This is a genomic window from Streptosporangium sp. NPDC050284 (assembly GCF_044459525.1).
In the GTDB taxonomy this organism is placed as follows: domain Bacteria; phylum Actinomycetota; class Actinomycetes; order Streptosporangiales; family Streptosporangiaceae; genus Streptosporangium.
The window spans coordinates 172,044-229,009 of sequence record NZ_JBITIZ010000007.1; the positions used below are offsets into that span (position 1 = coordinate 172,044).

Annotated in this window: 51 protein-coding genes and 1 tRNA gene (2 of these 52 cut by a window edge); 16 read left to right on the plus strand and 36 right to left on the minus strand. The window is 68.4% G+C overall.

Annotated elements, in window-relative coordinates; genetic code table 11:
• A protein-coding gene (locus ACIBH4_RS18290; RefSeq protein ID WP_362504371.1) for a LysE family translocator crosses the window boundary here: on the minus strand, positions 1-476 show its 5' portion. 145 nt of this gene lie to the left of the window's left edge; only the first 476 of its 621 coding nucleotides appear in the window; the start codon lies at positions 474-476; its stop codon lies beyond the left edge, outside the window.
• A 168-nt stretch (positions 477-644) separates the two neighbouring features.
• On the opposite strand from ACIBH4_RS18290, the gene ACIBH4_RS18295 reads away from it, so the two are divergent.
• Positions 645-3,419 (plus strand): AAA family ATPase, encoded by a 2,775-nt coding sequence (locus tag ACIBH4_RS18295; RefSeq protein ID WP_362765897.1) that lies wholly within the window; start codon positions 645-647, stop codon positions 3,417-3,419.
• 120 nt (positions 3,420-3,539) lie between these two features.
• Here ACIBH4_RS18295 and ACIBH4_RS18300 read toward each other — a convergent pair whose 3' ends face one another.
• The 4 genes from ACIBH4_RS18300 to ACIBH4_RS18315 form a co-directional block, all read right to left on the minus strand.
• Entirely contained in the window at positions 3,540-3,941 is a 402-nt protein-coding gene (locus ACIBH4_RS18300; protein WP_362504377.1) for a response regulator, read from the minus strand.
• 231 nt (positions 3,942-4,172) lie between these two features.
• Entirely contained in the window at positions 4,173-5,174 is a 1,002-nt protein-coding gene (locus tag ACIBH4_RS18305) for a serine hydrolase domain-containing protein (protein ID WP_362504380.1), read from the minus strand.
• A gap of 235 nt (positions 5,175-5,409) precedes the next feature.
• A complete protein-coding gene (locus ACIBH4_RS18310) occupies positions 5,410-5,610 on the minus strand; it encodes a DUF397 domain-containing protein (protein ID WP_362504383.1) in 201 nt (66 codons plus the stop codon).
• 92 nt (positions 5,611-5,702) lie between these two features.
• Positions 5,703-6,494, minus strand: a complete 792-nt coding sequence (locus ACIBH4_RS18315) for a GntR family transcriptional regulator (protein ID WP_399172436.1) — start codon at positions 6,492-6,494, stop codon at positions 5,703-5,705.
• Between the two features lie 740 nt (positions 6,495-7,234).
• Between ACIBH4_RS18315 and ACIBH4_RS18320 the strand changes: the two genes are divergently transcribed.
• From ACIBH4_RS18320 to ACIBH4_RS18330, 3 genes are all read left to right on the plus strand, one after another.
• Entirely contained in the window at positions 7,235-7,663 is a 429-nt protein-coding gene (locus tag ACIBH4_RS18320) for a hypothetical protein (RefSeq protein ID WP_362769058.1), read from the plus strand.
• Complete coding sequence (locus ACIBH4_RS18325) at positions 7,660-7,977, plus strand: hypothetical protein (protein WP_362769061.1); 318 nt, start codon at positions 7,660-7,662, stop codon at positions 7,975-7,977. Before ACIBH4_RS18320 ends, ACIBH4_RS18325 begins: the two co-directional genes overlap by 4 nt.
• Before the next feature lie 354 nt (positions 7,978-8,331).
• Positions 8,332-8,817, plus strand: coding sequence for a DUF5946 family protein (locus ACIBH4_RS18330; protein ID WP_362504395.1), 486 nt, complete (start codon positions 8,332-8,334; stop codon positions 8,815-8,817).
• 298 nt (positions 8,818-9,115) lie between these two features.
• Here the strand turns inward: ACIBH4_RS18330 and ACIBH4_RS18335 are convergent, their stop codons facing one another.
• Complete coding sequence (locus ACIBH4_RS18335) at positions 9,116-9,694, minus strand: TetR/AcrR family transcriptional regulator (protein WP_362504398.1); 579 nt, start codon at positions 9,692-9,694, stop codon at positions 9,116-9,118.
• A gap of 85 nt (positions 9,695-9,779) precedes the next feature.
• On the opposite strand from ACIBH4_RS18335, the gene ACIBH4_RS18340 reads away from it, so the two are divergent.
• Positions 9,780-10,466, plus strand: a complete 687-nt coding sequence (locus tag ACIBH4_RS18340) for an SDR family oxidoreductase (protein WP_362504402.1) — start codon at positions 9,780-9,782, stop codon at positions 10,464-10,466.
• A gap of 166 nt (positions 10,467-10,632) precedes the next feature.
• Here the strand turns inward: ACIBH4_RS18340 and ACIBH4_RS18345 are convergent, their stop codons facing one another.
• The 3 genes from ACIBH4_RS18345 to ACIBH4_RS18355 all read right to left on the minus strand — a co-directional run bounded on the left by ACIBH4_RS18345 (position 10,633) and on the right by ACIBH4_RS18355 (position 13,488).
• Positions 10,633-10,935, minus strand: coding sequence for a hypothetical protein (locus tag ACIBH4_RS18345; protein WP_350948481.1), 303 nt, complete (start codon positions 10,933-10,935; stop codon positions 10,633-10,635).
• A 4-nt stretch (positions 10,936-10,939) separates the two neighbouring features.
• Positions 10,940-11,260, minus strand: a complete 321-nt coding sequence (locus tag ACIBH4_RS18350; RefSeq protein ID WP_362769064.1) for a hypothetical protein — start codon at positions 11,258-11,260, stop codon at positions 10,940-10,942.
• A gap of 269 nt (positions 11,261-11,529) precedes the next feature.
• A complete protein-coding gene (locus ACIBH4_RS18355; protein ID WP_362769067.1) occupies positions 11,530-13,488 on the minus strand; it encodes a hypothetical protein in 1,959 nt (652 codons plus the stop codon).
• A 1,206-nt stretch (positions 13,489-14,694) separates the two neighbouring features.
• Here ACIBH4_RS18355 and ACIBH4_RS18360 point away from each other — a divergent pair.
• The 3 genes from ACIBH4_RS18360 to ACIBH4_RS18370 all read left to right on the plus strand — a co-directional run bounded on the left by ACIBH4_RS18360 (position 14,695) and on the right by ACIBH4_RS18370 (position 16,315).
• Positions 14,695-15,114, plus strand: a complete 420-nt coding sequence (locus tag ACIBH4_RS18360; protein WP_362504411.1) for a C40 family peptidase — start codon at positions 14,695-14,697, stop codon at positions 15,112-15,114.
• A gap of 241 nt (positions 15,115-15,355) precedes the next feature.
• Positions 15,356-15,430, plus strand: a tRNA-Arg gene (locus tag ACIBH4_RS18365).
• Positions 15,431-15,658: 228 nt separating this feature from the next.
• The gene (locus ACIBH4_RS18370) at positions 15,659-16,315 is read left to right on the plus strand and encodes an NAD(P)H-dependent oxidoreductase (protein WP_362504414.1); all 657 of its coding nucleotides are present in this window, start codon (positions 15,659-15,661) and stop codon (positions 16,313-16,315) included.
• On the opposite strand, the gene ACIBH4_RS18375 is transcribed toward ACIBH4_RS18370, so the two are convergent.
• From ACIBH4_RS18375 to ACIBH4_RS18400, 6 genes are read right to left on the minus strand one after another with little or no spacing between them, the layout of a single operon-like run.
• Entirely contained in the window at positions 16,258-16,818 is a 561-nt protein-coding gene (locus tag ACIBH4_RS18375; RefSeq protein ID WP_362769070.1) for a hypothetical protein, read from the minus strand. The genes ACIBH4_RS18370 and ACIBH4_RS18375 overlap by 58 nt on opposite strands.
• The gene (locus tag ACIBH4_RS18380; RefSeq protein WP_362504420.1) at positions 16,808-17,212 is read right to left on the minus strand and encodes a carboxymuconolactone decarboxylase family protein; all 405 of its coding nucleotides are present in this window, start codon (positions 17,210-17,212) and stop codon (positions 16,808-16,810) included. The genes ACIBH4_RS18375 and ACIBH4_RS18380 overlap by 11 nt, the downstream gene beginning before the upstream one ends.
• Positions 17,209-18,435 carry an MFS transporter gene (locus ACIBH4_RS18385; protein ID WP_362504423.1) on the minus strand — a complete coding sequence of 409 codons (1,227 nt, stop codon included), beginning with the start codon at positions 18,433-18,435 and terminating at the stop codon, positions 17,209-17,211. Before ACIBH4_RS18385 ends, ACIBH4_RS18380 begins: the two co-directional genes overlap by 4 nt.
• A 7-nt stretch (positions 18,436-18,442) precedes the next feature.
• Positions 18,443-18,955, minus strand: a complete 513-nt coding sequence (locus ACIBH4_RS18390; protein WP_362504426.1) for an aromatic-ring-hydroxylating dioxygenase subunit beta — start codon at positions 18,953-18,955, stop codon at positions 18,443-18,445.
• Entirely contained in the window at positions 18,952-20,271 is a 1,320-nt protein-coding gene (locus ACIBH4_RS18395; RefSeq protein ID WP_362504429.1) for an aromatic ring-hydroxylating dioxygenase subunit alpha, read from the minus strand. Before ACIBH4_RS18395 ends, ACIBH4_RS18390 begins: the two co-directional genes overlap by 4 nt.
• Positions 20,268-21,434 (minus strand): glycosyltransferase, encoded by a 1,167-nt coding sequence (locus ACIBH4_RS18400; RefSeq protein ID WP_362769072.1) that lies wholly within the window; start codon positions 21,432-21,434, stop codon positions 20,268-20,270. The genes ACIBH4_RS18395 and ACIBH4_RS18400 overlap by 4 nt, the downstream gene beginning before the upstream one ends.
• Before the next feature lie 653 nt (positions 21,435-22,087).
• Between ACIBH4_RS18400 and ACIBH4_RS18405 the strand changes: the two genes are divergently transcribed.
• The 3 genes from ACIBH4_RS18405 to ACIBH4_RS18415 all read left to right on the plus strand — a co-directional run bounded on the left by ACIBH4_RS18405 (position 22,088) and on the right by ACIBH4_RS18415 (position 24,499).
• Positions 22,088-22,663, plus strand: a complete 576-nt coding sequence (locus tag ACIBH4_RS18405; RefSeq protein ID WP_362504435.1) for a hypothetical protein — start codon at positions 22,088-22,090, stop codon at positions 22,661-22,663.
• A 239-nt stretch (positions 22,664-22,902) separates the two neighbouring features.
• Positions 22,903-23,532, plus strand: a complete 630-nt coding sequence (locus tag ACIBH4_RS18410; RefSeq protein WP_362504438.1) for a methyltransferase domain-containing protein — start codon at positions 22,903-22,905, stop codon at positions 23,530-23,532.
• 97 nt (positions 23,533-23,629) lie between these two features.
• On the plus strand, positions 23,630-24,499 hold the full coding sequence (locus ACIBH4_RS18415; RefSeq protein ID WP_362504441.1) for a sugar isomerase: 870 nt from the start codon (positions 23,630-23,632) through the stop codon (positions 24,497-24,499).
• 6 nt (positions 24,500-24,505) lie between these two features.
• Here ACIBH4_RS18415 and ACIBH4_RS18420 read toward each other — a convergent pair whose 3' ends face one another.
• From ACIBH4_RS18420 to ACIBH4_RS18445, 6 genes are all read right to left on the minus strand, one after another.
• Entirely contained in the window at positions 24,506-25,654 is a 1,149-nt protein-coding gene (locus tag ACIBH4_RS18420; protein ID WP_362504444.1) for an NAD(P)/FAD-dependent oxidoreductase, read from the minus strand.
• 81 nt (positions 25,655-25,735) lie between these two features.
• Positions 25,736-26,566 carry a PRC-barrel domain-containing protein gene (locus ACIBH4_RS18425; RefSeq protein ID WP_362504447.1) on the minus strand — a complete coding sequence of 277 codons (831 nt, stop codon included), beginning with the start codon at positions 26,564-26,566 and terminating at the stop codon, positions 25,736-25,738.
• A 31-nt stretch (positions 26,567-26,597) separates the two neighbouring features.
• Positions 26,598-27,821, minus strand: a complete 1,224-nt coding sequence (locus ACIBH4_RS18430; RefSeq protein ID WP_362769075.1) for a divalent metal cation transporter — start codon at positions 27,819-27,821, stop codon at positions 26,598-26,600.
• Positions 27,818-28,258 (minus strand): hypothetical protein, encoded by a 441-nt coding sequence (locus ACIBH4_RS18435; RefSeq protein WP_362504453.1) that lies wholly within the window; start codon positions 28,256-28,258, stop codon positions 27,818-27,820. The genes ACIBH4_RS18430 and ACIBH4_RS18435 overlap by 4 nt, the downstream gene beginning before the upstream one ends.
• A 249-nt stretch (positions 28,259-28,507) precedes the next feature.
• Positions 28,508-29,473 (minus strand): LLM class F420-dependent oxidoreductase, encoded by a 966-nt coding sequence (locus tag ACIBH4_RS18440; protein ID WP_362504456.1) that lies wholly within the window; start codon positions 29,471-29,473, stop codon positions 28,508-28,510.
• A gap of 91 nt (positions 29,474-29,564) precedes the next feature.
• Positions 29,565-30,935: an NAD(P)/FAD-dependent oxidoreductase gene (locus ACIBH4_RS18445; RefSeq protein ID WP_362504459.1), complete on the minus strand. Its 1,371-nt coding sequence runs from the start codon at positions 30,933-30,935 to the stop codon at positions 29,565-29,567.
• Positions 30,936-31,380: 445 nt separating this feature from the next.
• Here ACIBH4_RS18445 and ctaD point away from each other — a divergent pair, with 445 nt between their 5' ends.
• Positions 31,381-33,048 (plus strand): cytochrome c oxidase subunit I, encoded by a 1,668-nt coding sequence (gene ctaD, locus ACIBH4_RS18450; protein ID WP_362505105.1) that lies wholly within the window; start codon positions 31,381-31,383, stop codon positions 33,046-33,048.
• Positions 33,049-33,093: 45 nt separating this feature from the next.
• Here the strand turns inward: ctaD and ACIBH4_RS18455 are convergent, their stop codons facing one another.
• Genes ACIBH4_RS18455 through ACIBH4_RS18465 form a run of 3 tightly spaced genes read right to left on the minus strand, consistent with a single transcriptional unit; the run spans position 33,094 to position 36,989 of the window.
• Positions 33,094-34,056, minus strand: coding sequence for an MBL fold metallo-hydrolase (locus ACIBH4_RS18455; RefSeq protein ID WP_362769077.1), 963 nt, complete (start codon positions 34,054-34,056; stop codon positions 33,094-33,096).
• Positions 34,057-34,102: 46 nt separating this feature from the next.
• On the minus strand, positions 34,103-34,996 hold the full coding sequence (locus tag ACIBH4_RS18460) for a serine/threonine-protein kinase (protein ID WP_362504464.1): 894 nt from the start codon (positions 34,994-34,996) through the stop codon (positions 34,103-34,105).
• A gap of 25 nt (positions 34,997-35,021) precedes the next feature.
• On the minus strand, positions 35,022-36,989 hold the full coding sequence (locus ACIBH4_RS18465) for an N-6 DNA methylase (RefSeq protein ID WP_362504466.1): 1,968 nt from the start codon (positions 36,987-36,989) through the stop codon (positions 35,022-35,024).
• A gap of 84 nt (positions 36,990-37,073) precedes the next feature.
• Here ACIBH4_RS18465 and ACIBH4_RS18470 point away from each other — a divergent pair, with 84 nt between their 5' ends.
• A complete protein-coding gene (locus tag ACIBH4_RS18470) occupies positions 37,074-37,877 on the plus strand; it encodes a PP2C family serine/threonine-protein phosphatase (protein WP_362504469.1) in 804 nt (267 codons plus the stop codon).
• Positions 37,878-38,018: 141 nt separating this feature from the next.
• Here ACIBH4_RS18470 and ACIBH4_RS18475 read toward each other — a convergent pair whose 3' ends face one another.
• The 6 genes from ACIBH4_RS18475 to ACIBH4_RS18500 form a co-directional block, all read right to left on the minus strand.
• Positions 38,019-38,849, minus strand: coding sequence for a phosphoribosylaminoimidazolesuccinocarboxamide synthase (locus tag ACIBH4_RS18475; protein WP_362504472.1), 831 nt, complete (start codon positions 38,847-38,849; stop codon positions 38,019-38,021).
• A 199-nt stretch (positions 38,850-39,048) separates the two neighbouring features.
• A complete protein-coding gene (locus ACIBH4_RS18480) occupies positions 39,049-39,429 on the minus strand; it encodes a DUF488 family protein (RefSeq protein ID WP_362769080.1) in 381 nt (126 codons plus the stop codon).
• 50 nt (positions 39,430-39,479) lie between these two features.
• Positions 39,480-44,531: a DNA repair ATPase gene (locus tag ACIBH4_RS18485; RefSeq protein WP_362769083.1), complete on the minus strand. Its 5,052-nt coding sequence runs from the start codon at positions 44,529-44,531 to the stop codon at positions 39,480-39,482.
• Positions 44,528-46,666 carry an SPFH domain-containing protein gene (locus ACIBH4_RS18490; protein ID WP_362504481.1) on the minus strand — a complete coding sequence of 713 codons (2,139 nt, stop codon included), beginning with the start codon at positions 46,664-46,666 and terminating at the stop codon, positions 44,528-44,530. Before ACIBH4_RS18490 ends, ACIBH4_RS18485 begins: the two co-directional genes overlap by 4 nt.
• Positions 46,667-46,679: 13 nt before the next feature.
• On the minus strand, positions 46,680-47,300 hold the full coding sequence (locus ACIBH4_RS18495) for a hypothetical protein (protein ID WP_362504484.1): 621 nt from the start codon (positions 47,298-47,300) through the stop codon (positions 46,680-46,682).
• Between the two features lie 578 nt (positions 47,301-47,878).
• Complete coding sequence (locus ACIBH4_RS18500) at positions 47,879-48,640, minus strand: protein phosphatase 2C domain-containing protein (protein ID WP_362505108.1); 762 nt, start codon at positions 48,638-48,640, stop codon at positions 47,879-47,881.
• 251 nt (positions 48,641-48,891) lie between these two features.
• Between ACIBH4_RS18500 and ACIBH4_RS18505 the strand changes: the two genes are divergently transcribed.
• Positions 48,892-50,475, plus strand: coding sequence for a peptide chain release factor 3 (locus ACIBH4_RS18505; RefSeq protein WP_362504487.1), 1,584 nt, complete (start codon positions 48,892-48,894; stop codon positions 50,473-50,475).
• 102 nt (positions 50,476-50,577) lie between these two features.
• Complete coding sequence (locus ACIBH4_RS18510; protein WP_362504490.1) at positions 50,578-51,558, plus strand: Gfo/Idh/MocA family oxidoreductase; 981 nt, start codon at positions 50,578-50,580, stop codon at positions 51,556-51,558.
• A gap of 665 nt (positions 51,559-52,223) precedes the next feature.
• Here ACIBH4_RS18510 and ACIBH4_RS18515 read toward each other — a convergent pair.
• The 5 genes from ACIBH4_RS18515 to ACIBH4_RS18535 all read right to left on the minus strand — a co-directional run bounded on the left by ACIBH4_RS18515 (position 52,224) and on the right by ACIBH4_RS18535 (position 55,466).
• Positions 52,224-52,961, minus strand: a complete 738-nt coding sequence (locus ACIBH4_RS18515; protein ID WP_362769086.1) for a GntR family transcriptional regulator — start codon at positions 52,959-52,961, stop codon at positions 52,224-52,226.
• Between the two features lie 267 nt (positions 52,962-53,228).
• Positions 53,229-53,357: a hypothetical protein gene (locus ACIBH4_RS18520; RefSeq protein WP_362504496.1), complete on the minus strand. Its 129-nt coding sequence runs from the start codon at positions 53,355-53,357 to the stop codon at positions 53,229-53,231.
• A gap of 14 nt (positions 53,358-53,371) precedes the next feature.
• Positions 53,372-53,833, minus strand: a complete 462-nt coding sequence (locus tag ACIBH4_RS18525) for a hypothetical protein (protein ID WP_362504499.1) — start codon at positions 53,831-53,833, stop codon at positions 53,372-53,374.
• Between the two features lie 84 nt (positions 53,834-53,917).
• Complete coding sequence (locus tag ACIBH4_RS18530; RefSeq protein ID WP_362769089.1) at positions 53,918-54,724, minus strand: hypothetical protein; 807 nt, start codon at positions 54,722-54,724, stop codon at positions 53,918-53,920.
• Positions 54,725-54,962: 238 nt separating this feature from the next.
• Positions 54,963-55,466 carry an Imm26 family immunity protein gene (locus tag ACIBH4_RS18535; RefSeq protein ID WP_362769092.1) on the minus strand — a complete coding sequence of 168 codons (504 nt, stop codon included), beginning with the start codon at positions 55,464-55,466 and terminating at the stop codon, positions 54,963-54,965.
• Positions 55,467-56,401: 935 nt separating this feature from the next.
• Between ACIBH4_RS18535 and ACIBH4_RS18540 the strand changes: the two genes are divergently transcribed.
• Positions 56,402-56,827: a cellulose binding domain-containing protein gene (locus ACIBH4_RS18540; RefSeq protein WP_362504507.1), complete on the plus strand. Its 426-nt coding sequence runs from the start codon at positions 56,402-56,404 to the stop codon at positions 56,825-56,827.
• Positions 56,828-56,868: 41 nt separating this feature from the next.
• On the opposite strand, the gene ACIBH4_RS18545 is transcribed toward ACIBH4_RS18540, so the two are convergent.
• Positions 56,869-56,966, minus strand: the end of a protein-coding gene (locus ACIBH4_RS18545) for a hypothetical protein (RefSeq protein WP_362504510.1). 106 nt of this gene lie beyond the right edge of the window; 98 of the gene's 204 nt are visible here — the last part of the coding sequence; its start codon lies beyond the right edge, outside the window; the stop codon is at positions 56,869-56,871.

The window sequence follows — 56,966 nt, forward strand, 5'->3', positions numbered from 1 at the left end:
CCCAGGAAGAGCAGGGTTCCACCCAGGACGGCGATCTGCAGCGGCACCGCACCCGCCTCCGGCTCCACGAACTGGGGCAGGAACGCGAGAAAGAAAAGGATCACCTTGGGATTGAGCACGTTGACGACCACGCCCTCCAGGAAGATCGCCCGAAGCGGCTGCGGCGGGGTCTCCCGGCTCGCGAACTCCTGCCTGCTCGTCAACGCCCGGATGCCCAGGTAGACCAGGTAGGCCACCCCGGCCCACTTGATCACGTTGAACAGGGTCGCCGACCGTGCGATCACGTACGAGAGACCGGCCGCCGCGGCGGCGATGTGCACCAGCGTGCCCACCTCGACACCGAGCGCGCTCGCCACCCCGGCGGCGCGGCCCTGGGAGACGGCGCGGGCGATGATGTAGATGTGGTTCGGGCCGGGCACCAGGACCAGTGCCAGCGACGCGACCGAGAAGATCAGCAATGTGGACGGGGAGACCATGCCCCGACGATAGGGGTGTCCCGGCCCTCGCCGTCAGGGCCAATGCGCGGAGCCTTTGGTGTACCAATCGGTCCAGGTTCGCCCTCGGTTGATGTACCAATCGTTCCTTGTTCGTCCCCTTCGGGTGGAATGTCGATTCGGTCGGTACCCCGTGCGATACTCGCCGACGTGGGGTGGAACAGCACGCGGAGTGTTCTGATCGGGCGATCGGCGGAGCTCGATCGCCTGACCGCGGTGCTCGACACCGCGGCCGCGGGGCAGGCCGGGGTCGCCCTCGTGGGAGGCGACGCGGGCATCGGCAAGACCCGCCTGATCACCGAGCTGGCCGGGCGGGCCGAGGCGGCGGGGTTCGCCGTGCTCGTCGGCCAGTGCGCCGAACTCGGCGACGCCCTGCCCTACCTTCCGCTCGCCGACGCCCTGCGTTCGGCACGAGGTGAGCTGCGCGCGGCGCTCGACGAGCGACCCGTACTCGGCAGGCTGCTGCCCGGCGGCACCGACCAGGGCAGGGAGAGCACGTCGGGCCTGACGCAGCAGCAGCTCTTCGGTTCGATGCTCGGCTTCCTGTCCACGCGGCCCGTGCTGCTCGTCCTGGAGGACCTGCACTGGGCCGACCAGTCCACCCGCGACCTGCTGGTCTTCCTCAGCCGGATGCTGCAGACCGAGCGCGTCTGCCTCGTCGGCACCTACCGCACCGACGACCTCCACCGCCGCCACCCGCTGCGCCGGGTCCTCGCGGAGCTCAAGCGCCTCCCCTCGGTGACGCCGGTGGAGCTGGAGCCTCTCGACCGCCACGAGATGACCGACTACCTCGCCGCGCTCGGCGGCACCGACGCCGGCGTGATGAGGAAGGTCGTCGACCGGGCCGAGGGCAACCCGTTCTACGCCCAGGAACTGCTGGACGCCGCCTCCGAGGGCTCCTCGATCCCCGACGGCCTGGCCGGCCTGCTGCTCTCCCGCACGGAGCTGCTCTCCGACCCCGCGCAGCGGGTGCTCGGCGGCGCGGCCGTCGCGGGCCGCCGGGCCGACCACGACCTGCTCCAGCAGGCCTCGGGCCTCGCCGACCTCGCCTTCGAGGAGAGCATGCGGGAGATCGTCTCGCGCGGCCTGCTCCGCCCCGACGGGGAGTACGGCTACGCCTTCCGGCACGCGCTTCTCCAGGAGGTCGTCTACAACGACCTGCTGCCCGGCGAACGGACCAGGATGCACGCCGAGTTCGCCCGCCTGCTGACCGGCCGAGGAGGTTCGGCGGCCGAACTCGCCCACCACTACCTGGCGGGCCACGACCTGCCGGGCGCGCTCGCCGCGTCCGTGGAGGCGGGGCGCAGGGCCGAGCGGCTGGGGGCACCCGCCGAGGCACACCGCCACTTCGGCCAGGCACTTGGGCTCTGGGACCGCGTTCCCGACGCCGAGCGGCTGGCCGGGATCGACCACATCGCCCTCGCGGCGCGCAGCGCCGCCGCGGCGGCCGACAGCGGCGACAACCACCGGGCGATCTCCCAGCTCCGGAGTCTCCCGCCCTCCGCCGAGATCAACGAGCGGCTCTCGTACTACCTCATCGACGCCGAGGACGTCGAGGGTTCGATCGCCGCCGCGTACGCGGCCGTCGAGGCGGCGCCGGAGGGCCCGGTGCTCGCCCGCGCCCTCGCCACCTACGCCCGCTCGCTCTACTGGACCGAACGGCACGGCGAGGTCGAGGCCCTGGCCAGGCGCGCCCTGGAGACGGCCCGCGCGAGCGGCGCCGCCGACGCCGAGACCAGCGCGCTGATCACCCTCGCCGCCCTCGCCGCGCTCGCCGACGACATCTCCCACGCCAAGGACCTGCTCGCCTGCGCGACCGCGGAGAGCTCGGGCAACCTCGCCATCGACCTGCGGGCCATGTTCACCTACGCCCGGGTCCAGTACGAGAACGGTGACCTCGCCGAGGCGGCGACCACCACCGACCGGGGGCTGCGGCTGGCACGTGAGAGCGGCCTCAACTGGAGCACCTACGGCACCGACCTGCGCTTCCTGCGCCTCCTCATCCACTACGTCGCGGGGGAGTGGGACCTGGCGGAGAAGGTCGCCTCCGGGTTCGCCGTCCGCGTCGGCACCCCCTCGGAGGCACTCCTGTCGTCCTTCGCGCTCTTCGTCGAGGTGGCCAGGGGCCTGCCCGTCGTCGAGGACCGCCTGTCGTGGCTGGAGCCCTTCTGGCCGGACGACGTGACGATCGCCGCCATGAGCCGCGGCCTGGCCGCCGAGCACGCCCTGTGGCGCGGAGACCCGGAGTCGGCGCTCGAACACGCCCGTGTGGGACTCGACGTCATCCTCCCCAACGACCCCGCCGTGATCCGGCTCAGCGGCACCGCCCTGTGGGCGCTGACGGAGCTGGGACGCGCGGAGGAGGCCGACGACTTCCTGGAGCGGGCCAGGGTGCCCGCCGCCGTCGGCCCCGGCTCCGTCCGGCGGGGCCCGCTCGGTCCGGAGGGGCTGGCCTGGCTCGCCAAAGCCGAGGCCGAGTGGCACCGCGCGCACGGCCGCTTCGACGTCGCGGCGTGGCGAGCGGTGGTCGAGGCCTTCGACTTCGGATTCGTCTACGAGGTCGCGCGCTCGCGGTGGCGGCTGGCCGAGGCGCTGCTCGTCGAGGGCGACCGCGCCGCCGCGTTGAAAGAATGGAAGCTCGCCGTCGAGGCCGCCGAGTCACTGGGCGCCCGGCCGCTCGGCGCGGCCCTGGCGGAGCTGGGACGCAGGGCGCGCTTCACCTCCACGCCGTCGACCCTGCTCACCGCCCGCGAGCAGGAGGTGCTCGCCCTGGTGGCCGAGGGCCTGCCCAACCGTGAGATCGGCGAGAGACTGTTCATCGCGCAGAAGACGGTGAGCGTGCACGTCTCCAACATCCTGGGCAAGCTGGGCGTCTCCTCCCGCACCCAGGCCGCCGCCGTGGCCCACCGGGACGGTCTCGTCTGACCCGGGTGGATCCGCGTGGGCCGCATGGCTCAGGTGGCCTCGGCAGGGCCGGCCGATGTCGTGACTCGCGCTGCTGTGACCTACGGCCGGCGTGGTCCGCGACGTCGCCGTCCCGTGAGGTCAGGTTCTGCCTTGGCCGCTGCGCGCGGTCAGGGCGAGGTCCCGTACGACCTGGATCAGCTCGGCCGGGTCGAAGGGTTTCGTGAGGTAGGCGTCGACCCCGATTCCGAGGCCCCGCCGCTTGTCGTCCTCCTGTGCCCGCGCGGTGATCAGGACCACCTTGATATGGCTGGTCCCCTCGTCGCCCCGCAGCCTGGTGGCCGTCATCCAGCCGTCCAGCCTGGGCATCATGACGTCCAGAGTGATGACGTCGGGCATCACGTCCAGCACCCGATCCAGGCAGTCCTGCCCGTCGGAGGCCGTATCCACCTGGAACCCCTCCAGGGTCAGGTTGACCGCGATGAGCTGCCGGATGACGTCGTCATCGTCCACTACCAAGACCTTGCCCAGAACCTCTCCCACGGCGTGAGGCTAACTCCTCTCTCCCGTCCACGCGCGGCTTTCCGAAGATGTGTGCGCGTAGCTGTCGCCGTGTGACGGGTTTTCCTCTCCTGCGCGAGGAACGACGGTCTGCTCTCTGTGGACACATCGCGGAGACCGGGAGAGCGGGGCGAAGCCTCGGGTATCGGCTGCGAGAGCCGGGGTGCGGCGCTTACCGGCCTTCTTCTCCGGTGAGCCAGGGTGCTGCGGCGCCTACCGGCCTTCTTCTCCGGTGAGCCATGCCAGCAGGGCGAACCCGTGCCGGTCCACCGAGACCGAGGTCGCGGACATGACGACCACGCCGGTCCCCGCCGCACGGTCGACTCCGGTCCACGTACGGAACCCGCCGGTGCCGCCGTTGTGCCAGGTGACATGGCGTTTGTCCACTTCGAGAGTGATCCACGCGGCGCCGATGCGTACCGCCGAGCCGGAGAAATCCGCCACGGGGTCGAGGGCCGCGATGCCGGGGGCCGTGCCGTCGAGCAGCGCGGACGTCAGCCGCGCCATGTCCTCGATCGACGCCCGGATGCCACCGGCCGGTCCGATCGCCTCGCCCGTCCACGGCTGCTGCGTCCGTCCCGACCTGTTCCTGCCGATGACTGCGCCGGGAAGCAGTTCGTCCGGGGTCGCGGGGACGTAGAACACGTTGAGCCCCAAGGGCTCGGCGACCCGCTTGTGAACGAGATCGCGGTAACTCGTCCCGGCCGCGCGTGCGATCGCGTGGCCGAGTAGCTCGTAGCCGAAGTTGGAGTATCGGGGCCTCGGTTTGCCGACTCTCACCCCCTGAGCCTGGGTGAGGAGCTGCTCAAGGTTCTCACCGTAGGGATTCGTCCCGTACCGCCACAGCGCGAAGGTTCGCCGCCACGGCGCCGCCGTCCTGGGCAGCCTCGGCAGGCCGGAACGGTGCGTGCTGACCGATGCCAGCGTCACCCCCGCCACCTGCGTCCCGTCGAGCGGCAGGAACTCGCCGAGGGTCGACGCCGGGCCGATCTCTCCGCGCGCGAGCGCGTCGGCGTAGAGCAGGCCTGTGACCCCCTTCGAGATCGAGCCGATCTCGAAATCCGCATTGAGGGACGCGTCCAGGCTCGCCACCGTCACTCCCCTGGGGGACACCGTCGCGACCGCGATCACGGGGTGCCGGTCACCCACGAGATCACGGAGCCGCGCCGCGAGAGTTTCGTCACCGTACGAGGTCGTTGATCGCCTGTCGTCCATTCGTCAACCATAATTGACGCACATCCTGGCGGCAATAGATATACGAACTTGCGGCTACAGAATGCGCACCGGTTGCCTGGGTTAACCTTCGCGCTATCCATTCGAATATTAAGGGAGAGAGTATTCTCTTAATGAACGGTCAAGCTTCGTAGGCTGCGAAGTTTCCTTTCTCGGCGAAGGGCTGGGTGCTTGGAGGAGGGAATTGGGTGTCGGTGACGAGCAGTCGACTGTTCAGTTAGATTTCTCCGCTGCGGATGCCTGTCAGGAAGTTTTTCCAGGCGGTCGGGGAGAAGGTCGGCGCGGGGCCGGACGGGTCCTTGCTGTCGCGGACGGCGACGAGGCCGGGCAGGTTGGTGGCCACCTCGACGCAGTCGTTGCCAGTGCCCGAGTAGCTGCTCTTGCGGAACTCGGCACCGAACAGGTCAGGGGAGATCATGTTCGCTCCTCACTGCGACGAGGAAGGCCGCGGATTCCTCGAAGGACGGCTCCGATTGTTTCGGTGAAAAATCTAGTTGAAGCCGTTCCACCTCAGCTGGGGATGGCGAAGGTGTAGGACCAGACGAAGCGGCTCGCCGCGTGTACACCTCGGGCGTATTCGACCACGTGGCCGTCGGCCGTACGGGTGATGCGACACAGTTCGACGACGGGTTCGCCAGGTGGAAGGTCGAGGAGCAGGGCCTCGTCAGCGGTCGGCATCCGAGCGCGGAGATCTTCGGTGATCTCGTGCGGGGAGAGCCCTTTATCGGCCAACACCCGAAATCCGCCGCCCTGTCCGGCAATTCCCGGTGAGGGGTCGACCAGGGGCGTTCCCTCGACATCGGCCGGGCGATAGTACGAGGTCATCGTGTGGGTGGGGTTGCCCTCTCGGGTCACGACGCGAGCCCGCTCGTACACCGGTGCCCCGACCTCGACGCCGAGCGCGGCAGCGACAGATTCGTCAGCGGCGACTATGGACACTTCCTGTGTCTGGTGCCCTTGTTGCTGAGTGGTGTCGCTCTCCGGGACCTCGGTGGCGAATGCCTGGACAGTGGTCTGTTCCCAGCGATGACGCGCGTACCGCTCCGGACCAAGTCGCCGGATCGGGTGCGACTCACGTACGTAGGCGCCGGAGCCGTGTCGGGTGGTCACCAGCCCTTCCGTCTTGAGCAGGATCAACACCTTGCCCGCAGTGGTGCGGGATACCTCGTAGCGCTCGGCGAGATCTCGGACAGAAGGCAGTTTTTCACCTGGTAGCAGGCGTCCTGCCGCGATATCAGCCCGCAGATCGGTCGCTATACGCCGTGCGGGCGAATCCGAATCCATGTGCACGTACATCACCATACCCAAAGTGTCGTAGGCCATTTTCTTAACGGCTGACCTTGGCATCCCCTGGCGTCAAGTGTCGTACGACACTCTGCGGCAGGCCTGGCCGACACTGGAACACACCGGACAGGCCGTTGATCAGAAAGGCTCTCCGGCCCGTGACCAATCCTGGCGTTCCGGTGCTCAACCGGCTGGAGAAGAGCGGCTGCGGCTGTTTCGCCGAGGCGCCGCCGCTGCCGATGGGGTGTGCGACCTGCGGGCATGCCCCCTACGCGCACGGCTGCCCTGATCGGCCCGCCGATCACGAGTACGTCCAGCCCTCCGGTGACCTGCTGGAGGTCCGGCTGCGGGTCCGTCGTACCGGAGACCGCTCCCTGCCGTGCTTCGAGCCGGTCCCCGCGGCCTCGGCTGCCGTGATCCCCGTTCAGCGGTCCGCCGAGGTGGTCGCGTCGGTATCCGTTCGGCGGTGTGCCGGGTCGGACCCGGTTGAGGGGGGTGCGGCGACAACCGAGCGGTGTCGTCCCGAGCGGAGCCCGGCCGCCGAACGGCTCGTACCGGTGTCGTCGCCTCGGCGGAGGTCCTGTCGCCCGCGCCCGGCGTCGCCGTCAGGGACCGCTCTCACCGGGCCGCCCCGGCTCGGGGGTGGACGCCACCTGGTGTCTCGCTTCGGGCGAAGAACCACCTGCGCACTGAACCGCTCAGCGGTCACTCCGTCTTCGTGCCGGTCACCTGGCCGGTACGGCGAACCCCTCCATTTCATGAGGCAGGCCCGCCCCACGCTACCAACGACCGGGCGGGCCCTTGATCGGATCGAGGTCCAATCAGCGACAGATGGTAGTTCCACCCACCCAGAGCCCACCAGTGGTTCCACGGCGACGATTCCCGGCTGGCGGCTGATCCTCAGCGACGCCGGACGGCTGTGGGCCAGCCGCGAGCGGCCCTTCTCCCTGGCGGCCACCCACGCCGGGGCCGAGCGGACCGTAGACGCCGACGACCTGGAGACGTTGCGGGCCGAGACCGACCGCCAGGAGACCTTCGCCCGGGAGGCGGACGAGCAGGCAGCGGAGGAGGAGCAGGCGGCACGCGAACAGCGGACGCGGCAGGCTCCTGCCCCGGACGAGAGGGAACCGCAGATGCGAGAGCGACAGGCGTCGGAGCGGGAGCAGGCCGGGCAGGTGATCTCATGATCCGCCGCTGTCTGTCCGCCGCCCGGGGGCGTCACCGCGACGGCCAGGCCGTCATCGCGGTCCCGTGCTACACCTGGGACCACGAGGCCCGCGCCCAGGCCGCGATGCTGCAGGCCACCAGACCGGGCTGGTCGGTGCTCTACGGCACCGGAAGCCGCCTGTTCCACGCCATCGCCACCTGGCCCACCCCCGAACCCCTCATCATCTGCGACCGGACCCTCGAGGGGTTGAAGACCCAGATGTACGAGGCCGAAACGGCCGTCCTCCACCGCTGGGCGCTCACCTCCAGCTCGGTCAGCATCGGCCACTTCTGACGAACGGGCACGGCGGCCCCATCCCTTCCCCGGTCCCGGGGCCGCCGTGCCGTCCACGACCTACCGCGCGAGGACGAAACCGCGGTGCGTCACGCGGGTCGCCCGCCCGGCCCGCCTGCGCCCTCCAGGGGTCGGCGTTCCAGTCGGTGATCCGGGCGCGGATGTTCTTCTCCAGAGCCCGGACGCTCTTATGGGCGCCGCAGCGGATCTTCTGTTCGGTCAGGTAGCCCGAAGCCTGCCGTCTGAAATCGATGTTCACGTTCATGGGGAATTTCCGCATGGCAGTAGGTAGAGCACGAGCCGACGCCGATAACATGTCGCCGAGGTCGGGGTCGGCCATCTATGTTGCAGCCCATGGCGAATATCTCCATGACGGATCGGTGCGACTGCGGTGCGACGGCCGGCCCACTGGGCATGTGCATGGACTATTACCACGGGATCCTGGCCGAGGAGCAGTCGGATCCGCAGATGTACAAGTGGCACGAGCCTGTGGTCATGACGTACCTTCTGCAGCATCCTTCCAGAGCTCATGAGAAATACCTCGACGGTCAGTTTCGCCAGTTGCAGCTCTACGTGGAGCATGGCCTTGACGCGCTGCTCCGCCTGTCGGCTCATCAGGTGGCACGAAACAACCACCGGGTACGGCTGGGCTACGACATGACACTGTTGGCGGCATACGCGCCGCTCCCGAAGGATGAACCTTCCGGCTTTCGCGCCTCGTTCAGCGGGTTGCCGTTCAGGGACGGCAGTTTTGTGTTTGACGGACATCTGGCGTACGGGGATCACATCAAAGCCATCGCCGAAGCGACGGTGGAGTCCTGGAGATCCGTTCAGAGCTGATGCTCGAAGGCCGGTGTGAGTATATCCATGCCGAGTGCTTCAGCCGCTCTTGCCGATATCGAGTTGTTGTCGCTGCCAATGGCTTTGCCGACCGAGCACGGGCTCGGCCCTGTCGTTATCCAGGGCCACCCTGGGAGTCGACGTGCGCATATGAAAATGCGACGGGAGTGCTACCCGGTGAACGTTCGTGGCCACCCCGCCAAAGACCTTCAAGGGGTAGACATATACGGCCTGACCTGGACGTGAGTCGGTAACCGGTCGTATGGCCACGGCGTACCGACCGGCCCTGTGTCCGGGATCAGCTGTTCGCCGTCAAGGCCCCGCGTGCGGCGGTGAGGATCTCCTCGGAGAGAGGGGAGCCCTTGGTGGCCCGGGCTAGGACGAGTGCGCCGAGCATCGTTGACAGCCGGGCGAGGCCGTCCTGGTCTTCGGTGGCGAGCCGCTCGGCGAAGTCGCTCACGCCCTCGGCGTAGACGCGGTGGGCCTCGCGATCACCGAGCTCCCGTGCCATGTCGGTGGCGAGCCCGGCGACGGGGCAACCGTCCGCGGGGTTGTCGCGGTGCTCGATGGAGAGATAGGTGTCGATCAACGCCTGCTGGGCGGCGTGCGACTCCGGTCCTGTCGTGCGGCGCCGGCCGAACTCGTCGAAGGCGTGGGCGGTGGCCTCGTCGACGAGCGCCTCCTTGGAGGCGAACTGCTTGTAGAAGCCGCCGTGGGTCAGACCGCACTCCTTCATGAGGTCGGCGACGCTGACCTGCGTGCCCCGTTCGCGGAACAGCCGGGAGGCGGCTTCCACGACCCGCTTGCGGTTCTCCTGTGCTTGCGCCTGCGACACGCGGCCCATCGGCCACCTCTCAAGTTGGATGTTGGTTGACATCTATCTTACCCTTTGGTTTAGATTATAGGTGTAATCTAATTTCAGGACTCGGTCATCGGAACCGTCCACGACGCTGGGAGCAAGCATGGAACTGAAGGACGCGGTAGCAGTGGTCACCGGCGCCAACCGGGGGTTGGGTCGCCAGCTGGTCATCCAGCTCCTGGAGCGTGGAGCGAAGGTCTACGCGGCGGCCCGCCGCCCTGAGAGCGTGGACATAGCCGGTGCTATCCCGCTCCGCCTGGACGTGACCGACGAGGAGTCGATCCGAACCTCGGCCCGCGTCGCCTCCGACGCGACGCTGCTGGTGAACAATGCCGGGATCTTCACCGGCACCCCCCTGGTCGCCGGTGACCTGGACTCGGTGCGGTCGGAGATGGAGACGAACTTCTTCGGGCCGCTCGCCGTGACGCGGGCCTTCGCCCCGGTCATCGAGAGCAATGGCGGCGGCGCCGTGCTCAACGTCCTGTCCGTGCTGTCCTGGCTGCACCCGGCCGGTTCCGGGGCCTATTCGGCGGCCAAGGCCGCCGCGTGGGCACAGAGCAACGCGGTCCGCGAGGAACTGGCTCCCCGGGGCATCTCCGTCTCGGCGCTGCACGTCGGGTACATGGACACCGACATGGCCGCCGACGTTCCTGCCGAGCGGAAAACCGACCCGGCCGAGGTCGCGGCCCAGGCCCTGGATGCCATCGAGAAGGGCCTTCCCGAAATCCTCGCCGACGAGATCACCCGGCAGGTCAAGCAGAACCTGGCCGCGACGCCGACGCCGGTCTGAGACGTAGCCCGCGGCGCCCGTTACACGTTGTCCCTGGTGGCATCACTCGGAACCCGGCCTCTTACCAGGCGCTGTCAGGGTCCATGTCGAGCTCGCACGCCCGGTCTGGTTCGGTGGTGGCGAGTCAACGGGTCGCGGGGCCGGTCCCGGAGCTCTCCGGGTCTCGTCAGGGGAGGCCGTACCGCTGCTTGATCATTTTGGCCTCCTCCTCGCTCACCTGGAGGGGGGTGACGGCCAAGGTCCTTCGCAGGTCGGAGATGATCTTCTCGCCCGCGCCCCGGACCCGAGTGCGGTGCTGAACGAGCTGGGCGTCGAACTTCTTGGCGGCCGGTCCTGTCCACACCCTGCCTTCGTGGAAGTCCCGGTACGGGGGCTCGATACCGCTCTCGATCTCCTGGACCAGCGGCTCGACCGTTCGGAGGGCCTCCCCCAACGCCGCGTGGAGCGGATTGGGCACCAGCTTGGCCATCAGATCAGTCCTTCTTCGGAGTGGGGGACTTCGGTGTCGGGGACGGCGCGCTGGCGTCGGTGAGCAGCTTGGGGGCGATCAGCTTCATGAGCGCAAGCACATCGGCGGCGTTGTCCCGCCCCTCGGCGCCGATCTCCAACTGAATGTTGATCTCCGCCTTGCCCCGTACCAGTGTGGAGAACGCGGCGTTGTCTTCGCCGCTGGCCCGCTTGAAGTAGTAGCCGGTGACCCCGGGGAGGATCTCCGGAAGCGGTGTGGCCCCATCTCCGAGTGCCTCCTTGACGTCTTCCGGGTCACTTGCCGGAGTGAGATCAACCTGCAGCACTTTCAGTCGATCACCCTCACGTTGGTAAATTGCACAACCTCCAATACCGAGGCCTCCGGAAAGCGTGAAGTCGAATGAGCCGCGAACCAGGGGGTTGCGTACCCCGGTCATCAGCTCCACTGCCCTCAACGGGATGTGCTCACAGAGGTACGGGGGGGTGGCAACGGTCGGTAGCGGAGTACGGTCAACCGCCACTTCCTCTCCCAGGCAGGCCGTCAACATAGCCAGGACGCAGGCAAGCGCGCTGGTTACAGCGAATGCTTTTCGCATCACGAGCCGTACTGGGCGAAGCCGATGGAAAAGCCCTGATCTAGGCGGTTCTCAGTCTCCAGCCACGGTTTTCCTGATAGCCCTTCATAGAGCCAGCGGTCATAAGCCTCGACCCGCCGATACTTGTCGGTGCTATTGGCAGCTGTTTTGTCGATCATCTCGTCCTTGGTCATGAGGGTCCGACCGTCGTCCTTGAGGAAGTTGTTGGGGTTGTCGCGGGGGTCGTCCCCCTTCTCCAGACCCTCAAGGGTGGCCCAGGGATGGCTTCGATCGGCGGGTTCGGCGGAGCCGAAGAGGCCATTTCTGAGCATGGCCTGAGCTGCGAGATCATGCACAAGCCCTCGGGTCTTGTCAACGACGGCGTTGGCGTCAACGCGGGCGTTGTCCTCCGCCTTGCCCTTGGCTATTTCTTCCGCTACCCCGCTCCAGGCTCCGATGACACCGGCGGCGATTGGCCAGGCTCCCCGTTGAGGGATGGCGAGACCGGTATTGACCGCAGCCAGGAGCATCTTCATGTTGCGCTGCTGTGCCTCGTCCAGATCCTTGCCTTCCTCGATCTTCGCTAGGCCCGCCGCATCAGTGATCATTCCGAATCCTGATCCGGCCCGTTTGGCGCCGGTCATAAACTTCTCGTTGCCCCGCCCGGCGGCCATCTCAGCAGCACCGTAATCAAGAAACAAGCCCGTGAATGCCGTCTGAGCAGCCAGAACAGGGGCAAATGCCTTCGGGTCTGCGAACGCCTCCTTCATCACTTGGCGGAGCGCCCCTTTATCGAACTCGGCTCCCCAAGGATCCAGTCCAGCAGTGAAGGGATTATCAGCCCCCCGTACTCCGGGCCCGGCGGTAATGCTGTTGTCCCCCTTTTGGGCGGTGCGGTTGATGTCGCTGATGTAACCAGCCAGGATGTGCCCCATCGATGCAGGGCTCACGGAGGATTCAGAGAGTTTGCCTTCCTTGATCCGTACGGCTTCCAGGTGGACGGTCTCCGAGGCGAGCTTGGCTGACAGGAAGCCGCGTGACGGGTTCTGCGGTGAGCCGTCGTGGTCGCGGAAGGTGAGTGTCGCGGCTTCCAGCGCCTTGCCCAGGGCCACGCCGTCGTCGCCCAGGCGCCGTTCGGTCAGGAAGCGTTTCAGCATGGTCGGGTCGCCCGCGAAGAAGTCCTGGGCCGCCACCGGATCACGGCTGAGCCCTTCCAATAGGGCCACCATGACACGCGGATCCAACATCACCCTTCCGCGATCGGCGGCTTCGATCTTTTTGGCGGTGGCGAGGAGGAAGGCGGTGCTGAAGGTGCCGTGCTTGAGGGCCGCCGCCATGGCGTAGCCCTTCTCCCAGCCGATGTAGCCGGTCGTCCGGCCGACTTCGAGGTCGGACAGGAGTTCCTTGTGCCAGGACTCGCCCAGCCGGGGAGTCGCTGTGCCGAGGGTTTTTCCGAGGGCGGCTTGCAGGCGCTTCGCTTTCTTGTCGTCCTTGCGCTTCGCGGTCTCGACCATCAACTGGCGGAATCTCACCGTGCCCAGCGTGTTCATCAGCGCGGCGGCGAACGTCGCGTCCCCCGTCCGCTTCTCCAGCCCTTTCAGGAGTTTCTCGTCTATTTCGCCGTCTTTGACGGTCTTGCCGAGGCCGAGGGTCGCGGCATAGATGTCCGGGTTGTGACCGGCCTTGCCGTACAGCGCCTCGTCGAAGGCGGCAAGCCCGCTGGGTGTCTCGGTAGCGGCACCCCACTCGGTGAGCTTGGTGCTGATCGTCTCGTTGCGACGTCGCAGGTCGGGGCGGCTGGTCTCGATCCAGTTCTGCATCTCTCGCAGCGCGCCCAGTCCCGAGGCGTCCAGGTCGAACCGTTGCAGGGTGCGGCGGATCTGCGGTTCGTTGCGTCCGAGTGCGTCCTGCGCCCGGCCGAGCCCTCGCTCGAAGTCGTTCATCCGCTCGGGGTCGATCCCCGAGTACTCGCCGTTCACGCTCGGAGTCGGAGTCGCAGGGGCTCTGTGCGGTGCGGGGGAGGGGGTGGCTGGAGCGGGTTGAGCGGTGCCGGTCGGCTGGGCGGTGCCGGTCGGTGGGGAGGGAGACCGCAGGTCAGGGGCGGGCTGGGGAGAGGGTGAGGGCGTGGGATACGGATGGGTCATGAGGGCGCTGGACTCCGGCTTGGTCCGTGAAGGTGACAGCTCCAGCGGACATGTTAATTTCAATCCATCTATCCCGTAAAGATATTTCCTAAAATGGACATAATTGATAATTGTGCCGCTTTGAAATAGGTGCCCAGTGAGTGCAAGTACTCACAGGTCCTCGGCTTGTGTCGCCGCTCGGACGGACTGTTTCACCATGCTCGGAGAGGTGGTGCTTCACGAGTTATCCCCAGAATCGGGTTCGGCTCATTGGTGATCGCTTCATCCCGCTGATCCTGGGACCTCGATCCTTCATCGAGCCCAAGGAGGGCGTGCGTGATCACGGCACTCGTCACCGTCACCATCCTCTCGGCGGCCCTCGCGGGAAACTCCCCCTTTCCCGCGCCCCGCCTCTCCCCGGAAGCCTGCGAGACCTGGGGCCACCTCCTCTCCTTTCCTCCGGTCGCCCCGCCGGACGGCACCCACCACCGGCTATCGGAGGAGGATTTCCTGCCGGAGAAGATTCGCACCGCTCTCGCCGCCATCTGCGCGCCCTGGGCCTCGCTCTCACCGGATGCGGGTGGCGGCCGATCGACATCCGCGCAGGGTCCCTTCCCTGCCTCGGCTTCGAATCCGGGCCTGGCCTCGGTGCTGGGTGTGGTCGGCGAATGGCCGCCCGAGTTCCCGGGAGCGGATGCCGGCTCCACTGACCCTTCCGGTCCGGAGGCGGGAGGGGCAGTGGAGCCGGTGGCCGACTCAAGTGACAGGGGAGACGCCTCGACCTCCTGGATGAATCCGGCATCTTGGGTGGGACTGAGAGATCCCCGGACCTCCTCCCGACCAGAGTCCTCCCGGTCGGAGTCCTCCCGGTCGCGAGCCAAACGGCCGCAGCGCCTTTCCGAGGGACGAAAAACGCCCTCCGATCGCGGGGTGGTGTCCTCACATGGGGCGGTGCCCCCACGCGGAGCGGCGTCTTCCCGTGGGGCGGCGCCCCCGCGTGGGGTGGCGTCCTCCCGGGGGAAGGCCCTCTCCGGTGGGCGGGCACCTTCGAGAGGGAGAGCGGTGTCCTCGCGCGAAGGTGCCCAGGGCCTGCGGGGCCGCATCGCGGCCGTCGCCGCGCTCCGCCAGGTCGGCAGGCCGTACGTCTGGGGCGGCGGTTCGAGCGCGGGCCCGACCGGCGGGGGCTTCGACTGCTCCGGGCTCGCCCTGCACGCCTGGGCCAGGGCGGGAGCCAGGCTCACCCACTACACCGGCACCCAGTTCAGACAGGGCCGCCGAGTGGCCTTCTCCCGGCTCCGCTCGGGAGACCTGGTCTTCTTCGGCGGAGGTGGCGGAGACCCCACCCACGTGGGCGTCTACGTCAAAGGCGGCGTCATGGTCCACGCCCCCAAGACCGGCGACGTCGTCAGGACGATCGACTTCACCGCCTCGCCCTACTATCTCTCCCGCTACCGAGGCGCAGTCCGCCCTATTCCGCGCTGACTCACCTCGTCCGGCCTACCTCATCCGTCCCATCTCGCGCCGAATTGCTCCGTCCGGCCTGCCTCATCCGTCCCATCTCGCGCTGACTCGCCCCGTCCGCCCCACCTCGTCCGCTCCACTGCGCGCCGACTCGCCCCGTCCGGCCCAGGCCGCACTCGATTCGCCTCCGTCTCGGAGATCACTCGCCTGCCCAACCGAGTGTCGGTTCCCCCCAGGATGCTGGTAATGTAATCACGCGTTGGCCCCCTTAGCTCAGGGGATAGAGCACCGGCCTCCGGAGCCGGGAGCGCAAGTTCGAATCTTGCAGGGGGCACCAGCGATCCATCAGAGGGAAACCCGGAGACGACCCGCGGAGACGCGGGTCGTTTTTTGTTTTCCGGAGTCCTTCCAGCGGAGTCCGTCTCGCCCTCGCCCAGCGGCGCTCAACCCGTTTGGGTGGTGGTCGATTGTGGGTAGTTTGAGGGCTGCCTCAGTGTGCGGCCGTGGGTGCTTCGTCAGGTGGCCGGTCCTGGATGACGCTGAGCGGACAGGGGAGGCCCTTCGGATGAAGGTCATTGCGTTGTCCTGCACGCAGAAGCGTCTCCCGTCGCTGACCGACGAGCTGCTGGAGGCGGCGATCACCGGCGTCGTCCGGGAGGTCGGTGACGCGGAGATCCAGCGGATTCGGTTGATCGACCATCGCATCGCGATGTGCGAGGGCGAGGACACCTGCCTCGATCCCGAGGTGGGCCGGTGCACGCTCGACGACGACTTCGAGCACGTCGTCGGTCTGGCCGAGGGCGCGCAGGCGATGCTGCTCGCCATGCCGGTGTACGCGGGGAACGTGCCCGCGGTGCTGAAGATCTTCCAGGAACGCCTGAAGAGCTTCATGAACGCCGGGCAACGCCCGTTCGGCAACCTGCTGGTGGGGACGATCGTGCATTCGCGCACGATGCTGACCGAGCCTGCCCTGGGGTCGTTGTTCCCCTGGTATCTGCGCCTACGGAACAAGAACGTGGCGTCGGCGTGCTTCACCCAGAACGATCACCAGGACCTGACCCGCACCGCGGCGCCCGACCTGTGCGTGGCCGTGGGCCGGCAACTCGGCATGACGCTCGACGCCGGCCGGTCGCCGGCCGACGACCGCACGGCACTGCCGTTGGTTCAGTCACCGGCTCGTCCGCGGTGCGGTGACCCGACCGCGTCCTCTCCCGGAGAGTGAGGGGATTCGGCACGCCAGGTGCACCCGTCGCCCACCTGTTCGCACGACACCGTGACGTCCGGTTCCACGTAGCGGGCGGCGATGGCGGTGTTGAGTTCCTGGCAGTACGGGCACGGTGAAGGGAACGTCAGTACGACGCCGACGCGGGCGGCCCGTTTGCGGTACCGGAGGATGCCGCAGTCGGCGTTGCGCAGGACGGTTCCGGAGGGCTGGGGCTCACTGGTCACCGCCGAGTCGTACAGCAACAGCTGACGCCGCAGCCGGGTCATGAAGTGATCGGCGGCGGATACTCCGGCGGGCCGTTGCGCCCGCAGTAGCTCAGCGGTGATGCGGGAGTTCGCCTGGATCCACGCGGTCAGCCCCTCTTCGCCGTGCTCTCCCAGGATGAACTCCTCCGCGGCCGCCTGGGCCTCGAAGAACCGCTGGCGCCACAGGTCGACCTTCTCGGCCGGGTCGAGGGGAGACATTTCAGTCAGGTCGAGAGGAGCCGGTTCATCGGTCATGGTCCGTGTCCTTCCCGGCGGCGTCCTCGGTGGCGTCGTCCAGTTCGGCGAAAACCTCCTGGGCGACGCGCAGCCCGTTGTTGGCGACCGGCCAGCCACCGTAGTAGGCGAGCTGGATGATGACTTCGATGATCTTCTCCCGCGACATCCCGAGGTGCAGGGCGGCGCCGATGTGGCCGCGCAACTCCCAGTCGGTCCGCGCCAGCGCGACCGCGGTCAGCGCGACCAGTTCGCGCTCCTCGACGCTCAGGTGCGGGCGGGTCCAGATCTCGCCGAACAGGTGGTCGACGGTGATCCGCAGGAACTCCGGGTAGGAGCCCGGGCGTGGTTCGCGGCCGAAGACCTGCTGGAACATGGCCTCGCCCCGCTCGTGCCGGGCAGACGGCTGATTCATCGATCAACTCCCTCGTGTTGGTCGAACACCGGTCGAACAGTTGTCAACGTCCACGACGCCACGAAGGCGACGACCAGCAGCGCGGCGCCGCTGCCGAAGGCGGCCGGAACGCCCACCCGCTCGGCGATGAGCCCGACGACGACCGGTCCGACGACGGCGCCGACGTCGGTGCACATCGAGAAGACGGCGACGCCACTGCCGGTCCGGCCGGCGACGACGTCACCGATCAGCGCGGCCGGTGCGGCGTTGAGCAGCGCCGACCCCGCCGCGTACACGCTGAGCAGGACGACGAGCCAGGCGTACCCGTCCACGAACATCAGGGCCGTGATCGCCGCCGCGGCCACACCGGTGCCGGCGATCATGGCGGACCGGCGGCCGGCCCGATCGACGACCCGGCCGGCCGGCATGATCAGCAGCGCCTGAACGACGGCGGATATCGTGAACGCCCACCCGACCCACGTCACGTCATGTCGCCACGCCACGACCACCGTGGGGACCAGCGCGCCGCGCAGCCCGAACAGGACCCATCCCTGCGCCAACGCCGCGAGGCAGGCCACCACGTAGCGCCGGTCCCGCAGCAGGACCGGTAGCCGGACCACGTCACGGCCGGGCTCCGCGCCGGCGCTTCGGCCGGTGTGGAGGACCGCCGATGCCAGCATCGCGGCGGCGAGCAACAGCATGGCGTACGCCACGAACGGCGCGGACAGGCTGATGAGAGCGAGGAGCCCGCCCAGCGCCGGTCCGCAGATCCCGCCGAGCAGGAAGCCCGCTTCGAACACGGCGCCGGCCCGGCCCCGCTGGTCGGTCGGCGCGATCGCCAGGAGTGTCGCCAGTGCGGACACCGAGAACAGCACCGAGCCGACGCCACCGAGGCTGCGGAACACGAGCAGTTGCCCGTAGGACCCGGCGAACGCGGTCAGGGCCGAGGAGACCGCGCACAGCAGCAGGCCGGCGACGAGGACCCGCCGTTCCCCGAAACGAACTCCGAGCCGGCCGCAGAACGGACTGGTGGCCAGCCGCGTCAACGCGAACAGGGCGACGAGCGCTCCGATCTGGGTGGGTCCGGCCCCGAACGTCGCCGCGTACACCGGGAGCAACGGGAGCACCAGTCCCAGGCCCAGCATGACGCAGCCACCGACGACACTGAGGACGTAGACCTCGCGGGGGAGACTCGGCTGGGCGATGGCAACGGGTGGGACGCTGCCGGGGCCGGCCGCCGTCACTGTCCGATCACAGGATGATGCTGAGCTTTCCGTGCTCGTACAACGTCTCGTGGTCGAGCACCACGACCCGTCTCCTGATCCGGAACGCCTCGCCCTCGACGACGAGCTCGAACCGGTATTTTCCGACGTAGGTGTCAGAGCGTCCGTGCCCGAACCGGTACACGACGACATTCGCCGCCACGTCGAGGTGCGTGCCCCGATCGGTCAGGATCTCCACGTTGCTGATCATCCGATTTGTCCGCGACCGGGGGTTCTCGCACCACACCTCGCCGTTGAGGAGCTGTTCGATCCGCTGGCGTAGCCGGGCGGCATCGTCGTCGATGAGCCCGAGCGCGTCGGCCGTCTCGCCGCGGACGTCGGTGGCCGGCACCGAGTAGCGGATGTCGCCGGTCAGCATCTCGTCGTACCACTCGCGCAGGCGCCACTCGTCGAGCAGTCGCGCCTCACGGAAAAGGAACCGGCTCACCTGGTGCCACAACCGCACCTGGGCCGCTTCGTCGACCGTCAGCTCGATGGTCATCGTGGTTCCGCCCCTTGCATCTCGGCCCGGTGAACGACTTCGAGGTGACCGTCGTCACCGTGCATCAACCGGTCCCACTGCCGCCAGAACTCGCGGGCGGGAAGCTCGTCGGTCGTCTCCGGGACCTCCTTGTTCATGCCGCGTGACAGATCCGAGTAGCGGACCGTGCGGTTGAGATAACCCCGCTGGCACGACTCGACGATCTCGACGTCGTCGGGGGTGGCGAAGCCGGCGGGGCCGAGGAACGTCAGGTAGTGACTCTTGCGGAGTTCCCGGATGTCCGGATCCTCGTCCTTGGGGGCGAGGGCGACCGAGGTGATGGCCATCTGGCCTGCGCCGACCGGGTCGATCTTGCGGATCGTGATCGCGATCGCGTCGATGATCATCAGGTTGGGGAAGATCAGCACCGCGCGATTGGTGCCGGTGATCCGTTCGGCGCGTTCGGCGCCGAACCGTTCGACGAACCGCGCGGCCGTCGCCTCGATCCGGGGCCGGACCTCGGTGCCGAACATCGGCGTCCAGTAGGCGAGCGGACGGGCCGCCGCCGGTGGCAGCTCGTTGGCTCCGTGCCCCAGTCCGAGGGCGCGGCCGAAGCCGCCTCGTCGTCGTGGTGGCACCGACCCCAGCGACTCCATGTAGCCGACGTAGCGCTTGTGCAGGGCACGGAAGTGGTAGATGTCGACGCTGTTCTCCATCATGAGCTTCCAGTTGGCCCGGGCCCCGTGGAGTTGCGCCCCCTGGATCACCTCCATCCCGACCTCCGACTGGTCGTCGATCAGGTCGAGGTACTCCGTCGCACCCGCCAGGTACTCGGTCAAGGTGCGCGGCTGCTCCGGATCGAAGGTGACGAACACGAAGCCTCGGTAGCCGTCACTACGGTGCTGCGCCAGGCCGAAGTCCGCCTTGCGAAAGCCCGGCCCGTACCCGTCGGGGATCGGGACCCCGACCAGGTCGCCCTGGTTGGAGAACGTCCAGTCGTGATACGGGCACCGGAACGATCTGGCCTGCCCGGCCGGTTGCGAGCAGATCAGGGCACCGCGGTGGGTGCAGCTGTTCGCGAACACCCGGATCACCCCGTCGGACCCGCGCGCCATGACCACCGGGCGCCCGCCGACGTCGCGTGCCACGTAGGAGCCCGGCCCCGGTACCTCCGATTCGTGCCCGACGTACAACCAGCAGCGATCGAAGATCCTGGCCATCTCCTGTGCGGCCAGGTCGTCGTCGGTGTAGGCGCGGCGATCCACCCGGAACGAGAGACGCTCAAGATCATCGATCACGATCGGGTCGCCCACCGGCCGCCGCGGTTCGATCGTCACTGCTCCCTCTTTCGCTGTAGCGTCTCGACCGTGCCGATGACCAGCTCGGCCGTGCGCACGGCGGAATCGCCGCACTCCGGCTGCGCGGCGCGCAGCCGGGCCCGGTAGTCCCGGGCGGGATCGAGCAGATCGGTGACGGCGTCGGCGACCGCCTGCTCGGTGACGCCGGTCGGCTCCAGCATCGTCCCGAAGCCCGCGTTGTCCACGAAGTACGCCTGGATGGGCTGGTCCACGGCCAGCGGGACCACCAGCATCGGTGTCGCGGCCCGGATCGACTCCGCCACGGAGTTGTAGCCGCCGTGGGTGATGAACACGTCGGCGCGTTCGAGCACCTCACGTTGCGGCAGATAGGGAGCGGTGAGCACTTCGTCGGGCAGTGCGAGCTCCTCGGCGAGATCTCCCACCGCGGCGATCACCTGTGCACCGGTCGCCGCCGCCCCGGTGATCACCGTGCGCAGCAGGTCCGGCCGCCGGTAGAAGATCGTGCCGAAGGAGACGTACACCAGCGGGCGGTCGGGGTCGATCCGATCCAGGCCCGAGAAGGCGACCTCGTCGCCGCGGGTCCCCGCCGCACCCGGCAATCCGACCAGCTGCACACCGTCGTCGGTGACCGCGTCGTCCCCGACGAGAGCGGGAATCGTCGGCATCAGGTTGAGAATCGGCGAACGCGCCGAATGGGTCCGGGCCGACCACAACACCCCGTGCCCGGTCAGATAGGCGCCGACCTGCTCGTCGTACGGCCAGCGACCTCGTCGATGCTCGCTCGGGCATACTCCGCCCAGGTTGGCCCAGATCATCCCGTACGGCACGCCGGACGCCTCCGCGCCGACCATGGCCGACGCCGTGACCGGCAGCGAATCGACGAGCACGAAGTCCGGTGCCGTCTCACGGAGCGCCTTGGCCGTCTGCTCCGCCACCGGCGACGACTGGAGCATGGGGCCGATCTTCGCCGGGTCGCCGCTCCACGGCGCCATCTCGACCTTCCCGATCGTGTGGACCCGCGTCTCGCCCAAGGCCTGGCGACGCTGCTCGTCGATCGCGCCACCGTCCGCGGACAACAGCAGCAGCGCAACCTCACTGCCGGCGGTTCGGAGCGCATTGACCACCGGAATGTACGGGTTCAGGTGACCGTGCTGAGTCGTGGTGAGGAGGGCAACGCGCATCAAATCTCCGATCCATCGAAAGAAGACGACCAGGCCGACTCAGAATCTGGCTCTGGATGCACCACAGCGGCTACGACCGCGACATCCTCCTGCCTTCGGAAAACGAGTCGAGACGGCGACGCGCGAACGGCGGAACTCCGCTTCCGGACAGGCGAAAACGCCCGGCAGGCGAAAGGGACCGTCGACGTCCAGGCACTGCTGTGAAGCTCTATGCATTCCCCACCATCGCCGAGGGGGCACATCGTGTCAACGACGTCTAAATCGTGCTTTTGGCGTGAATTTTATGAATTGATAGGGATTGTACGTTTTTCGGGGTAACTCCTGATCAAGGAGGGCATTCCTGATGAGTAATGTGATTCAGACACTCCTGAAAACAGGCCTGGAGCACGCCTCGGTGGCGCGCGGGAAGCCCGGAACATCGGGTCGCGAGGTCGAGGGCGACGCGAGTTCTCCGCAGCACAGGCGTTCTCCGCGGCAGGGGTGGGAGACCTGCCCGAAATGTGCCTCCGCTCTGTGACGGAAGGGGTCCTCACCGTGTTCCGGGTGAGGGCTTTCCGTGGACGTCACCTCGGCCGCGCTCACCTCTTGGAGGCGGTCCCGGTCCGGTGGGCCCCATAATGATCGACGGCATTTGCCGATCAATAGGGGGTTTTGTGAAGAAGCTCATGGTCGCCACGTCTCTCGTCCTGGCCGGTGTCGGCACGGTGGCCGCGCCCGCGCCCGTGCTGGCCCGGTCGACGGCCTCGGGGGCCGCGTCGTCGCTCGTCACGGCGACGGGAGGTGAGGCGTCCGTCGCGAAGTGCCAGACCCGCAGCATCAGGTCGCTGGCGAACGGCAGGTACGTGTCCGCGGAGTTCGGCTGGCCGGGCGACAAGTACGGGATGCTGCGCGCCCGCGCCACGAAGGCCGGCCCCTGGGAGAGGTTCTCGATCTGCTACAACGGTCGCAACTACACGATCAAGTCCCTGGCGAACGGCAGGTACGTGTCCGCGGAGTTCGGCTGGTCGGGAGGCGACCGCGGGATGCTGCGCGCCCGCGCGTCCTCGGCCGGTACCTGGGAAAGGTTCCACATCGCCTCCTGCGGGACGGGCTGCGTGTCGATCAGGAACCTCGCCGTCCCCTCCCGGAACTACGTGTCGGCGGAACTCGGCAACAGGGGCGACAAGTACGGGATGCTGCGCGCCCGCGGCTCGAAGATCGGCCCCTGGGAGAAGTTCAGGGTGCAGTAGGGCGCATTTCGGGCATTGCCGTGGACCGAAGATCCAGGTTCGCGGCGGATGTCGCGGGAACGGGACCCGGGACCGGTTCGTTGGCAGGGAAACCAGGCGACCGGCCGAGGTGACGGGGTGCGACGACAGGCGGGCGGAGTCTCGGCCGGATGACGGTCATCGCCCGGACAAGGGCGGTGCTTCGCCGTCCTGTGGCGACGAAGTGATCTCGCGGGGTTCCCGTTCCAGAAGGAGTCTTGATGCGTCGTACCACCACGGATGCCGACGTGCGGCGGGTGTTCGACCGGATGGCGGATCGGTACGACGACCAGATGCGGGTCTGGGAGCGGCGCCTGTTTCCGGGGAGCAGGGAGTGGGCCGTCGGGCAGGCGCGCGGCCGTACGGTGGAGATCGCGGTCGGCACCGGGCTCAACCTGCCGCTGTACGACGCCGATGTCACGGTGGTCGGGATCGAGCTGTCCGAGCGGATGCTGGAACTGGCGCGGCGGCGGGTGGCGCGGGAAGGGCTCGGCGAACGGGTGGAGTTGCGGCAGGGTGACGTGCAGCGCCTGGAGTTGCCCGACGGCCACGCGGACACCGTGCTGTCCACGTTCACGATGTGCACCATCCCGGACCCGGCGGCCGCGGCGCGCGAGGCATACCGCGTGCTCAAGCCGGGCGGCAGGTTCGTGCTGGCCGAGCACGGGCCGTCGAGCAACCCGATCATCCGCGCCGGGATGCGGGTGGTGGAACCGCTGTTCGTGCGGTTCGAAGCCGACTATCTCACCCGCGACCCCCGGCCGTTCCTGGAGCAGGCGGGGTTCCGGATCGAGTCGGTGTCCCGGATGACACGCGGCGTCAGCTTCCGGGTGCTCGCCGTCCGGCCGTGACCCGCCGCCGTCCATCCGTGCGATTCCGGCGTCGGTGAGGCGCTGGACCCTCGTGAGCGGGGTACGAGGGTGAACGGGCATCGATGAGGAGGCGCACGTGGCGTACGTCCTGGAGGAGATCGCCGGCCAGCCCGCGTGCTGGCGGCAGGCGCTGGATCTCGGCGCGGCGAGTCCGGCGGGGCTGCCGGAGACGGGTGAGCGCGTCGCCGTGATCGGCTGCGGCACCTCGCTGTACATGGCGCAGGCGTACGCGGTGCTGCGCGAGCGTTCCGGGCAGGGGGAGACCGACGCGTTCCCCGCCTCCGAGCTGCCCGCGCGCCGCTACGACCGGCTGGTCGCGATCACCAGGTCCGGGACCACGACGGAGGTGCTGCGCGCCCTCGACGCGGCGGGTGACGTCCCGACGGTCGCCATCACCGCCGACCCGGCGACCCCGGTGACCGGCCTGGCCAAGACGGTGATCGCGCTGGAGTTCGCCGACGAGCGTTCCGTGGTGCAGACCAGGTTCGCCACCAGCGCTCTCGCTCTGCTCCGCGCGCACGTCGGGGAGGCCCCCGCCGACCTCGCGGCCCAGGCCGAGACCGCGCTCACCACACCGCTCCCCGAGGGGGCGATCTCGCGGCGGCAGTTCACCTTCCTGGGCAGCGGCTGGACCAACGGCCTCGCCCAGGAGGCTGCGCTGAAGCTCAGGGAGGCCGCTCTCGCCTGGGCGGAGGCCTACCCCGCGATGGAGTACCGGCACGGGCCGATCAGCATCGCCGACGAGAACAGCCTGGTGTGGTTCTTCGGCGGTCAGGAGAAACTGCTCGACGACGTCGCCCGCACCGGAGCCCTGACCACGGCCACCACCCTCGACCCGCTGGCCGACCTGATCCGGGCCCAGCGGCTCGCGGTGGAGCTGGCCCGGTCACGCGGCCTCGACCCGGACAACCCGCGCAACCTGACCCGCTCGGTGATCCTCGGGTAGTCGCCCTCAGCGGCGCCGGGCGGCGTTCAGCAGCCAGCGGCGGACCACGGCCAGCGCCAGCGGCAGCGGTACGGTGCCCGCCCCCAGTCCCACGTCGACCAGCAGGTCGAACACCTCCTTGCGGCGGGCGGCGGTGTCGATCGCGGCGTCGATGAAGCCGGGTGACTGGGAGGCGAGGGCGAGCACGTCGGTGGTGCGCAGGTGCCGGCCGAGGGCCTTTCTCAGGCCGCGCCGGTAGGCGGGCAGCGGGTCGTCCGCCGCCTGGACGGCGGCCTCCCCGGCGAGCCGGCCCGAAAGCAGCGCGTAGAAGATGCCCTCGCCGGTGAGCGGGTTGATGAGACCCGCGGCGTCACCGGCGAGCATCACCCGCCCCGAACCCGGCCCGGGGCGGCCGGGGGAGAGGGGAAGGTGGTGGGCACGCAGGTCACGGGCGTTCACGTGGGGCAGCAGCTCGGCGAGCCGTCCGTGCAGCACCGTCTTGCCCGGCAGGCCGGTGGCGTGCAGCCGGGGCAGGAGCATGCCGTAGCCGACGTTGGCGGTGCCGTCGCCGATCGGGAACGACCACGCGTACGCGGGCCACCCGTCCTGCTGCATGAAGATCGACTGGACGTCGTCGTCGGCGGGCACGTCGGCGTAGCCGCGCACGGCGATCGCGGTGTGCTTCTCGGGGGAGGGGGAGACGCCGATGAGGCGCCGTACGGTCGAGTTGGCCCCGTCCGCGGCGACCACGGCGCGGGCGGTGACGGTGCCGTCGAGAACCACGTGATCGCCGAGAGCGGCGAGCGCGCGGACCTGGTGACGGCGGACCTCGACACCGCGGGCGCGGGCGGCGTCGACGAGGCGGGCGTCGAAGACCTTGCGGGGCACGACGTGGTTGGACCTGGCGGAGGTGGCCGAGACGCGGGCGCCGCCGGGGGAGACCACCGCCAGGCGCCGCGTCGGCCGGTAGTCGGCGATGAGGTCGGGAACGCCCAGCAGGGCGAGCTCGTCGCGCCCGTGGGCGGCAATGCCGTCACCGCAGGCCTTGTCACGGGGGAAGTCGGCCCTGTCGAGCAGCAGGACCCGCGCCTCGGGCCTGAGCTGTCTCGCGCGCAGGGCCGCGGCCGCCCCCGCGGGCCCGCCGCCGACGACCACCAGATCCCAGACGTCATCCACCCCGGGGAGCCTTCCCCGTACGCCCGGGGGGAACCGCCGCGCGGTGGATCTTCCTGGCGGTACGTGCGGGACCGGGCGAGGTCAGCTCGGGTCGGGTTCGTACAGCTCCCTGAGCGGCGACAGTTCGCCGACGGGTACGGACAGGCGTACGGTCTCACCGCCGAGTGTGGCGATCTGGGACCAGGTGGCGAACCGGCTGTTCCGGTGCAGCCTGCGGATCACCTCTCTGACCAGCCAGGGGGCACGGCCGCCGGGCCCTCGCTCGTAGCCGAACAACCGGCCGGTGTGGCGGGGCACCACGATCAGTCCGTTGAGCCGGAAGGCGTTCCTCACCTCCTCGATCAGCGGCCCGTCCTGGTCGAACCGCACGTCGGCGACCTGGCCCACCTGGCGTCCGCCGGAGTCGACGACCGGGCGGCCGATGAGGTCGCTCACCCTGGGCGGACGGCCTTCGCCTCCTTCGCCGCCTCTCCGGCCACCTCCCCCGCTTCGGCCGGTGTCGTCCCCGTCGTCGCGTCCGCCCTCGCCTCCGTCCCCGTCGCCGCTACCGGGGATCTTGGCGATGATGTTCTTCCTGGCCCACCGTTCCAGGGCGGGCTCCGCCTGCCGGCCCGCGACGGTGACGGCGCTGCCGATCTCGGTCACCAGGACCATCGGGACGCGCTGGGGCTCGGGGTGCGTCTCGGGTCTCAGCAGGCTGGTCACGGCGACCATCAGGCGTCCGGGGACTCCTCCGATCCGCGGGCCCAGGGCGAGCGGTCCGTACAGGATCGCGGTCAGGTAAGGGCGGCCCTCGGCGTCGTGGCCGAGCTCCAGATCGTCGACCTTGCACAGCAGGTGGCCGTCGCCCGCCAGTACGACCTGACGGTCCAGCAGGTGCAGCTGGGCGTGGATCCGCCTGGCTCCGGTCATCGGCCCGCCCCCCTCGCAGCCGTCGCCCAGGTCATTGTCCCGCCTTCGTCGCGATCATCAGGGGGATCGCGGCCACCGCGACCACGAGGAGCAGCACCATGTACGCCGTCCCCAGGGTGTTGGAGAGGCGGCCGTTGACCCGGTCCCCCATGTAGTCGGGATCATTGGAGATCATCAGGACGGGCAGGTAGGTGAGGGGGAGTGCGGCGGCGGCGAAGACCAGCGAGTACTCCGTCACCTTGATCGGGTCGATGGTCGTCAGGATCAACGCGGTGGCGACGATCACCACGGCCAGGACGACCGCGTGGAACCGAGCCGCGTCCCGGGGGCGGACGAACTTGCCCCACTGCCAGCCGAAGTACTGGCTGATGGTGTAACCCGACGACAGCGCGGTCTCCAGAGTCGCCCCGAACGTGGCCGCGAACACCCCGAGGATCACCGCGGCGAGTCCCACCTGTCCTAGGCCGAGTCCCACCGGGAGCAGCATCTGCCCGAGCGTGTCCACCTGGGCGTGCACCGGGAAGAAGACGGTCGCGGCGCAGGCGGCGATGGCGATCGACAGGAACCCGCCGAGCGGGAAGCCGACGAAGACGTTGGCCCGCTCGGTCACCAGGTCCCGGCGCGTCCAGCGCTCCTCGACCCCGCCCGAGGAGAAGAAGAACACCTCGTAGGGCGTCATCGCGCCACCGAGCAGAGCGATCGCGTAGTACCAGTAGGTGGGCACGCCCTCGTCGGGCGGCGGGTGGGTGAGCTGGGCACCCAGCTCACCCCAGTCGGGTCCGAGCTGCCACAGCGCCACCGCGAACACCACCAGCGCGAGTCCGGCCAGCCCGAAGACCCGTTCCATCGTCTCGAACTTCACCCGCCACATCACCAGCCACGCGACGAACGCGACACCCGGTACCCACAGCAGGTAGTTGACTCCCGTCGCCAGTTCCAGTGCCAGGGCGGCGCCGCCGATCTCGGCGGCGAGGGTGAGGACGTTGATGAAGAACGACGCCCCCAGATTTGCCAGACCCGCCCGGGGTCCCAGTCGCTCCCTGACCAGGTCGAAGACGGGCCGTCCCGAGACCGCGGCGATCCGCCCAGACATCTCGGCGAACAGGCAGATGCCCACCACCCCGACGACCACCACCCAGGCGAGAGACATCCCGAACCTGGCCCCGACCAGGGCGTTGGCCACCAGGTCGCCGATGTCGACAAAACCACCGAAGGCGGTGAGGATGCCCAGCGTCACGGCGAACAGCTTCTTCACCGGTGCGCCTCCCCGAACCTCCGCAGCTCCGCGGCCAGCTTCTCCAGCTCGCGTGCGGCCCGTGCGGGGTCCTTGACGCCGTCCCGCCTGACCTGGACGAGCAGGTCGCTCACCTGCTCCTCGGCCCGCGTGGTCAGGTCCAGCACCTCTGCCTGGACCCGGTCGGCGGCCTCGGTCGGCGGCTGCACCCCGCCGAACTGCGTGCCGAGACCTCCTGTCTCCTCGGCTGCCTCGGTCAGCACCGTCTTCAGGTACGGGGTGGTCAGCCTGGCCTCGTTCGCGACCGCGAGGCGGACGATCTCCAGACTGGAGGCGGCCGCCTCGGCGGTCGCTGCGGCTTTCAGGGAGTAGTCGTGGTCGTCCCAGGCCGGGCTGACACATCCCGCCAGCAGCGCCGCCAGTATCCCGAGAGTCCCAAGAGCGCCGGGCCTCCTCATCGGCCCGGCCGCAGCAGGAAGTAGGCCAGCACACCCAGCAGGCCGAGCAGCTGCGCCCACGCCATGAGTAGCACGAGTCCCTCATCGATCACCTGAAGCCTGTGCCCCCGAACACCCGCCGTATTCCTGTCTCCCGGTTCCCTCACCCCAGGGAGGGGGAACCGGGGTGGGCGGGAGCCGGTGACCGGAGGTCGCTCGGGCCAGGGGCCGGGAAGCCGGTGGTCGGGGATCGGAGGGGACTACCGGTGGCTAGAGGTTGCTCAGGGCGGGGAGGAGCTCCTTCTCCGACCAGTCGAGGAACGCGTCCTGGTGCTCGTGGCCGATCTGGACGAGGGCGACGTGGGTGAAACCGGCGTCGGTGTAGGCGCGCACCGCCTCCACCACGGCGTCCACGTCGGGGCCGCACGGCACCTTGGCCGCGACGTCCTCCGGCCGCACCGTCTCGGTGGCGGCGGCGAAGTTGACGGGCCCCGGAAGCTCGGCCATCACCTTCCATCCGGCCACCGACCAGCGCCACAGCCGATGCGCCCGCTCCTTGGCGGCCTCCACGTCGGGGTCGTAGCAGACGGCGAGCTGGCCGTAGACGGGCTTGCCCGTGCCACCCTCCCCGGCGAACAGGCGTACCAGGTCCGAGTCGGGATCGGTCGCGACCAGCGCGTCACCGTGCTCGGCGGCGATCTTCCCCGACTGGCCGCCGGAGGCGGCGATCGCGAGCGGGATGGGCTGGTCCGGCAGGTCGTACAGCTTGGCCGAGTCGACGTCGAAGAACTCGCCGCGGTAGGTGACGTACCCACCCTCGAACAGCTCCCTGATGATCTGCACGGCCTCGCGGAACATCCCGTGCCGGGTGTCGGCCGAAGGCCAGCCCTGACCTGTCACGTGCTCGTTGAGGTTCTCCCCCGCGCCCAGTCCGAGCGTGAAGCGGCCCTCGCTCAGCACGCCCATCGTCGCCGCCTTCTGCGCCACCACCGCGGGGTGGTAACGCATGATCGGGCAGGTCACGTACGTCATCAGGGGCAGCTGCCGGGTGGCCTGCGCCACCGCGCCGAGCACCGACCAGGCGTACGGGGAGTGGCCCATCTCCTCCAGCCACGGAAAGTAGTGGTCGGAGATGACCGCGTAGTCGAAACCGACCCGCTCGGCCGTCGTGACGTCCTTGACCAGCTGCCTGGCGGGCGTCTGCTCACACATCATCGTGTAACCGATCTTTGCCATACTCCGCCCCTACCCGGCTTTCCGCGAGCATCGCCGGAAGAGCCGAAAACATCGCCGTCCTTTACGAATCACCCGCCTTTGAGCCGCTCGTCTACGAGCCGCCCGCCTTCGACGAGGCACCCGCCTTTCGTGAGGCGTCCGCCTTCGACGCCTCCCCGTCCGGGGCGTGAGGGGCCTCGGGGGTGGTGTGCTTGAGCGGGACCGCCGAGCCGCGGACCACGTCCAGCTGGACGGTCTGGCGGGGCGTCAGCAGGTCCAGCAGCCAACTTCCCGCGATGCGCGCCCGGTTGCGCGGGATGGACAGCAGATGGTAACCCCGGGTGACCACCTTGGCCGCCATGCCCGACAGCGGCACGCCCAGCGGGTTCGCGGCGGCACCGGTCCCTCCCAGGTCGACGACGAACCCCAGGTCGCTGTGCTTGTACGGCTTGAGCCGTCCGTGGCCGTAGGAGGCGGCGATGTTGCGGGCGGCCTGCCTGCCCTGGCGGCCGGCGTGCTGGGCGGTCATCGCCGTGTACTCGCCGGGCCGGGTGAGGTCGGGGACCGCGGCCGCGTCGCCGCAGGCGAAGATCTCCGGGTGGCCGGGCACCCTCAGGTACTCGTCGACGCGCAGACGCCCCTTCACGGTCGGCAGGCCCAGGGACTCCACCATCGGGTCGGGGCGCACGCCGACGCACCAGATCAGGGATTTGGTCGGTACGAACTCCCCGTCGGAGAGCTTCACCCCCTCAGCCGTCGCCTCGGCCACGCTCGTATCGGTGAGGATCTCCATGCCCCGCTCGGACAGCGTCCGGTGCGCGCTCCGCGACAGGCGTTCGTCCAGCTCGGGGAGGATACGCGGGGCGATGTCGGCGAGGATCCAGCGCATCGGCTGGTCACGCAGCCTCGGCCGGTGCCTGCGGAGGGCGTTCGTGAGCAGCTGGCCCTGCGCCGCGACCTCGGTCCCGGTGTACCCGGCGCCCACGACCACGAAGGTGCACCTGGCCGCACGCTCCTCGGGGTCGTCGGACGCGTCGGCGAGCTCGACCTGGCGGATCAGGTGGTCGCGCAGGTAGAGGGCCTCGACGATGCTGCGGAAGCCGTGGGCGTACTCGGCGACCCCGGGTACGGGGAGGAGTTTGTTGACGCTGCCGACCGCGACCACCAGGCGGTCGTAGCCCAGTTCGCGGTGGTTGCCCTCGGCGTCGGTGCACTTCACGCGGCGCGCCTCGATGTCGACGCTGTCCGCCGTGGCGAGCAGATACCGTACGCCGGGATAGTCGCCCGCCAGCGGGACCGCCACCTTGCGGGCGTCGAGGATGCCGGCCGCGACCTCCGGCAGCAGGGGCAGGTAGAGGAAGTAGTCGGTCGGATTGATCAGGACGATCTCGATCGCGCCCTTCGCGATCCGGGAGAGGGTACGGACCGCGGTGAAACCCGCGAACCCTCCTCCGATCACGACGACTCGTTGTCGTTCACCCATGACGTCGCTCCTTTCGGCACTCCGTTTCCAGCGGCGTGCCCCCTCTGCCCCCGGGTCAAGCGTGATGGGCCGTCCCATGTTGCCCATGCGGCGCGTACGGACGCCGCGGCGAGCGGGGGACGCGGGTCGCGGAATGATCGGGGAGCGGATAAGGAGGATTAATCGCCAGGTCATCGCGCGGGCAAGATGGCGAGGCGGGCGAGTGGGAGCCGCCTTCCCTGGGGATGGCCGGGAGAAGGCGGTGGAATCCAGATGCCGCGCCGATTTGAGGATGATCCGGTTTGTTGGAGGATCGGCCGACTTGAAACGGCCGGTTCGGGGGCGGGTCCGCTTCGGGGATGGGCCGGTCCGAGGATGGCCTGTCTTCCGGGAGGGCGGGTTCGAGGGCGAGCCGGCTCGAAGGGAGTGGGTCGTGACGACCTCCGAACAGTCACGCGAGGAGCCGCTGACCTCACCGTTGGCGCCACGTGCGAAGGAGCCGGGCTCGATCGTCGTGCGCTGGCTCACCAGCACCGACCACAAGGTCATCGGCTACATGTATCTGATGGTGTCGTTCGTCTTCTTCCTGTTCGCCGGGCTGATGGCCATGGTCATCAGGGGGGAGCTCGCCCAGCCGGGACTGCAGGTGTTGACCACGGCGCAGTACAACCAGCTGTTCACCATGCACGGCACCCTCATGCTGCTGCTGTTCGCCACGCCGCTGTTCGCCGGATTCGCGAACGTGGTCATGCCGCTGCAGATCGGGGCGCCCGACGTGGCCTTCCCCCGGCTCAACATGGTGAGCTTCTGGCTCTTCCTGTTCGGCGGGATCATCGCGAGCTTCGGTTTCCTCACCGGCGGGGGCGCCCCCGACTTCGGCTGGACGGGGTACACGCCGCTCTCCCACGCGACCTACTCCCCGCAGCTCGGTGGAGACCTGTGGATCGTGGGCCTGACGATGTCCGGGCTCGGCACGATCCTCGGCTCGGTGAACTTCATCACCACGATCATCTGCATGCGGGCCCCGGGGATGACGATGTTCCGCATGCCGATCTTCACCTGGAACACGCTGCTCACCGGTGTCCTGGTGCTGATGGCCTTTCCGGTGCTGGCCGCCGCGCTGCTCGCCCTGCTGGCCGACCGCAAGTTCGGCGCCCACATCTACGACCCGCAGACCGGGGGGCCGATCCTGTGGCAGCACCTGTTCTGGTTCTTCGGCCATCCGGAGGTCTACATCATCGCGCTGCCGTTCTTCGGCATCATCACCGAGGTGATCCCCGTCTTCAGCCGCAAGCCGCTCTTCGGCTACATCGGCCTGATCGGCGCGACGATCGCCATCGCGGGGTTGTCGATGACGGTGTGGGCGCACCACATGTTCGCCACGGGCCGGGTGCTGCTGCCGTTCTTCTCGTTCATGTCGTTCCTGATCGCGGTCCCGACCGGGGTGAAGTTCTTCAACTGGGTCGGCACCATGTGGCGGGGGCACATCTCATTCGACACGCCCATACTGTTCGCCGTGGGATTTTTGGTGACGTTCCTGTTCGGCGGGCTGACCGGGGTCATCATGGCCTCCCCGCCGCTGGACTTCCACGTGCACGACTCGTACTTCGTGGTCGCGCACTTCCACTACGTGGTCTTCGGCACCGTGGTGTTCGCGATGTTCTCCGGCTTCTACTTCTGGTGGCCGAAGATGACCGGCAAGATGCTGAACGAGAAGCTGGGCAAGCTGCACTTCTGGACGCTGTTCATCGGCTTCCACGTCACCTTCTTCGTCCAGCACCTGCTGGGCGCGGAAGGCATGCCGCGCCGCTACGCCGACTACAGCGCGCTCGATGGGTTCACCACCCTCAATCTGATCTCCTCCATCGGCGCCCTCCTGCTCGGCCTCTCCACGCTGCCGTTCCTGTACAACCTCTGGTACACCGCGCGCCACGCTCCGCGCGTGACGATGGACGACCCGTGGGGCTTCGGCAACTCGCTGGAGTGGGCCACCTCCTGCCCCCCGCCCCGGCACAACTTCACCTCGATCCCGGCCATCCGTTCTGAACGGCCCGCCTTCGACCTGCACCATCCGAGGGTGGCGATGCAGCCGCGCCAGCTCGACCCGACGGCGGGGCTCAAAGAGGAGATCTGACCGGCGGCACGGTGGTGACGCGACGGACTGGCAGGGGGTCCGGGCTCAACGAGGCGGTCCGCTCCCTTCCCTGTGCCCCTCCCAGGGGCTACCCGCGGCGCGGCCGAGGGCGATCTCGGTGGTCTCCTCGGGGTACGGCGACAGGCGTACGGCGTCGGCGGGGGTGAGCAGACCTGCCGCCACCCGCTCGCACAACTCGGCGAGGGCGGCGATCTCCGCGTGCTGTGCGAGGACGAACGCGCGGTCGACCGGGTCGCCGTGCCCGGGAACGACCGTGCCACCGGAGCCGGAGCCGGAGCCGGGGCCGGAGCCGGAGGTGGAGGTGGTCGTGTCACCGGAGGCGGGGAAGAACTCGGTCGTTCCATCGGGACCGGGACCGTCGTCGGGCCGGTCGAGCAGGCCGAGGAGCCCGGCGAGCGTGGCGGGCCATTCGAGGGGATAGGCGTCCTCGTAGGCAGGCGGCGCGCCGTTCTCCACCAGGTCCCCGGCGAAGATCACCCCGGCGTCCGGCACGTGGACGACGAGGTCGTTGCCGGAGTGGCCGCGGCCGAGGTGGGCGAGGACGACCGGGCGGCCCCCGACGACGAGCCGCGTCCGGTCGGCCACGAGGTGGTCCGGCGGCACGATCTCGGTCCTCGCGATGTCGTCGGCGATGTCCGGCCGCTCCAGATCCCGGTAGTACCGTTCCCACTCGTCCCTCGCCCGGCCGCCGTTCTCGACCAGGTCGGCGCGGCAGCCCTCGTGCGCCCAGACCGGGCAGTCGAGGAAGGACCGGGTGCCGAAGCTGTGGTCGAAGTGCGAGTGGGTGATCGCCACCGTCCACGGGTCGCGGGTGATCCGTCTCACCTCCGCGAGCAGCTCCGCCCCCTGCCGCTCATCTCCCCGCGTGTCGACCACCAGGCAACCGCCGTCGCCCATGACCAGCCCCACGGACAGGTCCAGCTCGGCGTACCGCCGCACGAGCACCCGGTCCGCCACCTCGACCCATCGACCTTCCACGAATCGCATTCTCCCCCCAGCCCGGAACCTCAGCCCAGGACCTCGGTTCAGGGCCTCAATCCAGGACCCGGCCGACCATCCGCGCGTACATCCGCCCCGGGCTCGGCACCGACGACGGGTGCAGGAAGCCGGGAAGCATCGGCAGGTCCACCGCGAAGGGCTGCAGCCGCTCGTAGAGGACGTCGGCTCCCGAGGGACGGTTGTCGGGGTCCTTCTCCAGCAGGTCGGCGAGGAGGCGGTTCAGCTCGTCAGGGATGCCGGGCACCGGTGGCGGGCGTTCCTTCACCTGGCGCTCGAACACGGCGTACTCGGTGGGGCCGGTGAACAGCTGGCGGCCCGTCAGCATCTCGTGGATCACGCACCCGAGGGCATAGAGATCGCTGCGGGGGCCGGACAGGCCGCGCTGGATCTGCTCGGGAGCCATGTACGACGGGGTGCCGAGAATCTGGCCCACCCGGGTGAACTGGGTGGAGTCGGCCTCGCGCAGCACGGCCAGGCCGAAGTCGAGGACCTTCACGCTCCCGTCGGGGCAGAGCATCAGGTTGGTCGGTTTCAGGTCGCGATGGCAGACGGAGAGCGCGTGGGCGGCCGTCAGCACCGCGCACGCCTGGGCGGCGATCGCCGCCGCCCACGGCACGGGGAGCGGGCCGTGCTCGCTGACCACGTCGGCCACGGTGACGCCCTCGATGAACTGCATCACCTGGAAGAGCCGCTGGTCGAAGGTGCCGAAGTCGTACAGGACCGGAGCGCCGGGGTGCTCCAGCCTGGCCAGGATGCGGGCCTCGCGCAGGAAACGCCGCTTCAGCTCCTCGTCTGGGCCGGTGAGGAACTTCAGGAACTTGACGGCCACCCTGCGGTCGAGATGCTTGTCGTGACCGCCGTAGACGGCCCCCATGCCTCCCTGGCCGAGAGGGAGGTCGTCGAGGACGTACCGGTCGCCGATGACCATCGACCCTCCCCTGGACCTGAGGGCATCAAGCCCTTTGGTCGCACGGTCGGAGATGACCGTCGACCAGTCCGTCAAAGCCTAGCCGGATCAGCGTTTCCCCCAGCGTCCGTGTTTCGCGCAGTTTGTCCTCAAGGTCGAACAGCTCACGGAAGGCGGTGCCGTACATCCGCTGGTCGGACAGCGGCAGCACGGGCACCCGCGCCCGCCGCACGTCGAGGCGGCTGGAGCTGGGATGGACCCTGGCCGCGTCGGCCGAGCGCAAAAACCCGGCGAGGAACCCGGAGTCGAGCCGCTGCGGATCGACCCGGTAGAGCGTGAGCTGCGGGCCGAGCGCCGCGCCGCCGTGGGTGATCACCCTGACCGCGCCCAGCACGGTGGTCACCACGTCACCCGGCCGGATCATGACCAGGGCCGGGTCGAGGGTGGTCCGGCCGGAGGGCGGCGTGCCCGCCGCGGTGTCCTCGGCGGTCAGCACCGGCAGGGGGCCCTCGTCGGCGGACATCCTCGCCGGCGCCTGCAGGATCGTGATCAGTCCCGCCTTGGCCAGCTCGCCGACCGTGGTGGTCGGCAGGTCCTGCCGTTCGGCGAGCGGCTGGAGGGCGGGGGTGGCGTCCGAGAGCAGGGCCGAGGTCTCCTTGAAGCCGGCCAGGGCGTCGGTGAAGTCGCGCAGGAGGTCGGGGCCGCCGTGCTGCGGGCGGCGCCTGGACGGGGCGAGGTCGACCTCGTCGTCGAGCAGGTCGATGATCCGCACCGTCCTGCTCTCGCCGGACAGCTCGGCCTCGGGATCCTTCTGGTACGCGCGCCAGGCGGGCTCCACGATCGACAGGTCGTCACCGGCGTCCACCAGCAGCAGCCGGGACGGCGGACGCCCGCCGTCGGGCCTGCGGAGAATCCACAGGTCGGGGCCGCCGGGTGCGAGCGTCACCACGGCACGCAGCGCGCCCGCCCGGAGCAGGTTGCCACGGATCCGCTTGCCGGGACGGCGGCTGGCGGCGGCGGTGGGCATCAGGATCGCCACCAGGCCACCCGGTCTCACCCGGGCCAGGCAGTGCTGCACCCACGCCAGCTCCGACTCCCCGCGCGGCGGCAGCCCGTACTCCCAGCGCGGGTCACCGGCGAGGTCCTCATGTCCCCAGACCCGCTCGTTGAACGGCGGGTCACAGACCACGGCGTCGGCGAGCTCACCGGCGAGGCGATCCTCACGCAGCGAGTCGCCGGCGACGATCCGCGCCTCCGCACCGCGCAGCAGCACCCGTACGGCGGTGAGCAGCGCGTTCGACTCGTTGATCTCCTGTCCCATCAGGACGTTCTTCCGTCCCGACCGGGCACGCCCCTTGCGGCCCGTCCGTGATCCCGTACGCGGCCCGGCGAGGGAGCCCGCGCCCAGCAGCAGTGTCCCGACGCCGCACGCGGGGTCGAGGACGACGCCTCCCTCCCCGGCCGCGAGCCGGACCATGAGCGCGGCCACGTCGTCCCTGGTGACCGGGAGCTGGCGGGAGTGGGCCTCGGCGTAGCGTTCGAACAGGAACTCGAAGACCTCCAGCGGGTCGCGCTCGGCGGCCAGCTCGGCCACCAGCCGGACGAGGGCGAGGTCGTCCAGAAGAAGATCGGCGGAGCCGGGAAGATCCGTCGTCACCTCGGCCACGCGGGTGAGAGACTTCGTACCATGATCACGCCAGAGGGCGGGTTCACGGCGCAGGAAGAGCAGGAACGCGCCGACCCTGCCCACGAGTTCGCCCAGTCTGAGGTCGTCGACCGAGGTGCGCATCCGCTGCCAGACCAGGTCACCGAGCGAGACCTCGAACGACTTGCCGTTCGCGCGCAACCACACGGCGATCTCGGGCAGGGAGAACAGTGGGCTGGAGGTGGTGCCGCCCACCGGCTGGGGAAAGTCCTCGTGGCGGCGGCGCCAGTTGCTCACCGCAGCCCTGCCGACCCCGGCGAGCCGGGCGATGTCGCCCGCGTTCACGGTGATCTCCTGACTCTCCTCCATGGTGGGTCACAGTAGTTGACCGTGCCGCAACGGTCTACAACGACTTTGCTTGTGAAGTGCTTCAACCAATGATTTACTGCCCTCATGGCACTGAACCAACCACTTGCACTGCGCTACGCGGCCCGCTCCGACGTGGGTGTCCGTCGTGAGGCGAACGAGGACTCGGGCTACGCGAGTGCGCGCCTGCTCGCCATAGCCGACGGCATGGGTGGTCACGCGGGTGGAGAGGTCGCCAGTTCACTTGCCGTCACAGCCATGGCGAAGCTGGACGACACCCTGCCCGCCGACGGTGTCGACCTGCTCGCCGCGCTCAAGGGCGCGGCGAGGGACGTGAACCACACGCTGCACGACATGAGCGAGCAGGACCCCACGCTCCGCGGCATGGGCACCACGTTGACCGCGATGCTCTGGAACGGTGCCACCTTCGCCCTGGCCCACGTGGGAGACTCCCGGGCCTACATGCTGCGCGACGGCGCCCTGTACCAGATCACCCACGACCACACCCTGGTCCAGTCGCTGGTGGACGAGGGGCGGATCACCCCGGAGCAGGCCGCCGAGCACCCGCGCCGGTCGATGGTGCTGCGGGTCCTCGAAGGCACCGGCGACGGGGAGCTGGACCTGTCGCTGCGCGAGGCATACCCGCAGGACCGCTACCTGCTCTGCTCCGACGGCCTGACCGCCGTGGTCGGCCCCGAGACCCTGTTCAACACGCTGACCGAGATCTCCGACCCCGACGAGGCCGTCCGCCGGCTCATCGACCTGGCCAACCGGGGCGGCGGCCCCGACAACATCACCTGCATCGTGGCCGACTTCGGGGCGCCCGTCGGCGCGGCCCAGCCGGGCCCGGCCATCGTGGGCGCCGCGGTCGAGCGGAAACTTCCCCTCTGACCCGCGCCCCCGCGGACGGCCGAGGATGCTCTTCCGCAGGAGGACCCCCGTCCCGCGGGCCCTGGCCTCCGACGCTCACCGAGGGCACTCGCTCTCGGCATTCAGCAGGTCACGCGGCTTCGCGGGGCCGGGCTCCTGGTCTCACCAGGTTTTGCCGGTGATGCGTTCGTACGCCTCGATGTAGCGCTGCCGGGTGACCTCCACGACCTCGGCGGGCACCTCAGGGGCGGGCTCCTTCTTGTCCCAGCCCGTGCCGGTCGCCCAGTCGCGCACGTACTGCTTGTCGAAGGAGAACTGCGCGTGGCCGGGCTCCCACCGGTCGGCGGGCCAGAAACGGGAGGAGTCGGAGGTGAGCACCTCGTCGCCGAGCACGAGGGTGCCCTCGGAGTCCCAGCCCAGCTCGATCTTGGTGTCCGCGATGATGACGCCCCGCTCCGCGGCGAGCTCGGAGCCTCGCCGGTAGATCTCCAGCGTGATCCGCCTGAACTCCTCGGCGACCTCCGCGCCCTCCAGGGCGACGACGTCCTCGAAGGAGATGGGCTCGTCGTGCTGCCCGAGCGGCGCCTTGGTGGACGGGGTGAAGATCGGCTCGGGAAGCTTGGAGCCGTCCAGCAGTCCGGGCGGCAGCGGTACGCCGGAGACCGATCCGTGCTCCCGGTACTCCTTCAGCCCGCCCCCGGTCAGGTAGCCGCGCGCGACGCACTCGACCTTCGCCATCTCCAGCTTCCTGCACCGCACCGCGCGCCCCTCGAACTCGGCGGGCACGTCGGTCGCCGAGATCACGTGGTTGGGCACGATGTCGGCGAGCCGGTCGAACCACCACAGCGACAGCCGCGTAAGGATCTTCCCCTTGTCGGGGATCGGGGTGGGCAGGATCACGTCGTACACCGACACCCGGTCGGACGCCACCAGGATGATGTCCCCGCGGTCCTCGTAGACGTCGCGGACCTTCCCTGAATGAAGAAGCTTCACTGCGTTCCTTGCTCTCGCTCGACCCGGCGGCCGCCTCGCGGGCCACCGGCCGCTGACCGACACCTGCCCACCGTATTCGAGATCAGGCGACGACCTGGCAACCGGGCACCCCCATCACCTGCTCGGGGGAGAGTTTCGCGACCCCCCTTGGCCGACGGCCCTCGCTACTCGCCCGGCCGCGCTTCCTCCGGTGCCAGGCTCACGTAGGACGCCGCGGTCGACTCCGCAGCAGGTCGGCCAGGACCACGGCCTCGCTGATGTCGGCCTGCCTGGTCGCGGTCAGGAGCGTCACCGTTCGCTGCTCCGCCATCTCCCGCAGGTGCTCCAGCGCGGCGGCCCGCTCGGGGTCCTTCAGCTCGGCCCGGTAGCGGTGGCCGAACTCCTCGAATCGAGCCGGATCGTGGCCGTACCACTTGCGCAACTCGGTCGAGGGCGCCACCGCCTTGCACCACTCCTGAAGATGCGCCTTCTCCTTGGAGAGCCCGCGAGGCCAGACCCGATCGACCAGCACCCGGGCACCGTCCTGGGCCTCCGGCTCCTCGTAGACCCGGCGCACCCGTACTTCTGGTTTGTCAGCCATGACCTGGTCATTCCCAGATGACGGCGATGACAGCCGCCCGGTGGAGTCGATCAGTCGGGGGACAGGCGGTCGGCGGCGTGTTCGATGGCGGTGCTCACCCGGTCGGCCAGCAGGCCGACCGCGCCGACCGCGCGGGTCATCGGGTCGTCCTCCGCGCCGCCGAGGGCTTGGGAGCGCAGGTAGGCGGCCTTCACCTCGGCCCACCGTGCGGCCTGTACGGGGGTGATGGTGCCGCGCAGCTCGGCGAGTTTGAGCAGGTTGGCCTCCGCGCCCGAGGTGAGGGTCTGGGCCTCGCCGAGGTAGTGGTCGTCGATCACGGCCTCCAGTTCGGCGTCGTTCATCACCGGGACGACCCTGGCCGCGAGCTTGTTCATGTTCCGGTACGAGCCCTGGAGCTGGAACGGAGGCTCGGTCCGCGACGCGTCCGACTGGGCCGCGGAGGCGATGTACGCCTGGTTGTTGGCGAGCACCACCCGCTGGATTCGCAGCATTTTGCGCAGCACCGCGAGGACCTGCTCCAGCTCCACCGAGGAGTACGGGTGGGAGAGCTGGTCGGCCCGGACCCCCGAGTCGCCCCGGGCCAGCCGTACCAGGAGGCGGATGTCGCCCCGGTCGCGGGTGGAGAGCGGTGCCAGGACCGGGTTGGAGGTGAGCGCGTTGTCGACGTAGCTCAGCGCGAACAGCTCGTCCCGTCCCGACAGCACGTCGCCGAGGTTCCACACGTCGGCGCGGTTGGCGAGCATGTCGGGGATGCGGAAGCGCTTGCCCGCCTCGGTGTACGGGTTTCCCGCCATGCAGACCGCGAAGCGCTTGCCCCGCAGGTCGTAGGTGCGGGTCTTCCCCTCCCAGACGCCCTCCATCCGGCGCTGGCCGTCGCACAGGGAGATGAACTTCTGCAGCAGCTCGGGGGAGGTGTGCTGGATGTCGTCCAGGTACAGCAGGACGTTGTTGCCCATCTCCAGCGCGAAGGAGATCTTCTCGATCTCCTGCCGCGCCGTCGCGTCGGGCGCCTGCGCCGGGTCCACCGAGGTCACCAGGTGGCCCAGGGCGGGGCCGTTGACCTTGACGAAGATCAGCCCGAGCCGGTTGGCCACGTACTCCATGAGGGTGGTCTTGCCGTAGCCCGGCGGGGAGATGAGCAGCAGCATGCCCATCTGGTCGGTCCGCTTGGCGTCCCCGGCCGCGCCGAGCTGCTTGGCCAGGTTGTCGCCGATCAGCGGCAGGTAGACCTCGTCGAGCAGCTGGTTGCGGACGAAGGCGGTCATCACCTTCGGCTGGAACTCCTCCAGCCTCAGCCGCTCGCGCTCGGCCGCGACCAGCTCGTTGCGCCGCTTCTGGTAGGCGCGGTACGCGGGGACGCGGTGGTCGCGGAAGTGCCGGGTCCTGGTCAGGAACTCGTCCAGGCGCAGCTCCATCGCGTGCCCGGAGATCCGGGGGTGCGTGCCGAGCAGCCCCTCGACCGTGGCGGTCAGCGCCGCGGAGGAGTCGTGCCGGGGCACCTCGCACAGCAGTACGGCCACCGCCTCCACCAGCTCCGCGGAACCGGCCCCCGAAGCCCGTCCCGCGCCTCCGGCCGGCGCCGCGTCCATGCCGGAGCCCGGAGCCGAGACGTCGAAGGCCGAGAGCCACGCCTCGGCCAGGCGGTGGCGTGCGGCGAGGTCGTCGCCGAGCGCCCGCAGGTCGTCCTCGAACTCCCCGCGCGCCGGTCCCAGCGCCCGGTCGAACCGGTCGAGCAGCGATCGGGCTCCCGCACCGGTCACGAAACCGAACGGCTTGCCGGGCAGCTCCTCGAAGAGATACTCCCCGGCCAGCTCGAAGACGCCCGCCTCTCCCGCGTCACCGAGGAGATCCCGGCAGAAGGACGCGATCGCGGAGCCGAGGGCGGCGCGGGTCTCCTGGACCGCCTCCACCCTGCCGAACAGGGTCCGTGCCCGCACGAGCGACGTCGCCCGGGTGGTCCACGCCGAGCGGGCCGCCTCGTCGGTGCCGAAGGCCCAGAAGAGCTGGGCGGCGGCCCTCGCGGCGGGCGGGTAGCGCAGCAGGCCCGCGCCCGCGTGCAGACGGAGCGCGGCCCGCAGGATCGCGGTGGCGTCGTGGTCGTGGACGCCCCGCTCGTAACCCTCGTCGTACCGGGTCTCCGCGACCTTGCGGACGATCTCCAGCAGCTCCCCGCCGTCCACCGCGGCCTCGTGCAGCGCGTCCAGGGAGACCATGCTCCCACCGTTCCCGCCCGTGCCTGGCGTGAGCGGGGCTCCGGCCTCGGCGGCGGCGAGGATCGAGGCGGCGAGGTGCTCGCCCCGGTAGACCTCGGGCGACTCCGAGACCGTCAGCTGGTTCCAGAACGGCCGGGTCTCCTCGAAGGCCGCGTCGCGCACCGGGGAGCGGTAGTCGGTCCCGGTGACGGCGAAGGCCATACCGTCCTGGTGGGGGACGAGGGTGAGGTCGGCCGCCTGGGTGTTGACCGCGAACAGGTGGCGGCCGAGCCGGATGGTCTCCCCGCCGTCGCTGTAGAGGTCGAGCCGGTCGCGCAGGGCGCGGCCCGCCTCCTGGCGGGCCGACTTGATCCGGCCCTCGAGCTCTTCGGCGCGCACCTGGTCGCCCAGCGCGCGCAGCTCCCCGGCCACGCCCTTCAGCTTGAGCACCATCGGGTCGGACCCGAAGTAGGTGTTGACCTCGTCCAGCGACGTCAGCCCGGCCACCCGGCGCCGCACGCTCGACAGGATGCGCGTCGCCGAGTCGGCCAGCCGGTCGGCGCGGCGGGCCCGCTCGTCCAGCAGCGCCTGGCGGCGCGAGGAGAACGCCTCGTAGACGTCCTCCCGCTTGGAGGCGAGCTGCCCCAGGAAGTCGTCGAACTCGGTGAAGCGCGACTCCAGGTTCTCCAGCTGGAGCATCAGGCGGCCCAGCTGCTCGTCGCAGCGCTCGGGGGTGTCGGACATCGCGAGCGCCCCGGTGATCGCCTGCCCCAGCAGGGCGTACTCGGCCGCGAAGGCCGCCCGCCCCTCACCGGCGAGCAGTTCCGCGCGCCGGGCCTCCAGGGTGGCGCGGGCGCGGTTCACCCCGCCCAGCACCTCGCCGACCCGCTCCAGGATGGCGGTCCTCACCGTGGCGTCGGCGATGTCGAGCGTGCCGACCACCTCGACCACGATCTCCAGGCCGCGGGCCTGCCCCTCCAGCCGTTCGCCGACCGGCCCCGCCTCGGCCACGGTCGCGATGGCGCCCGCGTCGGCGACCAGCCGCTCGACCTCCGCGTGGTATCCGGCGAAGGCGTCGTCTCCCCGCAGGAACTCCGCCGCGCGCCGCGCGGTACCGCCCAGCTCGGTGGTGAGCTCCGCGTCGAGCGCGTCGATCCTCGCGGTGTCGACGTGGCGCAGCTCGCGCAGGGTCACCAGATGTCCCTGCGACCGCCGCAGCTCCGACAGCCGGTCGATCCAGCCTCGCGCGGACCTGGGCGCGTCGCCCCGCGCGAGCCGTACGAGCGCGGTGACCTCGGCCTCGGCGGTCTCCAGCGCCTCGGCGGCCTGCCGGGTGAGCGACTGGACCTTCTCGAACTCGTCAAGCACCTGCTCGGCGGTGGCCCGCAGGTCGGCGAGCGGGCCGCGCAGCCGGTGCTCGCCCAGCCAGTGGTAGTGGTCGAAGACCCGGGCGCAGGAGGCGATCAGCGCCTCGAAGACCGGGATCGACGGCGCCATCTCCTCGACCATCCGCGCCACCGAGAGGCAGTCGGAGATGCCGCGCACCAGCTCCGCGTTGCCGATCCGCTCCAGCGGCCCGGTGCCGACCGGTCGCCCGGCCGCGTAGACGTCCGACTGGTAGGCCGTCTGCCAGACCTGCATGGGGTGGACCCGGGTGGGCTCGTCGGAGGTGGCCCTGAAGACGACCAGAGTGCCGTCGTCGAACAGCGAGTACCCGTGACAGGACAGCGGGGTCTCCACCCGCTTGCGGATCACGTTGTACGGCAGCAGCAGCGACCGGCCCTCGGCGCGGGCGTGGAAGACGTACAGCACGTCCTCGCCGTTGGGGGAGCGGATGACCCGCTCGAACTCCAGCTCGGACACGTCGGTGTCGAACGTCTTGTTCACCCCGGTGGACAGGTAGTAGCCGCCGGGGAAGATGATCCCCTGATCCTCGGGCAGGCGCTGGCAGGCCTGCCCGATGCCGTCGAGGCGGACCACCTCCTTGGTCCGGGTGTTGAACACCAGATGGCGCCACTCGGGTTCCTTGTACGGCCGCACGCGCAGCAGGATCAGCGGGCCGACCCTGGCGTGGTGGACCTCCGCGTCGGCGAGGCTCTGCAGTGGCTCCGCGACGGGCTCGCGGTAGATGCCCTCCCCGCTCTCGGTGTTGTTCTCGATCTTGATGGTGAGGTCGCCGCCGACGGTCTCGACGAACACCTCGCCCTCGATCGAGATGTGCGGGTGGCGGCCCAGCACGTGGTCGTCGCGGGTGGTGGGGATCCACTCGAAGTCGTGCGAGGGCGGGAAGGTGTGGTCGCGCTCGCCACGGTCGTCGATGTACGAGAGCGTGCCGTCGGCATCGACCTGCCAGCGCAGCACGCGCGTGTCCTGCGGGCCGGTCTGGAAGACGGCGAGCATCTTGCCATCGACCCGGCGGAGCTGGAGCAGCCGGGTCTCCCGGTAGTACCGGTAGAGGTCGGAGAAGTCCCGCTCGAAGCGCGGGTCGCGGAACATCGGCGCGGGGTCGAAGCGGAACGTGCTCCCGCCGTCCCCGCCGTTCTCCGTGCTTCCACCGCTCCCGCCGTTCCCGTCCTCCCGGACGAACGTGTGCGCGGAGAAGACGTCCTCGACGGCCGTCTCCGGCTTCATCCCGATGAACACGTTGTAGCCGAAGAGCATGAGCCCGCCGACCGAGACGATGTCGCGCGGCACGCAGTTGTTCTCGGTGCGTATCCGCTCGGTGCCGATGAGACGCAGTTCGGCCCCGCCGAACACCGCGAGGCGTTCGGCGTTGAGCGCGTCGGACTGCCGGGCCAGCTCGGCGGCCTGCTCGGCCAGCCGGGCGCGGAGCACCTCGTAGGTGCCCGCGTCCAGCCCCGCCCCCTCGCCGGGGGCGCCGGTGACGGCCTCCGCCGTGGAGGACGTCACCGCTTGACGGATCCGGTGGAGTTGCCGGTGGAGTTGCCGACGGTGTCGAGCGCGGCGACGGGGACCTCGGTCGTGGCCGCCGGGGTCTCACTCAGCAGGCCGCGCAGTTTGTCCGCGTCGGGACCGCCCTCATTGATCATTTTCATCAGCAGCGCGGACAGCGAGAGGTTGCGCACGTCGGCGGTGTCGATCGAGCCGATCACCTTGCCCAGGTCGGCGGGGAGGCTCGCCGAGCCGTCCAGGTAGGGTCCGGCCAGGGTGCGGGTGACGTCGGAGTTCTCCACGAAGCCGTCCACGGCCTTGCCCATGCCGATCGAGTTCATCAGCCGGTCGAAGAACACGGTGTCGCCGCCGACGATGTCGATGTTGGCCTTGGACAGTCCGGCCGACACCACGGAGGCCTGCGCCTCGGCGATCTTGAACTGGGCGTTCACCCCGGCGAGGCGGATCTCCTTCTCGGCCTCCAGTCGCAGGCGGTACTCCTCGTGGGAGCGGGTCGCGTCGGTGAGCGCGGCCATCGCCGCGGCCTTCTCGGTGAGACCCTCGGCCTCGGCCTTGAGCTTCTCGCCGACCGTCGCGGCCGCGGCGAGCGCCATGGCCTGCTCGCCCTCGGCCTCGGCCTTGAGCTTCTCGCGGACCGCGGTGGCCACGGCGTGGGCCCTGGCCTGCTCGCCCTCGGCGACCGCGAGCGCCTTCTCCCGCTCGACGGCGGCCTCGGCGCGGCCGACCTTCTCGATCGCCGCGGCGTCCCGCTCGCGTACCTGCACCTCGGCCAGGCCGACGGCGGCGGCCTCGGCCTGCACGCCCTCGGCGAGACGGATCTTGGCGCGGGCGTCGAGCTCGGCCGCCTGCTGCCGCGACTCGGCCAGCACCAGCGCCTCGCGCGCCCTGTGCTTGGACGAGGCCTCGGAGGCCTCGGCCGCCTTGATGTCCTTGACCAGGCTCTCCTGCGCCTCGGCCTCTGCCTGGATGATCACTGCCTGGCGGGTCCGCTCGGCCTCCTCGACCACGCGCAGGCGCTTGATGCTCTCCTCCTGCTCGGCGACCGTCTTCTCCACCACGATCCGCTCGCGGATCACCTCGGCGATGGAGCGCTTCTCGCCCTCCAGCTCCTTGTCCTTGGAGATGCGCGACAGCTCGGTCTCGCGCTCGCGGGCGATCACCTCGAGCAGGCGGTCCTTCTCGATGCGCTCGGTCTCGATGGCGATGACCCGCTCGCGGTTCTTCGCCGCCACCGCGATCTCACGGGCCTGGTTCTCGTGCTGGACGCCGAGCTGCTCGTCGGTACGCAGGTGCGCGGCCTGCGCCTTGAGCCGCTCCTCGGCCTGGACCTTGGCGGTCTCCGCCTCCTCGCGGGCGCGCATGGTCTCGACCTCGCGCTTCTGCTTGGTCTCCGCGTCGGCCTGGCGGCGCTCCAGCTCCAGGATCGCCTCCCGCGCGTCCACGTTCTGGCGGGTGATCTCCTTCTCCTCACGCCGCTGGAACTCGTTGGTCCGAACGTGCTCGATGGCGGTGAGCTCAGTGATCTTCCTGATGCCCTGCGCGTCGAGGATGTTGTTCCTGTCCAGGGAGGCCAGAGAGGTCTGCTCCAGGTAGTCGATGGCCGCGTCCTCAAGGCTGTAGCCGTTGAGGTCGGTGCCGATGATCTGGATGATCTGGTCGCGGAACTGGTCACGCTGGGTGTAGAGGTCCACGAAGTCGAGCTGCTTGCCGACCGTCTTGAGCGCCTCGGAGAACTTGGCGTTGAACAGTTCCTGCAGCGTTTCCTGGTCGCTCGCGCGTGCGGTGCCGATGGCCTGGGCGACCTTCACCACGTCCTCGACGGTCTTGTTGACGCGCACGAAGAAGGTGATGCGGATGTCGGCGCGGATGTTGTCGCGGCAGATCAGGCCCTCACGGCCGGTGCGCGCGATCTCGATGGTCTTCACCGAGATGTCCATCAGCTCGGACTTGTGGAAGACGGGCAGCACGACGGCGCCGGTGAAGGTGACGTCAACCTTGTTGATCTTCGAGATGATCAGGGCCTTGCCCTGTTCCACCTTGTAGAACAACCGGCTGATCATAAAGAGCATGCCGATGACGACGAGGAGGACGACGGCGAGAAGGATGCCGAGCCCGGTGGAGATGACGTCCAATGTGGCCCCTCGGTTAAATGGAACGATCAGGGTCGAGTTCCGCGTCGTACGGCATCACCCAGAAGAACTCGCCGGGGGAGTCATAGGCGAAGATCAGGGCGACGCTGCCGGCGGCGAAAACCTCGTCACCGGTCTGTCGTACTTGAACGAGAGCGGAAGAGCCGTCGGCGGAGGTGACCTCGGCCTGGCCGAAGTCACGGCCGACGCGGCGCGTGCGGATGACGCACACGCGGCCCACGAAGTCGGCGCGGGAGGGGACGCGCTCCTTCGGGACGAGCCGTCGCAGTGAAAGGACGACGAGGCGCGTGCACGCCCAGGCGCAGACCAGTGCCGCGACCAGTACGGCGACCAGGGCGGGGGTGCTCGTGAACAGCGTGCCGCCCACCAGGCTCGCGAACCACGCGACGACGACCAGCAGCGAGACGACCACCGCGGCCGGGACTCCGCCGAGTCCCAGGCCGCTGAGGAAACCGGTGGCTCCCGTCGCCTCGGCACCGTCACCGCCGTCGCCGCTGTCACCGTCGAACCCGAACACCCCGGCCACGATGAGCACCCAGTACCCGATGATCACCAGAAGCAGGAACGTGAACAGGACGGTCGGAAAAGACAGTGCGGCATCGACGAACTGGCCCATCGGCGTGCGAAATCCCCCCGCTGATCTATCGGAACGTGGTCCCCTGAACACGTGTAGGTGACTATATACAGATAAAGAACAGTTAAAGGAGATAGTTCCCGAAGCGGACAAAATCCGCATGATCTTTAGTCGCAGCGGCTGCCGGCGCGTACGAGGGCCTGTGGCAGGGGCGGGGCAGAGCGACGGGGGCATGCGGAAGCGGAGGAGCGGGAGCGGGCTCCGCGTCCTCGGCTCTGTCGCGAGAAGATGCTCCGGGGAGCCGTCGCGGAGGTCAGGCGGGGCGAGTGATCATGTAGGCGAGACCGACGAGGATCACGATCGGAATGAGCCACACGACGGCCTCGATGGCGAACTCCTTGTACATGAGGACATCCCTCCGGGGCGGTGATCGGCGAGGATCTCCGACGATAGCCGTTGTCTCCGGCGGCGACCAGGACCCATCACGTACCGGAACGGCTCTTCCTACGCGAGAGGGCGCCCATGAGCCGGTTCCCCCGTGAGAGTCAGGTCTCTTCGAGGGGTTGATTCCCGCGATGGTCCGGTCTTCGCGGGAGGCAGGCTCTCGCCGAGTCCGGTCCCTACGGGGGATTGGCCGAGCCGACCACCACCGAGGTGTCCGACATCTCCCCCTCGACCACGTCGGCGACCACGCAGGTGATGTTGTCGGGCCCGCCCGCCTCGCAGGCGAGCGCGATCAGCTGCCGCGTCACCTCGTCGAGATCGTCGACCTCGGCCAGCACCTGACGGAGCCGCTCGGCGTCGACCACCCCCGACAGCCCGTCGGAACAGAGCAGATAGCGGTCACCGAGCTCGGCGTCCCGCAGGGAGAGGTCGAGCTCAAGGTTGTCGCCGCCGTCGAGGACCTGCAGCAGGATCGACCGGTGCGGGTGGCGGGCGGCCTCCTCGGCGGTGATCCGGCCGTCGTCCATCAGCGTCTGGACCAGGGTGTGGTCGTAGGTGATCTGGTACAGGTCACCGTTGCGCAGAAGGTAGGCGCGGGAGTCGCCGATGTGGGCGAGGGCGACGCGCGAGCCGTTCCAGAGCATCAGGGTCAGGGTGGTGCCCATGCCGGTGAGCGAGGGATCCTCCTCGACCAGCTCGCGCAGGCGCTGGTTGGCCTTGCGGACCCCCGCCTCTGCTGCGGCGGCGAGGTCGCCGGGGCACTCATGGTCCAGGGAGGCGACGCTGGCGATCGCCGCCGAGCTGGCGACCTCCCCGCCCACGTGGCCGCCCATCCCGTCGGCGACGGCGAGAAGCCGGGCGCCCGCGTAGGCGGCGTCCTCGTTGCCTTGCCGGATCCGGCCGACGTCGGAACCTGCCGTATAGCGCAGCGTGATCATCTGCACATCACTAGATCGTCGAGTTGCACGAGCTGAGCCGCTTTCGGACAGTTGGGATGGGCATAGGGCGAACCGAGATGTTCCACAATCCACTTAACACCATGGTGACGCAAGCGGCCTGGGGAAGTGTTGCCACATCTGTTGACACCCACGGTGGCGCGTAAGCTGTTTTCAGCGCCACGCGGGGTCCCTTCGATACCCCCGCACTGTGCCCGGATTGCCCCACCTCACGCATCGCTAGGAGATCAGTAATGGCCGCGATCATTCAGGAGGCGGCTCGTCGTCGCACGTTCGCGGTGATCAGCCACCCCGACGCGGGTAAGTCGACCATGACCGAGGCACTGGCGCTGCACGCCTCCGCGATCAGCCAGGCGGGTGCGGTGCACGGCAAGTCCGGGCGGCGCGGGGTCACCTCCGACTGGATGGAGATGGAGAAGGCCAGGGGCATCTCGATCACCTCCGCCGCGCTCCGGTTCGAGTATCGCGGGCACATGTTCAACCTGGTCGACACCCCCGGCCACGCCGACTTCTCCGAGGACACCTACCGGGTGCTGGCCGCCGTCGACTGCGCGGTCATGCTGCTGGACGCGGCCAAGGGCATGGAGCCGCAGACCCTGAAGCTGTTCGAGGTCTGCCGGCACCGCCGCATCCCCGTGATCACGTTCGTCAACAAGTGGGACCGGCCGGGGCGCGAGGCCCTGGAGCTGCTGGACGAGATCGAGGAGCGCACCGGCCTGAAGCCGACACCGATCACCTGGCCGATCGGCACCGGCGGCTTCTTCCACGGTGTGGCCGACCGCACCGACGACCGGATCGTCCGCTACACCCGCACCCCCGGCGGCGCCACCAAGGCGATCGAGACCGACCTGAGCGCCGAGCAGGCCCTCGCGGAGCTGGGCGACGACTGGGAGCGGGCCAAGGACGAGATCGACCTGCTCTCGGCGATCGGCGCCGACCACGACCAGAAGACCTTCGAGGCGCACGAGTCGACCCCGGTGCTGTTCGGGGCCGCGCTGTCCAACTTCGGCGTCGGCCGCCTGCTGGACGCCATGGTCGACATCGCCCCCGCGCCCACACCCCGCCCGGACGTCGCCGAGGACCCGCGTCCGCTGGAGGAGCCGTTCTCCGGCCTGGTCTTCAAGGTGCAGGCCAACATGGACCCCTCGCACCGCGACCGCATCGCCTTCGTACGGGTCTGCTCGGGCAGGTTCGAGCGCGGCATGGTGCTCGTCCACGCGGCCACCGCCCGCCCGTTCGCCACCAAGTACGCCCAGTCGGTCTTCGGCCAGGAGCGCGCCACGATCGACGAGGCCTATCCCGGCGACGTGGTCGGACTGGTGAACGCCAGCGCGCTGCGGCCCGGTGACACGCTGTATGACGGCCCGCCCGTCGAGTTCCCGAGGATCCCGAGCTTCGCCCCCGAGCACTTCTCCACCGCCAGGGTCCGCGACTCCAGCCGCTCCAAGCAGTTCCGCAAGGGCATCGAGCAGCTCGACGCCGAGGGCGTGGTCCAGGTGCTGCGCTCCGACGTCCGCGGCGACCAGTCGCCGGTGCTCGCGGCGGTGGGTCCGATGCAGTTCGACGTGGTCAAGCACCGGATGGCCGCCGAGTTCAACACCGAGATCCTGATGGACCGGCTCGACTTCAGCATCGCCAGGCTCACCGATGCCGAGTCGGCGCTGATCCTGGCCCGCCAGCGCGGGGTGGAGGTCTTCACCCGCTCGCTCGACGGGGTGCTGCTCGCGCTGTTCACCGACGAGTGGCGCATGCGCGGCGTGCTGCGCGACCACCCCGACCTGGTGCTGAACGCGCTGCTCGCGGACACACGCGGGTGAGCGGGGGTACGGGCCGGGTGGGGCCCGGATGAGGCTCGCGTGAAGTGAGACGGGGAGGTCAGGAGACCTTCTCGTTGCACATTCATGGTGAGATATGTCGTTATGAGCGTGATTAAGTGGGGAATTCTGGCGACCGGCGGTATCGCCACGACCTTCACCGAGGACCTGAAGCTCCTGCCGGACGCCGAGGTTGTCGCGGTCGGATCGCGGTCGGAGGAGTCCGCACGGGCCTTCGCCGACCGGCACGGCATCCCGCGGGCCCACGGAAGCTGGGCTGAGCTGGCCGCCGACCCCGACGTGGACATCGTCTACGTGGCCAACACCCAGAACGCCCACCACGACGCCGTACGGACCTGCCTCGAAGGAGGCAAGGCCGTCCTGTGCGAGAAGGCGTTCACCCTCAACCGAGGCGAGGCCGCCGCGCTGGTCGACCTCGCGCGGGAGCGCGGCCTGTTCCTGATGGAGGCGATGTGGACGCGCTGCCTCCCGGCCGTCCGCAAGGTCATGGAACTGGTCGAGGGAGGCGCCATCGGCCCGGTCAACACCGTCCACGCCGACTTCGGCTTCTCCGTCTCCGTCCCGCCCGAGCACCGGCTCCGCAACCCGAAACTCGGCGGCGGCGCCCTGCTCGACGTGGGCGTCTACCCGGTCTCCTTCGCTCACATGGTGCTCGGTGTCCCGGCCGGTGTGCGCTCCTGGGCCCGGCTCACCCCCGAGGGGGTGGACGAGAACACCGGCGTACTGCTCGGCTACGACAACGGAGCGGTCGCTCTGCTGTCCTGCGGCCTCACCACGCACAGCCCGGTCGCCGCATCCATCTCCGGCCCGCTCGGCCGGATCGAGGTGCCTGGCCCGTTCTTCCGCCCCGACACCTTCGTCCTGCACCCCACCGAGGGCGAGTCGGAGACCTTCCACGTCCCCTTCGAGGGCAAGGGCATGCTGCACGAGGCGGTCGAGGCGATGCGCTGCCTGCGGGAGGGGCTGCTGGAGAGCCCGCTGATGCCCTGGCAGGCGACTTTGGACGTGATGGGCATCCTGGACGAGGTCCGCTCGCAGGTGGGTGTCCGTTTTCCTGGTGAGTAGTTGAGCGGGCGTTTTTTCTTATAGCTGGGGCTGTTCCCTTTCGGCGCACCCGGAGTTTTCCGGGTGCGCTGTGCGGGTGCTCATTGCGCCGGTGTGGTTGGTGTTCGTGCCCGCGTACGGCGGGTGGGTGCTCTTTGTGCCCGCTGCGGTGGGCGGGTGCTCCGGCCGGCCGTCTCAGTTGCTGTCTGGTGGTTCAGGCCTCCGGCCTGCTCGGGCGTGGTGGTTGCGGGCTCTTTTTAAGCCGGCCGGAGCACCCGCCCACCTCCGCTGCACGTGTTCCGGCCGTACGGGGTGCGGGCCGTAGTTGCTTTCTTTCCGGCCGTCCTGGCGGCCCACCGTCGCTGAAGCGTCTTTGAAGGCGCGTTCAGGGTGGGTCGCCGTAGCTGAAGCGTTCCGTGCACGACCCAGTCCAGGGCTGAGGCGCCACAGGCCGCACTACCGGCGCGCGCTGCAAGACCCTCGTCGTGGACACCGGTCTCATCGCGATCACCCTTGGCTGTCCGACGCAGTGGTTCTTCCACGATGTCGCGGGTTTCACCACTTATGTCGCGAGCATTCGGGCCTTGGATGTCACCCGTTGATTACCGCCGAGGTAGGGCGATCCCTGCAGAGGTCAGAACAAGGTGGATCGTCTTCTTGTCCAGCCACGCCATCCCGTTGAGGGGTTATTCCAGGGCGTAGTCGGCCGAGAGTTCGCGGCCGGGGCCGAGAAAGTCCACGGCGTACTCGGTCACCTCGTCGTGCTGGTCCCAGTAGAGGTTGGTCATGGTGAGTGCCGGTTGACCGCTTTCCATGCCGAGCGCCGGGGCGATGTCCTCAGGGACCGGCCTGATGGCGACGATGTCGCGCCGCCTGACGGCCCGTCGGCCCGCCCTGTCCTCGACCAGCCCGAAGGTCATTCTCGGGAGTGGTTCCGCGACCAGTAGCTCGGGCACCGCTTGGCCCAGCTCGCCCGGAAGCCATGAGGTGGACAGCGCCACGAGCCCTCTGTCGTCGTAGTAGGCGCGACGCCGTTGGACGACGGCAACTCCCTCTTTGATCTCCAGCGCGTCCGCGACCGCCTCGGGTGCCGGAACGAGACCGGCGCTCAAGATCTCAACTCGCTCGCCCTCGCGGTAGCCGCTCCCGTTCGCCCGCAGCATCTGGAGGCGATCGGAGCCCGACGTGATCTTCTTCGGCAGGTTGGCCAGGGTGCCGATCCCCGGAACCGACTCCGCGTAGCCTTCCGCCCTCAGCACGGCCGCGACCCTGGTGGCTGTCGCGGTGGAGACCCCCTCGTCACGCATGATCTCCCGCACCGAAGGAATCCGGTCGCCGGGCCGGATCTCCCCGCTCTTGATCCTGGCCTTGATCTGGGCGGCGATCCGCCTGTACGGAGCCATCGCCTGCGGGCTGTCAGCCATCATGAGACCCCTGTTCTAGTGCACTCTGAAGCAGTGATTGACTTTGCTGGTGCTCTAGAACACTATAGAGCTGCCACCGACCGACCTCCTCTGGCTCGGGGAGGGCGACACACGGAATCCCACGCCATAGTGCCCATGTGGCCGTGATCCCCCTCTCCTCGCGCCCGGAGAGGCCCGAGACACCCTGGAAACACCGGAAGATCCCGAAAATACGTAAAGCGTCCCGGCCGTCATGGGCCGGGGCGCCTCGAAAGACGATGGAGCCGCTCAGAGGCGCAGAGTGGTCAACGCGGTGCCGATTCGCTGGCCTTCCGAGAACAGGTGGGTCTTCAGAGTCTTGTTCAGCGGGCTCATCGCGACGGCGGTCAGCTTGACCCGGATGTTGTGGGCGTGCACGACCGAGCTTCACCTCAGAAGCATGAGGCGGAACCACTGTGACTGGCGGCCGCGCCTATCAAGTACCTACCGTTCTGGTCTTTATCTTTGTCCTGGAGAATATTCAGGAAAAGAAGTGCGGTGGTATCTCCAACTGGTTTGCTGAAGCACAATTTGCTGTCCTGGCTCTCAGGGCCCAATAGAGGGGCTTCGAAAGTCCAGCCATCGACGATAGCTGCATTTCTGTAGAAAGATAATAGACTGTCCTTGGAGCTCGAAAATCGATACGTTATCTCGGCGTATGCGTATCGATCGTCAGGCTCACATCCAGTTTGGATATCTTTTTCTGGAATTGCACCCAGAGGGCGATAATCAAAGATGTCCAACGACTTTAAAGCGGGAGCGAGGCGCTTGTCGGAGTTGGTGCATCCATATCCGAGTGGTCCCCAGAACATTAACCAAAAAATGCCCCCTCCCAACACGAGTAAAGTCGTCACAGCGGCAATGATGTAGTGGCGAAGTTTAGAGTACATATCTCTCGGAATGATTATTGTCGGGATTCCATATTGACGAATAAAGGACTATTTGCGTTTTTTCAATGTGGATTTGGCCGCTTCGGAAACCTCGTCGTTGGGATCTTGTTCAAGGGTCTCAAGTATGGAATTCGGCGTATCAGGCCAAACGGCAAGCCACCATCTGACATTGATGGATCGGTCGTGAGCCAGCAGGCGAAGGTCTTCTTCGGGAAGTTCTACGAACTTCAAGAGATTCGCGCGGACCAGTGCAGAAGGGTCGCGTGCCAGAGTGTGACGTTGTTCAGGTGTCGTCCTGGGGTTCTGTGCTGCTCCGGCACGGATTTTAGGGTCGACCAGTGCGGCAAGCACGTCAGGAAGAGCGGTGTGTGCCGCCAGCCCCTCCTTGACCTCACTTGACTGATCCTCCATGAGGAGATGGACGATTTCAGGCTCAAGGGTGTCGTACTCGGCCATGATCCGGCGGAGTACGCCGTCCGGAGGCGCGGTGATTTCCCGTTTCACATTGATGTCGGAGTTGGGATGGTCGGGAACCGACCAGCGAACAGATTTATGGGAGTCGTTTACGAGCTCGCGAAGGACGTCTGCCGGGCAGTTGCTGTTCTCAACGACAGATTGTCGCACCTTCAAGTCGGGATCACGGCAGAGGGTCCGGAGTAGGTCGGCAGAGTCTGGGCCCTCCCGCTTCGCGATGACCCGCCTCACGGCCGGGGACTCGTCTGCCACTAGAAAATCCATTATCTCGCGTGTGGCTTCGGGTGACCGCACTGCGGCAACGCGACTCTTTATTCGCTTATCTCTCGCAAGCTTCCATAAAATTTCTATGTCGTCGTGATCCCTGTAATTCGGATACATTTTTACTTCCAAGATCCGATGTGTCGTAGCAAGGAGTGGCCACCTGCGCGCAAACTCCGGCCAGCCGATCGTCGTCGTAGTGGTAGGCCCCCGTCAACGGCCCAGCACTTATCGGGTCACTGGAGACCGAGGTGACGTAAGCACCCGTCCAGGTGAACGACGGCGACCACCTGTGGCCGCCCGGCCCTTCCAAGATGCCGGGGCCGTGATACGTGGTAGGGAGCATGAACGACCAAAGTCAGTAATCCTCCGCTCCTTCGAGTGTGGACAATCCTAATGCTCTGCCGACTTCGCTACTGATGGCGGAATAGCTAGCGACACCGAACGTGCCACACGGAATCACCTTACCTTCTATTGGGCGTCGCATCTCATCTATGTACTTACCGAAAGGGAGATCCCAAAAGCAATGCTGTTTGAGGATGTCGCGCTCTCCGAGGGGGATGTTGGTAAGGGTTTGAAAGTATCCCATTGTCCACGGCCTACGGTTCGTGAAGAGTGGTGGTATTAGGAGTGGCCGTGTATCTATAGTTAGATGATCAATGGTGGCACTAGGGCTTTCGAATGCGTAGATATAAATCAAGCAAGCCGCGTCGGTCAGTGGATGATCTCGTGGCATGGATGGAATGATGACGCGTCCAAAAAAATTCCCACGACTTTTTATGGAAAGCGTGAACAGGTCGCCGGTGGCTAGGTGCTTGCGTGAGCTCTTCAGTGTCTCAAAATGAAGCTTCCCGTCGTTCATCCTTGAATCTTATTGCTCACAGGAGGTGTGGTGCCTTCCTGACCATTGACACGGGGGCGGACTGTGGCGCCTCAGCCCTGGACTGGGTCGTGCACGGAACGCTTCAGCTACGGCGACCCACCCTGAACGCGCCTTCAAAGACGCTTCAGCGACAGCGGGTCGCCAGGGCGGCCGGAAAGAAAGCAACTACGGCCCGCACCCCGCACGGCCGGAACACGTGCAGCGGAGGTGGGCGGGTGCTCCGGCCGGCTTAAAAAAAGCCCGCAACCACCACGCCCGAGCAGGCCGGAGGCCTGAAACACCAGAGCGCAACTGAGACGGCCGGCCGGAGCACCCGCCCACCGCAGCGGGCACAAAGAGCCACCCACCCGCTCGTATGCGAACACGAACAACCACAACGAGGTGATCTCAGCGACTTTTAGTGGCCCATCTCCGAACGTTGACCGGGTATCACGACCGGGTGACCAGCTCTCTTCAGGTCTGGTTTTCCCAGCAAGGTTGTGTGACGGCCCATTAGATGAGTCTGCCGTGCTCGAACTGGGTGAGGACGAGGGCGGTGCGGGTGATGTCGCCGATTTTGCCGGGGCCGGCGGTGATGCGCTGGAGTGTGCGCCGGCGGTCTTTGAGCGAGGATCTCGATTTCTTCGTCGATGGAGCGCTAGGCGGTGGCACGGAAGATCTTGTGGTCGCGGCCGAGTTTGGGGATGTCGGTCTCGCCTCGAAACCCATTTTCGGCCGTCGACGACCTCTCCCGATAAGCCCGTAATTCCATCATTCACGCCTCGGAAATCCCAGCTGTCGGAACTATTCCACTGAGATCATTTCATTGAATAGCTGAAACTTTCAGTGCCGTTGACGGTATTCGACGCCGACCGTATCGTTCGATCATCGCCTATGCGTGTCTTTCATCGCGCACTTCCTGACAGGAGAGGCCCATGACAGAACGGCGCGTCCGTCGGCGACGGCGCCTGATCATGTGGCTGGTGGCCGCCTTATTCGGCGCGTTCACCGTCGTCACACCGGCCAACGCCGCCACCACCTGCACGTTGACGTTCCAAGCCAATTACCGGGGGACCGTCGGCGGGCAGTACAGGTGGCAGGTCGATGCGCGGCTGACCAACACCGGCACGACACCGTCGACCGCCTGGGAGGCGGTCATCGACTTTCCCTTCTCGGCAGGCGCGGTCGTTCACCTGTTCTGGAACGTGAATAGGTTCTCGACGACCGTGTGGAGACCGGCGTCGTGGAACGGCGCCATCCTGCCGAACCAGTACGCGAACTTCGGGTTCGAGATCGACATGCCTATGACGACCACCTCGCCGCCTCTTCCCACTTCCAGTCAGTGCACCATCACCTATTGATGAAACGGGCGAGTCCATGGGGCTCGTCCGTTCGTCAGCTTTCAATTTGTCACGAGATCAGGAACTTCTCGTATTCTGCGACGACGTCCGCCCGGGCCATGAGGCTCGAAGGCCGCCGGCGCACACTCCAGCGCATCAC

Coding starts and splice junctions, on each gene's coding strand:
- ACIBH4_RS18305 (WP_362504380.1), bottom strand. CDS start 5,174: ATGGACGACAGGCGATCAACGACCTCGTACGGTGACGAAACTCTCGCG.
- ACIBH4_RS18310 (WP_362504383.1), bottom strand. CDS start 5,610: ATGATCTCCCCTGACCTGTTCGGTGCCGAGTTCCGCAAGAGCAGCTAC.
- ACIBH4_RS18315 (WP_399172436.1), bottom strand. CDS start 6,494: ATGGTGATGTACGTGCACATGGATTCGGATTCGCCCGCACGGCGTATA.
- ACIBH4_RS18320 (WP_362769058.1), top strand. CDS start 7,235: ATGAGGCAGGCCCGCCCCACGCTACCAACGACCGGGCGGGCCCTTGAT.
- ACIBH4_RS18325 (WP_362769061.1), top strand. CDS start 7,660: ATGATCCGCCGCTGTCTGTCCGCCGCCCGGGGGCGTCACCGCGACGGC.
- ACIBH4_RS18330 (WP_362504395.1), top strand. CDS start 8,332: ATGGCGAATATCTCCATGACGGATCGGTGCGACTGCGGTGCGACGGCC.
- ACIBH4_RS18335 (WP_362504398.1), bottom strand. CDS start 9,694: ATGTCAACCAACATCCAACTTGAGAGGTGGCCGATGGGCCGCGTGTCG.
- ACIBH4_RS18340 (WP_362504402.1), top strand. CDS start 9,780: ATGGAACTGAAGGACGCGGTAGCAGTGGTCACCGGCGCCAACCGGGGG.
- ACIBH4_RS18345 (WP_350948481.1), bottom strand. CDS start 10,935: ATGGCCAAGCTGGTGCCCAATCCGCTCCACGCGGCGTTGGGGGAGGCC.
- ACIBH4_RS18370 (WP_362504414.1), top strand. CDS start 15,659: ATGAAGGTCATTGCGTTGTCCTGCACGCAGAAGCGTCTCCCGTCGCTG.
- ACIBH4_RS18375 (WP_362769070.1), bottom strand. CDS start 16,818: ATGACCGATGAACCGGCTCCTCTCGACCTGACTGAAATGTCTCCCCTC.
- ACIBH4_RS18380 (WP_362504420.1), bottom strand. CDS start 17,212: ATGAATCAGCCGTCTGCCCGGCACGAGCGGGGCGAGGCCATGTTCCAG.
- ACIBH4_RS18390 (WP_362504426.1), bottom strand. CDS start 18,955: ATGACCATCGAGCTGACGGTCGACGAAGCGGCCCAGGTGCGGTTGTGG.
- ACIBH4_RS18400 (WP_362769072.1), bottom strand. CDS start 21,434: ATGCGCGTTGCCCTCCTCACCACGACTCAGCACGGTCACCTGAACCCG.
- ACIBH4_RS18410 (WP_362504438.1), top strand. CDS start 22,903: ATGCGTCGTACCACCACGGATGCCGACGTGCGGCGGGTGTTCGACCGG.
- ACIBH4_RS18425 (WP_362504447.1), bottom strand. CDS start 26,566: ATGACCGGAGCCAGGCGGATCCACGCCCAGCTGCACCTGCTGGACCGT.
- ACIBH4_RS18435 (WP_362504453.1), bottom strand. CDS start 28,258: ATGAGGAGGCCCGGCGCTCTTGGGACTCTCGGGATACTGGCGGCGCTG.
- ACIBH4_RS18440 (WP_362504456.1), bottom strand. CDS start 29,473: ATGGCAAAGATCGGTTACACGATGATGTGTGAGCAGACGCCCGCCAGG.
- ACIBH4_RS18445 (WP_362504459.1), bottom strand. CDS start 30,935: ATGGGTGAACGACAACGAGTCGTCGTGATCGGAGGAGGGTTCGCGGGT.
- ACIBH4_RS18455 (WP_362769077.1), bottom strand. CDS start 34,056: ATGCGATTCGTGGAAGGTCGATGGGTCGAGGTGGCGGACCGGGTGCTC.
- ACIBH4_RS18460 (WP_362504464.1), bottom strand. CDS start 34,996: ATGGTCATCGGCGACCGGTACGTCCTCGACGACCTCCCTCTCGGCCAG.
- ACIBH4_RS18465 (WP_362504466.1), bottom strand. CDS start 36,989: ATGGAGGAGAGTCAGGAGATCACCGTGAACGCGGGCGACATCGCCCGG.
- ACIBH4_RS18470 (WP_362504469.1), top strand. CDS start 37,074: ATGGCACTGAACCAACCACTTGCACTGCGCTACGCGGCCCGCTCCGAC.
- ACIBH4_RS18480 (WP_362769080.1), bottom strand. CDS start 39,429: ATGGCTGACAAACCAGAAGTACGGGTGCGCCGGGTCTACGAGGAGCCG.
- ACIBH4_RS18495 (WP_362504484.1), bottom strand. CDS start 47,300: ATGGGCCAGTTCGTCGATGCCGCACTGTCTTTTCCGACCGTCCTGTTC.
- ACIBH4_RS18500 (WP_362505108.1), bottom strand. CDS start 48,640: ATGATCACGCTGCGCTATACGGCAGGTTCCGACGTCGGCCGGATCCGG.
- ACIBH4_RS18505 (WP_362504487.1), top strand. CDS start 48,892: ATGGCCGCGATCATTCAGGAGGCGGCTCGTCGTCGCACGTTCGCGGTG.
- ACIBH4_RS18510 (WP_362504490.1), top strand. CDS start 50,578: ATGAGCGTGATTAAGTGGGGAATTCTGGCGACCGGCGGTATCGCCACG.
- ACIBH4_RS18515 (WP_362769086.1), bottom strand. CDS start 52,961: ATGGCTGACAGCCCGCAGGCGATGGCTCCGTACAGGCGGATCGCCGCC.
- ACIBH4_RS18530 (WP_362769089.1), bottom strand. CDS start 54,724: ATGTATCCGAATTACAGGGATCACGACGACATAGAAATTTTATGGAAG.
- ACIBH4_RS18535 (WP_362769092.1), bottom strand. CDS start 55,466: ATGAACGACGGGAAGCTTCATTTTGAGACACTGAAGAGCTCACGCAAG.
- ACIBH4_RS18540 (WP_362504507.1), top strand. CDS start 56,402: ATGACAGAACGGCGCGTCCGTCGGCGACGGCGCCTGATCATGTGGCTG.